This window comes from Rhodobacter sp. 24-YEA-8 (assembly GCF_900105075.1).
Classification (GTDB): domain Bacteria; phylum Pseudomonadota; class Alphaproteobacteria; order Rhodobacterales; family Rhodobacteraceae; genus Pseudogemmobacter.
Genome location: NZ_FNSK01000001.1, coordinates 1505411 through 1562175 on the forward strand (window position 1 = coordinate 1505411; position 56765 = coordinate 1562175).

Below are 56765 nucleotides of genomic sequence, written 5' to 3' on the forward strand. Positions count from 1 at the left end.
CCAAAGTCCTTTTTCTCGCCCGAGCGGTAGATCTCGAATTCATAGGCCCGCAGCGCGAGGCCGAAGGCGATTTCTGCCGCGCGCGGATGGGTCTCGGCCAGAACCGTCAGCGCCTTGTCGCGATGCGCGGCCCCAATGCTGGCGCCGGCTTTGCGCGCGGCTTCCGCATCGGTGCGCTTTGGCAGGCGCAGGATTTGCACCGCATCCGCTGCGAGCCCGGCGGGAAAGGCCAGTTCCAGCGCTTCGCCAGGTTTGAGCTTGCCGAAAGCCTCTGACCCGACCGCGCGGGTCAGCGCGCCTTTTGCCGCGCGGTCCAGCTTGCGCGCCATGGGCGACAAGGCGCCTGCGGCATCGGCGAAAAGGGCGATCCGTCCGGTAAGATCCGTCAGATCCCCCTTATCGGAATCTTCAAAACGGATCTGAACAGGATGCGACATGATGTTGATTTCCCTGCGAAAGAAGATGATTTCAGCACGAAAATCAAGGGCCGGCGACCGGTATTTCCGCACTTTCGCCCAAAGCTAGCCCCCCGGACGGCGCTTGACCAGATATGAGTTTTCCCTGACCGAGATATCAGCTAGGGTCGGCGCCGAAACAGCCACTCCCCCTGCCGGCCCGCGTGCCCGCAGATTGCGACTTCCGGTATCCCACTTGTCGAAATTCGACCGCTATCTGCTTTCCCAGCTTCTGGCCCTGTTCGGCTTCTTCAGCCTTGTGCTGGTGGCGGTCTATTGGGTCAATCGCGCAGTGGGGCTTTTTGACCAGCTGATCGGTGACGGTCAGACCGCGCTGGTCTTTGTCGAATTCTCGCTTCTGACCCTGCCGAATGTGATCCGCCTGGTGCTGCCGGTCTCGGCCTTTGCCGCCTGTCTTTATGCGGTGAACCGGCTGATGCAGGATTCAGAGCTGGTGGTGATGCAGGCGACCGGCTTTTCGGCCTTTCGCCTTGCGCGGCCGGTACTGTTCTTCGGGATCTGTGTTTTCGCGATGCAGATGGCCCTGACGAATTTTCTCGTCCCCAGAAGCCAGGCCCGGCTGACCGCCCGCTCGGCCGAGATCTCGGAAAACGTCACCGCGCGTTTCCTCAATGAGGGGCGTTTCATGCATCCCGCCGCCGGGGTCACACTTTACATTCGCGAAATCAGCCAGTTGGGCGAGCTGAATGACATTTTCCTTGCCGATGACCGCAACCCGAGGGAGCGCGTCACCTATACTGCCCGCCAGGCACTGATCGTGCGCGGCGAAGAAGGGCCACGCCTCGTGATGCTGGACGGGATGGCGCAAAACCTGGCCCAGGACGGAAGCGCGCGGCTTTCGGTGACGCGATTCTCCGATTTCACCCTTGATATGGCCGGGATCGTCGGCGCCAAGGCGACCCGCCTGCGCAGCCTGCGTGAAGTATCGACGCCCGATCTTCTGATGGCCGGCCCAGACCTGCAGGCCGAGACCGGCGAGAGCCGGGCAAAGCTGCTGGAGGAAGGCCATGGCCGGATCGCGACTTCGCTGCTTGGGGTCGCGGCGCCGCTGCTCGGCTTTGCTGCGCTGATGCTCGGGGGCTATTCGCGCTTTGGGCTGTGGCGCCAGATCGGGCTGGCGGTACTGCTGATCATCCTGCTGCAACTGGTCAATACCGCCGGTTCGGGCGCGGCATTGCGGTCGGAAATCCGCTGGCCACTGGTCTATGCGGCGCCGATCCTGGGCATCGTTCTGGCCACGGTGATGCTGTGGTATGCCGGGCGCCCGCGCTGCATCCGCGCGGCACAGGCCGAAGCCGGCCCCCAGACCGGAAGCGTTGCATGACGCTTTCCCTCTATATCGCGCGCCGTTTTGCGATGACCGTGGGCCAGGTGTTTCTGGTATTTTTCGGCATCCTGATGCTGATCGACATGATCGAGCAGCTGCGCAAATTCTCGGGCAAGGGCGCAGGTCTTGGCGATGCGTTCCACCTCTCGATCCTGAATGTGCCCGAAACCCTGTACCGCATCCTGCCTTTGATCTTCGTGATGGGGTCAATCGCGATGTTCCTGTCGCTGGCGCGCTCTTCCGAGCTGGTGGTGGTGCGGGCGGCCGGGCGTTCGGGGCTGCGCTTTCTTGCGACGCCGGTGGTGGTGGCGACGCTGATCGGGCTGATGGCGGTCGCGGTGCTGAACCCGATGGTGGCGGCGACCTCGCGCGCCTATGATGACCTTTCGGCCCGCTATGCGGCGGATGGCAGTTCGGTCCTGTCGGTGTCAGATGCCGGGCTCTGGCTGCGCCAGGGTGGCAGCTATGGCCAGACGGTGATCCAGGCCGGACGCGCCAATTTCGACGGAACCGAACTGACCCGCGTGACCTTCCTGACCTTTGGCGAACAGGGATTGCCAGTCACCCGGATCGAGACCACCAGTGCGAAACTGGTCAAGGGCGCCTGGATCCTCTCCGGCGCCAGGGTCTGGAACCTGAACGCCGACAATCCCGAACTGTCGGTCAAATCCTGGCCCGATGGCACCCGCCTGCCCACGGACCTGACGCCCGAACGGATCCGCGACAGTTTCGGCACGCCTTCGGCCGTGCCGGTCTGGCAATTGCCGAATTACATCAAAGACCTGGAGCAAGCCGGTTTTTCCGCCCGCGCCTACCGTCTGTGGTTCCAGATGGAGCTGGCCCAGCCGCTTTTGCTGACCGCGATGGTACTGGTTGCCGCAGGCTTCACCATGCGCCACACCCGCGCCGGCAAAACCGGCATCCGTGTGCTTTACGCCATCCTTGCCGGATTCGCGCTCTTCTTCCTCAGGAATTTCGCGCAGGCCCTTGGCGACAGTGGCCAGATTCCGGTATCACTGGCCGCGTGGAGCCCGCCGCTTGCAGCGGTGATGCTGGCGCTTGGTCTTTTGTTGCATCTGGAGGACGGCTGATATGCGGATACGCCGCCTCGTCGCATCGCTGGCCGTCTCGCTTTTATGCTCCACCGCACCGCTTCTGGCGCAGGCACCCGATGACCGCGCCACTCTGATCTCTGACCGGCTGGAAATCGAGGGTAACAACCGACTCGTCGCTTCGGGCAAGGTCGAGGTGCTGCAAGGCGGCTACCGGCTTTCGGCCACGCGGGTCATCTATGACAAATCGACCGACAGGCTTTTGATCGAAGGGCCGCTGAGCCTGACCGATGCCGATGGCAGCGTACTGATCCTCGCCTCGCAGGCCGAACTTTCCGCCGATATGAATGAGGGGATCCTGCAGAGCGCCCGTGTCGTTCTGGACCGGCAGCTGCAACTGGCGGCGGGCAATATCGCGCGGATCGGCGGGCGCTATTCGGCAATGTCGAATGTGGTCGCCTCAAGCTGCAAGGTCTGCGCCAGCCATCCGACGCCTTTGTGGGAGATCCGGGCGAAACGCGTGATCCATGACGCAGAAGAGCGGATGATCTTCTTTGAAAACGCGCAATTCCGCGTCGCCGGAATGCCGGTGGCCTATATCCCGCGTCTGCGCCTGCCCGATTCCACCCGCGAACGGGCGACCGGCTTTCTGGCGCCCCGGCTGCGCACGACATCGAGCCTCGGCTCGGGGCTGAAACTGCCCTATTTCATCGCGCTTGGGGAAAGCCGCGATGTCACGCTCACACCCTATGTCACCACCCGCGACAGTCAGACTCTGGAACTGCGCTATCGTCAGGCCTTCCGGACCGGCGCGATCCAGCTTGAAGGCTCCGTGACGAAGGACAAGCTGACCGAAGACGCGACGCGCGGCTGGGTCCGTGCCCGGGGCGGCTTTCAGCTGCCCGAAGATTTCCGGCTGACCTTCGATATCCAGGCCACATCGGACAATGCCTATCTGCTGGATTACGGCTATTCCGATACCGACCGGCTCGACAGCCGGGCCGAGATCAGCCGGGTACGCCGGAATGGGTTTTTCTCGGCAAGGATGGTCAGCTTCCAGTCGCTTCGGGATGACGAGGACAATGACACCCTCCCCGCGCTTGCGACCGATCTGACCTTCCACCGGCGGTTCTCGCTGGGTCCGATCGGGGGCCTCGGGGGGTTCCGGCTGCAATGGCATTCGCATTACCGCACCTCGTCGAACCCGTTTGACAGCAGTGATCCGGCGAAAGCCGACGGGATCGCCGATGGCCGTGACGTGAGCCGGCTTTCTGCGCGGTTCGACTGGCGCCGCAGCTTTGTCTCGGATCAGGGCCTCGTGGCGACGATTCTCGGCGAAAGCCAGATTGACGCCTATCGCCTGCGCCAGGATGCGGTTTTTGCCGGCCGCTATACCCGTGCCCATGCGGCGGCCGGGCTGGAGCTGCGCTGGCCGCTGGTCAAGGCGACCGCCTCAGGCGCGACCCATGTGATCGAGCCGGTGATCCAGCTGATCGGCGCGACCCGTGACCGCTCTGGCCTGCCCAATGAGGATTCGGTGCTGGTCGAGTTTGACGAGGGCAATATCTATGCGCTTGACCGCTTTCCCGGGGCGGATGCGATTGAACAATCCAGCCGCGCCAATGTCGGGCTGACCTGGACGCGCTATGATCCGGCGGGCTGGAATGCAGGTTTCACGCTGGGCAAGGTGTTCCGGCGCAATGACAGCGACAGCTTCAGCCCCGGATCGGGCCTGGGCGGGCTGAATTCCGACTGGCTGCTGGCGGCGACCGTCGGTCTCCCCAATGGTCTCTCTGCCACCGGGCGCACGGTTTTTGACAATGATCTTGAACTCAGCAAGGCCGAGCTGAGGCTGAGCGCCGCGAATGAGACAGTGACCCTGTCATCTTCCGCACTCTGGGCGGTCGCGGATATCGAGGAAAACCGCCCCGACCCGACGCGCGAGCTGACCTTTGATGCGGTCTGGCGGGTGAACCCTGCCCTCGCGGCCAAGGCCGAAGGGCGCTATGATTTCAACCAGAGCCGCGGCACCATTGCGGGCCTGGGGCTGGAGTTCCGCAATGAATGCGTTGTGGTGGATGTTTCCCTCTCGCGGCGTTTCACCTCGTCAGATAGTGTAACCCCCACCACGTCCTTCGGCCTTTCTGTCGATCTGATCGGCTTTGGCAGCGGCCAGAAGGCTGGCCCGTCGCGACGCTGCTACTGATCGCCGCGCAAGGCGCCGCCCGACCAGGGCGGGTCAGGCAGGCAGGGCTTGCGCCCCGGCTTCGGGAGTGGCAGGCAGGGATAAGAGGAAAGCTGCGGCGGCGGGCCCCGATTGGCCCTGTCAGTCACAGGTTTGCCAGAGATTAAGAGCTGACAAGAGACTACGGGCAGGCGGTCGGACAGATGGTAAAAGCTGAGAACACCCCGCGCAACAGGCTGCGCAATGCGACTTCGGGACTGGTCCTGATGAAAGCCCCGGACATGTGCACATTCAGGGGCGCGATCATGAGCGCAGTCATGAGCTCGGCATTCGCCGCACCGCTGGTCGCGCCGGTGGTTTTTGCACAGCCCGCGCTGGCGCAGAACCTGTTTGCGCCGCGGGTCTACGTGAATGAGCAGGTCATCACCGAATATGAGGTGACGCAGCGCGCGCGTTTCCTCCAGATCCTGAATGCGCCGGGCGATCCTGAAACCGAAGCGGTGAAATCGCTGATCGACGACCGGCTGCGGATGAGCGAGGCGAAACGGCTTGGCGTTAAGCTGAAGCCGGAAGAACTGACTGCGGGGATGGAAGAATTCGCCACCCGCGCCAATCTGACCGCCGAACAGCTGATTGCGGAACTGGCCAAGGCCGGTGTCTCGGCCGAAACCTATCGCGATTTCGTCCAGGCCGGTGCCTTGTGGCGCCAGGTGGTGCGGGATCGTTTTGCCGGGCGAGTGCCGGCCTCCGACGCCGATGTCGACAAGTTCCTGGAAGCCGCGACCCGGCCAAAGGCGATGAAGGTTCAGGTCTCAGAGCTGGTGATCCCGGCCGAACCCGGCCGTGAGGCCGAGGCGATGGCACTGGCAGAGCGGCTCTCGCGCGAGGTCAAATCCGAAAGCGCCTTCGCGGCGGCGGCGCGCAACTATTCGGCGGCGCCCACCGCGCCTACCGGCGGTCGCGTGCCCGACTGGCTGCAGCTTTCCAACCTGCCGCCTGCGATTTCCTCGCAGCTGCTGGCGCTGTCGCCGGGAAAGACCTCGGCGCCCATCTCGGTGCCGGGGGCGGTGGTTCTGTTCCAGCTGCGCGCGATTGCCACGGATGAAAAGGCCGCGCCAATCAGCGTCACGGTGGAATGGGCCGATTTCCTGATCCCGGATTCGATGGAAGAACTGGTGCGGGTCAGCGCGGGCTCAGATGTCTGCAACGACCTTTACGCCCTGGCAAAGGGCTTGCCGGCCGACAATCTGACGATCCGGACACAGGCATTGTCGGAAATCTCGCCCGAGATTGCGCTTGATCTTGCAAAGCTGGATCAGGGGGAGTTTGTGACAAAGCCGCGCGGTGATGGCTGGCGGCGGCTGATCATGCTGTGCAAACGGCAGCCGGTCATGGATCCGCCCCCGAACCGCGAGCGGGTGAAAGAGGTTCTGATGAACCAGAAGCTCGATGGTCTGGCCGAGAATTATCTCGAGGAACTGCGCCATGCGGCGCTGATCCGCCGGCCCTGATATCAGGCTGACGGGCAAGCCCGGGGGGCATATAATCGGGGTCGGCCCCCGCCCCCCCGGAATATCTGGATCAAGAGAAAGACAGGAGCGGAGCTTTGGCGACGATAGACGGGCTGCCGCCACTGCGCGAAGTGATCCGCGCCCATGACCTGGTCGCGAAAAAGCAACTGGGGCAGAATTTCCTGCTCGACCTTAATCTCACCTCGAAGATTGCCCGTTCGGCGGGGGATCTGAGCGGCTCCGATGTCCTTGAGATCGGGCCAGGGCCCGGCGGGCTCACGCGTGGGCTGCTGGCCGAAGGCGCCCGCCATGTGGTTGCGGTTGAAAAAGACGCGCGCGCGCTGCCGGCGCTGGCCGAGATCGCTGCGGCCTATCCCGGGCGGCTGACGGTGCTGCATGGCGATGCGCTGGAGCTGGATGTGGCGGCGCATCTGACCGCACCGGTAAAGATTGCGGCCAACCTGCCCTATAATATCGGCACCGAGCTTCTGATCCGCTGGCTGTCGCCGCCAGTCTGGCCCCCTTTCTGGCAGAGCCTGACGCTGATGTTTCAGAAAGAGGTGGCCGAACGGATCGTGGCAAAGCCCGGCAGCGACCATTACGGTCGGCTGGCGCTGTTGGCGGGCTGGCGGACCGATGCGAAGATTGTCATGACCCTGCCGCCGGAAGCCTTCACCCCGGCGCCGAAGGTGCATTCGTCGGTGGTGCATCTGACCCGGCTCGAGGAGCCGCGCTTTCCGGCGGATGGCAAAGTGCTGAACCGGATTACCGCCATGGCCTTCAATCAGCGCCGCAAGATGCTGCGTTCCTCGCTGAAGGGGCTCGCGCCTGATGTCGAGGCGCGGCTGGAATCGGTTGGAATCGCGCCGACTGCGCGGGCCGAAGAAATCGGGCTGGAAGCCTTTTGCGCGCTGGCCCGCAATATTTCGGCCGGAACCTGAAGACTGACGGGTCGGTGGCTGCCGAGGCTGGCAGCAACATCGCCTCCGACGAGATACTTTGAGTTTCGCCCTGATCTCTGGACAGTTGTTCGGCTGATTTGCGCTGTTGGTCCCGCCCGTGGATCAGTTTCGATGCTGTTTCAGGACGCCCCATCGCGGGAGCCGTCCCCGGGCCTGTGAGCCAATCTGACCGCCGTGCAGACGACGCATGTGTCTTTCAGCAAGGCGAACAGGCGCTCAGGGAAGACGTGGTCTGACAGGCCGCTGATTTAGCACCGGGCTGAGAATGTTGTTCTTTGCCCTTTCAGGGCTTTGGTTTGTGCATCTGACCTATTTGGCGGGTTTGGCTGATCGCGCGCTTTGCTGCGGCGAAGCGGTGGGGGGCTGCGTTCAGCGCAGCAAAGCAGAAGCGCCGTTCCGGCGTGTCAGACACCCACGAGGCCAGAACCTTGCGGGAGGTCACCATCCCATGTCGGCGAGCTGACAGAAGCCCCCCGTTGCGAGGCCAGACCGCACGTGCCGCGAACCAGGTCTGACCGGCGCGCTACCGGCGCAACCCTTCAACACTGCAGGGGGAGATCGCGCAGCGCTCTGCCGGATTGTCAGCTTTGGGTTTCCAGTTCAGATCGGCGGCCGGCACACGCATAAGCCGGACAGGCCCCTGCTTTGCATCATAGACCTTGTTCGAAACAGGCAAGGTCATTTGCCAGGCACGGTAAAAAGGCCTGTCCGGGCCAGGCCGTTCAATCCGTAACATCAGGTTGGGTGCATTTCCGGCGCCCCATTGCTTCTCTATAAAAGGACGCGTGCGGTCCCGACCAGAGGCGACACTGAGCACCCGCCGACAGTGCCACGCCAGTCGGCGGGAAAACAAAAAGGCCGCCCCGGGGCGGCCTTTCTTTCCTTCACTCGGCGGCTTCGGGGGTATCCGGGCCACTGGCGGTCTTGCGCGGGCGGCTGACGCGACGCGGCTTTTCGATCTCGGCGACCTCTGCAGGCCCGGCAGCTTCGTCAGCCTCACGACGGGCATTGGCGCGCGGCGCGCGGCTGCCGGCGGGACGCTCGGCTTTCGCAGGTTTTTCGGCAGGTTTCTCACCGCGCGGCGTGCGCGGACCACGCGCGGCGCGACCCGTGGCTGAAGATTCGGTTGCGGCAGATTCGCTCGTGGCAGGTGCGGCTGCAGGCTCTTCGCCGGCCTCGGCCGATTTGCTGGCAGTGGCGAAAAGCGGCGTATCTGCAGCGGCCTCCGGAGTGGCAGCGGGTGCGCTCTCCCCGCCGGACAGTACCGGTTCCGAAGGCGCGGGCGCCGGGGCGCCACGTTCGGGAAGATCAACGAGGCCGCTATTATCCGAACCAAAATCGATCACATCTGAAATCAGATCCGGCTGGCGGGTGTCTTCGCGCTGATGGCGCGGCTCCCGTCCCTCGCTACGACCTTCGCCGCGCGGTTCATTGCGCGAGTCGTTCCGGTTCTCGTTGCGCCCTTCAGCGCGGGTCTCATTCCGGCCCTCGTTACGACCTTCACCCCGGTTGTCCCCGCGGTGGTCATTGCGACCATCATTGCGGGTTTCACCGCGGCTGTCATTTCGGCCATCGTTGCGCTCAAAGCGGTCGCCGCGATCATTGCGGTTGTCACGCTCTCCACGCTCGCGATTGTCGCGGTTGCCGCCATTCTGGTTGCCATATTGGCCGCCATTCTGGTTGCCGGAATTCTGGTTGCCAGAGCTCTGGCCGGCGCCGCTTTGCTGATATTGCTGTTGGCGGGCTTCCTGCTCGACAGCAAGCTCGCGCTGCGCCTCGGCCAGCATCCTTGTATAATGCTCGGCATGCTGGAGGAAATTCTCTGCCGCCACGCGGTCATTCGACAGCTGCGCATCCCGCGCCAGCGTCTGGTATTTTTCGATAATCTGCTGCGGCGTTCCCCGCACCTTGCCTTCAGGACCCGACGAATCGAACACACGGTTGACGATATTGCCGAGCGAGCGCGGGCGGTTCTGATTTGAACGCGAGCGTTTCTTGGAAGAGCGCATCTTTGCCTAATGTCCAGGGATCACCGTGGCCCCCATAATGCCGCTTTGTGCGACGGGAAATGCAGGGGCGGGATCGGTTTTGCGGGAAGGGCGCGGTCAGCGCCAGATCCACCGCATGAATTTGCTAAACCATGTGAGCCGCAGTCTGGCAAGCTGATTCTGCCGGGAAATGCACTCATCCACAGGGTTTTTTCGGTGAAATACGATATAGTTGCCCATTTGCCGGGTTCAAGACGCGCAATATCAGCAAATGCTCTGCTGATTAAGGTGGGCAAAGACGCAGGTCAGGCCGCAGCGATGGCGCTGACAACCCTGTCTTTGCCGTCAAAATCCTGAATTATGTCTACATTTTTAAAGCCACCGGCGGCAAAGATCTCTGCTACCGCCCTGCCCTGATCCCAGCCGACTTCGACGATCAGCCGGCCGCCAGGCCGCAGGGCTGCGGGGGCCTGGGTCGCAATGGCACGGTAAGCGCTCAGCCCGTCGCCGAAATCGGTCAGCGCGAGATGGGGCTCATGATCGCGGACTTCGGGCTCAAGGCCGGCCATGGCGTCGAGCGTGATATAGGGCGGGTTCGAGACGATCAGATCGGCCTTTTCCGTGACGCCGTCGAGCCAGCTTGTCCGGACGAAATCTGCCCGCCCGCTCAGGTCAAGTGCTTCGGCATTGCGCCGCGCCACGTCGAGCGCCGCAGCCGAGATATCGGTCGCAATCCCCGTCGCCGCAGGGTTTTCTGCAAGCAGGGTCAGAAGGATCGCCCCTGTCCCGGTGCCAAGATCGATCACCTGCGAGAATGGCAGCCGCAGCGCTTCGCTGATCAGGATCTCGGTCTCGGGGCGCGGGTCGAGCGTGTCGGCTGTGACGATGAAACTGCGACCGTAAAACAGCCGCTGGCCGACGATCTGCGATACGGGCATGCGGGCGGCGCGGGCAAGAACCGCGGCATCGAACCGGGACGCAGAGCCATGATCCAGCGGATCCGCCAGATGCAGCAAAAGCCGTTCAGGCCCGATCCCGATGGCATGTGCCAGCAAAAGCCGCGCATCACGGGCGGGATCTTCAACTCCTGCCGCGCGCAGCTGCGCCACGGCCTCCGCCAGCACCAGTTTCGCCAGACGGCCCGGGCCGGTGCTCATGTCTCTTCCTCGGCCAGCCTGCTGGCCTGGTCATGGGCACTCAGCGCCTGGATCACCTCGTCCAGATCGCCCTGCATGATCTGGTTCAGCGCATAGAGCGTAAGGTTGATCCGGTGATCGGTCATCCGGCCCTGCGGGAAATTATAGGTGCGGATGCGTTCCGAGCGGTCTCCGCTGCCGACCTGCGATTTGCGGTCGGCGGCGCGTTCACGGGCCAGCCGGTCGCGCTCGATCTCAAACAGGCGGGCGCGCAGCACCGCCATGGCATTGGCGCGGTTCTGATGCTGAGATTTTTCCGACGAGGTCACGATGATGCCGGTGGGCAAATGGGTGATCCTGACTGCCGAGTCGGTGGTGTTCACATGCTGGCCCCCGGCGCCCGAGGCCCGCATCGTGTCGATCCGGATGTCAGAGGCCGGGATGTCGATATCGACCTCTTCCGCCTCGGGCAAAACGGCGACGGTCGCGGCCGAGGTATGGATTCGGCCCCCGGCTTCGGTCTCGGGCACGCGCTGCACGCGGTGGACGCCGGATTCGTATTTCAGCTTCGCATAGACCCCGGTGCCCTGGATATAGGCGGTGAATTCCCTGATGCCGCCCAGATCCGTGGTCTGGCTTTCAAGCACTTCGAACCGCCAGCCCTGGGCTTCTGAATAGCGCTGATACATGCGGGCAAGGTCGCCTGCGAAAAGGCTCGCCTCCTCGCCGCCGGTTCCGGGGCGAATCTCGAGGATCGCCGGACGCTGATCGGCGGCATCTTTCGGCAATAGCGCGAGGCGCAGCTGATGTTCCATTTCGGGCAATGCCTCGCGCAGACGCGGGAGTTCTTCTTCCGCCAGCGCGCGCATTTCGGGATCACCGAGCATGGCCTCGGCCTCGGCCAGATCGGCGCGGGCGCGCATCCAGGACGCGATCCCCGTGACGACCGGCTTCAGGTCGGAATACTCGCGGCTCAGCGCGGCAATCTCGCTTGCCGCGGCGCCGGCATTCAGCCGGGCCTCGACATATTCAAATCGTTGGGTGATGCGGGCGAGTTTGTCCTGGGGCAGCATGGATAACCCCTGCCGTGCGCGACGGCGCGGGTCAAGGGGGCGCAGCGGTCCCTGAGCCCGGGGTCAGGAAGACGAGCCCCCTTTGCCGCCTGCTGCGCGGATGGCCTGCAACAGCCTTTGGCGCACCGGCCCAAGCCAGGCGTCCGACCAGATCATGCGCCGCCCCTTGCGGTCCACCACTTCGCTGCCTTCCGGCAGATCAGCCAGCGTCCCGGCCTTGACCTCGGCCCCGGGCAGCGTGATGGCGGCAAGACGCGCGCGCCGCCGCCGCACCCATGGCAGTGCACCGTATAGCCGCCCCAGCCAGAGCCAGGGCAACATGAATTCGGCAGGGAGCTTCACGACCATATCGCGCGGCACCGCCGAGATCACCGGCTGCGCCACCCAGGAGATGAAGCGCTCATCCGCCCGCATCGGGGTACCGGTGAAATCCTCCCTGCCCTTTGCCATGGCGAGGAATTGCCCGGCGATGTAATCGCACCGCCCTGGTTGCCAGACCACGACCGAGCTGTTGCCACGTGCATAGCGCCGGCCGGCGGTCAGCCGGTGCAGCACCCGTGATGCCGCGCCAAAAGGCAGAACCGTGCTTTGCAGGATCGAGATCGCATCCGGGTCGCGCCGCCGCCGGATCAGCGGCGACAGATCGCCCAGCACAACCGTATCAAGATCCAGATAAATCGCCGGCAGATCTCCGGGCACAAGCTCCGGGCAGAACATGGCGAGCTTGGCCTGGCAGCCGCCGCGCATCCATGCGGGCTGAAGGAATTCGGGCGGGAAGGCCAGTGTGCCGATCCCGTCTGCCAGCCCTTCCCGGGGCCGGTCGGTGATCAGCAGCACGCGCTGCAGCCCCGCCGAAGTTTCGCGCACGGCCGCGACAAGGCCATTCACATCCTGAGCGCCATATTTCTCGCCCCAGATCACCAGCACCAGCTGCCAGCCGGCGATATCGCTCTGTCTCATCGTGATCGGCCCTGCGCCCGGAATTCCAGGATCCGATCCTGCCCTGATCGCGCGGGAAGCGCCAGCCGCCTGATTTTGGCGCGCTGGAACAAAAAAGCCATAACACCCTGGTTCAGAACATTTTCTGACCGGCCTTCGCGAGATGGAAGCCATGGCCTTCGCCATTCCGGCAGGTCAGGCCGGTCTTTTCCGACTGGCAAATGATCTCACCGATCACCAACTCTGACCCATAGCCCAGAACCGCCGAACGAGGATCGCGGACCGTATCGCCGTGACAGGTCAGCTCGGCCGGCCCGGTCTCGCCGAGCAGGAAGGACATGCCCCAGTCAAGATCGCAATCCTCGGGCGGCACGGTATAGGTCTGTTTGCCCTCTGCCATGTCACAGCGCAGCCAGAGATCGCCCTCAGATGCATCATAATAGCAATGGATATTGTCTGATGGGCTGCGAAAGCTGCCGCTCTGATCCTGAGCCGCCGCCGCCCTGGCATCGAAGATGGTGGCTGGCCCGAAGGCCAGCACCGAAAGGAGAAGAAACCGCCACATCTGTTATGCTCCTGTTCTGGCCGGGGACCGATCAGGGCCAGACACCGGCAAAAACCGGCCTTACCCCGGGATCGGTTGCGACTTTTCGACAAGGCGGGCGAGGAAGCTTGCGCCGATCGGCGCGGCCTCATCGTTGAAATCATAGGCCGGGTGATGCAGCCCCGCCCCCGGCCCGATGCCGAGGAAGAGATAAGATCCGGGACGCGCCTCCAGCATATAAGAGAAATCCTCGGATCCCATCTCGCGATTTGACTGATCATTCACCGCCGCATCGCCCGAAATCTCGCGCGCGACCGAGGCCGCGAATTCGGTCTCTTTCTCGTCATTGATGGTGGCAGGATAGCCCCATTCGTAATTCACCTCGGCATCGACGCCGAAAGCGGTCGCGGTGCCCGAGACGATCTCGAGAAAGCGCTTTTTCAGAAGATCGCGCACATCGGGCCGGAAGGCGCGGATCGTGGCGGCGAAAGTGCCGCTTTCGGGAATGATGTTCGAGGCGGAACCCGCATTGATCATCGTGACCGAGATCACCGCCTCGTCCAGCGCATAGACGTTTCTCGGGATGATGGTCTGCACCGCCTGGACCATGGCCACGATTGCCACCACCGGATCGACGCATTCATGCGGCGTCGCTGCATGGCCGCCACGGCCCGTCACCGTGACCCAGGCCGTATCGACCGATGCCATGATCGGCCCCGGCGTGGTCTGGAAATTTCCAAGCGCCAGATTCGGCGCATTATGGATCCCGAAGACGCGGGCAATGTTGAAGCGATCCATCACGCCCTCTTTCACCATCACCTCGCCGCCGCCGCCATCTTCCTCGGCGGGCTGGAACAAAAGCGCGACATCACCGACGAAGTTGCGGGTCTCGGCAAGGTATTTCGCCGCGCCCAGCAGCATCGCCACATGCCCGTCATGGCCACAGGCATGCATGCGGCCCGGCACGGTCGAGGCATGGTCCGCCCCGGTGAGCTCGGTGATCGGCAGCGCATCCATATCGGCCCTGAGCCCGATCACCGGCCCCGCTCCGCGCCCCTTGATGATCGCCACAACGCCGGATTTCGCGATCCCCTCATGGATCTCATCGACGCCAAATTCCCGCAGCCGTTCGACGATGAAGGCCGCGGTCTCGTGACAGTTGAATTCCAGCTCGGGCCGGGCATGGATATGCTGACGCCAGCCCTTCATTTCCCCGGCATAAGAAGCGATACGGTTCAGTACGGGCATTGCGGCGGCTTTCCTGGTTGTCTCACGGCCCGGAGGGACCGATTCATCACCCGTATAATGTGACCCAAACCGGAGCTTCGCAATGTCCGTATCCCGCCTTGACCGCGCCGAAAGCGACCAATTGGTTAACGATGACGCGACCCGGGCCGGCGATATCGCGCGGCTGGCGGAAATCATGCTGCGGCTGCGCGATCCGGAAACCGGCTGCCCCTGGGATGTGGAACAGACCCCGGCCTCGATTTCACGCTATTGTCTGGAAGAGGCGCATGAGGTGGTCGATGCCATCGAGCGTGAGGCCTGGGATGAGCTGAAGGGGGAGCTGGGGGATCTTTTGCTCCAGGTCGTGTTTCATGCGCGCATGCAGGAAGAGGCCGGGCGCTTTGATCTGTCAGATGTGATCCGCGCGATTTCCGACAAGATGATCGCCCGCCATCCGCATGTTTTCGGTGACGAAAGCCGCGATAAAAGCCCCGATCAACAGCGCATCGACTGGGAGGAGCTGAAAGCACGCGAGCGCGGACCTGCGCGAGTGCTCGACGGCGTGGCGATGGCGCTTCCGGCGCTGTCGCGGGCGGTCAAGCTGCAGAACAGGGCGGCGCGGGTCGGGTTTGACTGGCCCGGTGCGGGCGATGTGCTGGCCAAGATCACCGAGGAGGCCGCCGAGGTCGTCGAGGCGCGCGACACCCTGAGCGAGGTCGAACTGACTGAGGAAATGGGCGATCTGCTCTTCGTCATGGCCAATCTCGCGCGGCACCTGAAGGTCGATCCCGAGGCTGCGCTGCGGGCAGCAAACCAGAAATTCACCCGCCGCTTCAACCGGATCGAGGACTGGCTGGCCGAGGATGGCCGCAGCCCGGCGGCGTCGGACCTTGCCGAGATGGATGCGCTGTGGGACCGGGCCAAGGCAGAAGAGAAGGCCACAAAGTGAGCGCCAGGGGGTAACTTTCCAGGCCGGCATTCCGCAGGTTATACGTCGATTTGCCCGGAGATTTCGGGAGATGAGACCGCGAAACCGACGGCACGCGCGCGGGGGTTAATCGCTCTGCAGGCAAATTTCCGGATACCCGGCAGATGCCCCGCTCTGCGCCCTCTCCCGTCTGCCGGTGCCAGCTGATTCTCACCTTCTCCGTTGTCTCCAACCGCAATCCCGGCCTTGGCGATACAAGCCGGCACAGGGGCAGTTTTACGCTTAACGGCGCGCCGAGAAACATGTCTGTCAAGGATGACGAAGACGTCTTTACCAATGAGACCGGCGTTGAAAATGACGGCGCCCTGGCCCTTGCGACCAACGGTGAAAGCCGGGGCAGCGCTCGCAAGGCGTCGAAAGCGTGATATCGAGCGGATGGCGACTATATTGCGAGATCAAAAACAGCGATCTTTACGATGGTAGCCCGGTCAGCTTGCAGGCCCCCCGGATCGCGCCCTCTCGCAACGCGGCACGGGATTGGCTAAGCTCGCGTCAGATCCCGGGTACAGCGCAGGTAAAGCTCATGGCAGAACAGCAAAAGATCATCATCGACACCGATCCGGGCCAGGATGATGCGGTCGCGCTTCTGCTTGCGCTGGCCAGCCCCGAGGCGCTGCAGGTGCTTGGCGTGACCGTGGTCGCCGGCAATGTGCCGCTGTCGCTGACGGTGCGCAACGCGCTGAATATCGTCGGCCTCACGGGGCGGCGCGATGTTCCGGTCTTTGCCGGCTGCGACCGGCCCATGAACCGCGAGGGTGTCACCGCAGAAGAGGTCCATGGCGCAAGCGGGCTGGACGGGATCGACCTGGGCGAGCCAGAGCTGACCGTCAGCTCGCAACACGGCGTTGATTTCATTGTCGAAACGCTGCGTCGTGAAGAGGCTGGAACGGTAACACTCTGCACCCTCGGCCCGCTGACGAATATCGCCACCGCTTTCAGCCGCGCCCCGGATATCATCGCGCGGGTCCGCCGGATCGTGCTGATGGGCGGCGCCCTGTTCGAAGGCGGCAATATCACCCCGGCGGCCGAGTTTAATATCTATGTCGACCCCGAGGCTGCGGATATAGTCTTCCGCTCCGGCGTCGATCTGGTGGTGCTGCCGCTTGATGTCACCCATAAGGCGCTGACCTCGCGCGCCTGGGTGAATGGTCTGCGCGCGCTTGGCACCCGCGCCGGAGACGCGGTCGCCGCCTGGACCGATTTCTTTGAGCGCTACGACACCGCGAAATATGGCACTGACGGTGCCCCGCTGCATGACCCTTGCGTGATCGCCTTCATGCTGCGCCCCGGGCTCTTTTCCGGTCGCTTCATCAATGTCGCAATCGAGACGAAATCCGAACTTACGCTTGGCATGACGGTGGCCGACTGGTGGGGCGTCACGAAACGGGCGCCCAACGCGCTTTTCATCGGATCGGTTGACCGCGACGGCTTTTACGCCTTGCTGACCGAACGCATCGCGCGGCTGTAAATCAGTTTGGGGGCCGTCAGGTTTCGGGCAGCATCACTGAAAACACCGAGCCCCTGCCCTTTTCGCTCTCGATCTTCAGCCAGCCGCGATGGCGGTTGATGATATGTTTGACGATGGCGAGCCCCAGTCCGGTGCCGCCTTCAGCCCTCGAACGATGGGCATCGACCCGGTAAAACCGCTCGGTCAGGCGCGGCAGGTGGATCGGGTCGATCCCGTCGCCCTGATCGGCCACATCCACCCGGATCGCCGGCCCGCGCGAGGTGGTCTCGCGCGTGATGGTCACCGTCACCGGCTTGTCGCGCGCCCCGTATTTCACCGCGTTTTCCATGAGGTTCAGGAAAACCTGGGTCAGCTGGTCGGCATCTCCCGGCACCATGACCCGCCCGTCGATCCCCTCAAACCGGATCGTGCAGCCATGCGCCTCGGCCACCTGGCGCACCGAGGCCGCAGCCGAGCGCAGAATTCCGGGCAGATCAATGGTTTCGCGCGGCCGCACCCGTTCTTCAGCCTCGACCCGGCTCAGATGCAGAAGATCGCGCACCAGCCGGTTCATCCGCCCGGCCTCGCGCGACATGATACCAAGAAAGCGGTCGCGCGCCACCGGGTCATCCTTCGCCGCCGATTGCAGCGTTTCGATAAAGCCCATCATCGCCGTCAGCGGTGTGCGCAGCTCATGGCTGACATTGGCGACAAATTCACGGCGGATCGCCTCGTTCTGCGCCTCCGAGGTCACATCCTGCATCACGCAGATCACCTGCGGCGGATCGGCGGCGGGCAGGCCCGAGACCTTGACCCGGTATTGCGCATCATCGGGCAGGCGCAAAAGGATGCGCCGTTGCGCCCCATCCCGCCGCGTGCCTGAAACCGCATCCAGCAGCTCCGGACCGCGCAGTGAAAGCGCCAGGTTACGGCCCCGCGCCTTTTCGCCCAAAATCGCCAGCGCCGGCACATTGGCCGCCCGGACCGTGTCGCGGTCGTCCAGCGTGAAGGCCGGCAGTGGCAGCCCATCCAGCAATTGCTCGACCAGCCCAGGCTGTGCCTCGCCGTCCTCGTCCGACATCACGCGTGCCCCACCGGTTTCAGTCCGGCGCGGAAGCGGCGCGCATTGGCCTGATAGCCCTCGGCCGAGAGGATCAGGCGGGCTTGCGCGGCCTCATCCAGCACGCGCACCACCTTGCCGGGGCTGCCCATGACAAGGCTGTAATCGGGGATGACCTTGCCTTCGGTGATCAGGGCACAGGCGCCGATCAGACAGCCTTTACCGATCCTTGCCCCGTTCAGCACCGTCGCCCCCATTCCGATCAGTGAGCCCTCACCGATCTCGCAGCCATGCAGCATCGCCTTATGGCCAATGGTGCAATTCGCGCCGATCACCAGCGGATAGCCCATATCGGTATGGAGCACCGCATGTTCCTGGATATTCGAGCCCGCGCCCACATCAATCAGCTCATTATCGCCGCGCAACACAGCGCCGAACCAGACATTCGCCCCCGGCCCCAGCCGCACCTTGCCGATCAGTTCGGCCGAGGGCGCAACCCAGGCTTCCGCATCAATTTCAGGCGCGAGCCCATCGAGTTCCCAGATCATCTTGCGGCAAACTCCTCATTGAGACCGCGCACAAAGCCGGCCAGATCGGGCTGTCTTTCCCGTTTCAGCCGCTCCGCGGTGATGATGGCGCGCAGCCGCTCGAAACATTCATCCTGGTCGTCATTGACCAGCACGTAATCATATTCGGCCCAATGGCTGATCTCGTCGCGGCTTTTCGCCATACGGCCTGCGATCACGTCTTCGCTGTCCTGACCCCGCCCACGCAGCCGGCGGTCGAGTTCCGCAATCGAGGGCGGCAGGATGAAAACCGATACTGCGTCGCGCCCTAGGGCCGAATTGCGGATCTGCTGGCCGCCCTGCCAGTCGACATCGAACAGGGTATCGCGGCCCTCGGCCATCGCGGCCTCGACCGGCGCGCGCGGGCTGCCGTAGAAATTGCCGAAGACCTCGGCATGTTCCAGCATCCCCCCCTGATCCACAATGGCGCGAAAGCCGTTATGGTCATGGAACCAGTAATGGATGCCATGTTCCTCGCCGGGCCGCGCTTTGCGCGTGGTGGCCGAGACCGAGAATTTCAGTGTCGGATCCCAATCCATCAGCCGCCGCGCCATGGTGGATTTGCCTGCGCCCGAGGGGGAGGAAAGGATCAGAAGAAGCCCGCGCCGCGCCAAATTACCACTCCCCGTTATTCGACATTCTGCACCTGTTCGCGCATCTGGTCGATCACCGTCTTCAGGTCAAGCCCGATCCGGGTCAGGTCGATATCCTGAGACTTTGACAAAAGCGTATTGGCCTCACGCAGGAATTCCTGCATCAGGAAGTCGAATTTACGACCGACCGGCGCCTGATCGGCCAGCAAGGCCCGGGCCGCCGCGACATGGGCGGTAAGACGGTCGATCTCTTCGGTGATATCGGCTTTCACCGCCATCAGCGCGAGTTCCTGCGCGAGGCGGGTTTCATCAAGGCCATCGACATTCCTGCCGACCCTCGCCAGCGCCTCGCCAAGCGCCTCGCGGGCTTTCGGGCGGCGGGCCTCTGCGGCGGACTTCGCCGCCGCGACAAGGTCGGAAATCCCGCCCAGCTGCGCCGCGATCACGGCGTTCAGGGCCTGGCCCTCCGCCGCGCGCGAGACATTGAAAGCCTCGATCAGCGCCGGCAGATCGGCGAGAATCGCTGCCGCAAGCGGCGCGGTATCCTCATCGGTGCCCGACGTCTCGATCACTCCGCGCATCGCCATCAGATCGCCGGCCGTCAGCGGCGTCAGCAGCAGATCGGCCGCAGTCGCCCGCGCCGTCACCTCGCCCGCAAGCCGCAACAGCACATCCAGCACCTCCGTATTCAGGCGCGGGCCCGCCTGGGCGCCTTCGTCCCGGCTCAGCCGTAAGGACAGGCTGACATTGCCACGCCCGAGCGCCTTTTGCAGCGCGGCGCGCAGCCCCGCCTCGAGCCCGTCAATCCAGTCCGGCACCCGGAGCCGCAGATCAAGCCCTTTGCCATTGACCGAGCGCAGATCCCAGGCCCATGAAAATCCCACGGCCTGACCACGTCCGGCCGCAAATCCCGTCATTGAAATTGTCAAAATAAACTCCCATCAGCCCGGTTGGCCCGGACCGTTCAGGTTCCCATAACAGCTCTTTACCATTTTAAGAGATTTCCATGCAAACCCGGTAGATTTTGTTCTAAAATATACCTGACGATACAACATCACTGCGACGGCCGGCTCCACCGGTCTCGCGTATCGGGGTACAGGGGCGCGGGGGCGTTACAGGTTACGTTACAGGCACACAGGCGACCGGGTCCGCCCGGCCTTTGGTGCAGGAGGCGGGTTTGACACAGGATTTCTTCACCCTCGGACCGGCACGGCGCGACCCGGCTGAAGAGGCACGTTTTATTAGCCTGCAAAGGGTGCGCGGCTATTGGGAAGGGCTGATCGGGCCGGGCGGCGCGCTTCCGGAGCCGGCGGCGCTGGATCCGCGCGGGCTTTTGCCGGCGCTGGAGGATGTGTTCCTGGCCGAGCGGATCGGCGAGGGGCTTTTGCGACTGAGAATCGCCGGGCGGCGGGTCTCTGCTCCGGCCGGGGTCGATATGCAGGGCCTGCCGCTTTCGGCGATATTCCTGCCCGAGGCACGGCCGGCACTGGCCCATACAGTGGAACGGGTCTGCAATCATAATTCCCTCGTGACGATGGAATTGCAGGCGGAAGGCGGCCCTGGTCGCCCGGCGCTGACGGCACGGCTTTTGCTCCTGCCGCTGGCAGTACCGTTGCGGGGCCAGCCGACAGTACTCGGATGCCTCTCGACCCTGGGTGAGATCGGCCGTGCGCCGCGTCGGTTCATGGTTGCAGGCGCGGTGGAAGAGCGGCTGGGCCAGCGGATCAAATCGGCCTCCGCCAGGCCGGGGCATTCAGTCACCCTGCCGGATTTTGGCCAGGCCGCTTTGCCGCAGGCCCCGAACAGCCAGCCGGAAGAGCGGGTCCCGGATTACATCTTCGCGGAAAGACCTGCCGATTTTACGGTGCCCGACCTCGGGGATGCTGCGGGTGGCGACGGGCAGGCGACAGAACCTCCGGCACGGCCAAAGCTGCGCCTGGTGCATTCGTCAGACTGAAAATGCGGGCAATAACGGGGCAGCGCCTGGCACCCTGCCCGGCCGTCAGCCCGCCGCAGGGGTTTCGCGCTGATCCAGTTGCAGGCTCATGAAGTGCAGATCGAGCCAGCGGCCGAATTTCTGCCCGACCTGGGGCATCACCACGCCTTCGCTGAAGCCGAGCTTGCGATGCAGCGCCAGCGAGGCGGTGTTTTCCGCCTCGATCCCGGCGATCATCACATGCAGGCCCTGCGCACGGGCGCGGGTGATCAGCGCCTCCATCAGCGCATGAGCGAGGCCAAGACCGCGATAGGCGACGCCCACATAGACCGAATGTTCCACCGTAAGCCGATAGCCATCAAAGGCCCGCCAGGCGCCGTATGAGGCATAGCCGGTGACCCCGCCATCTTCGGCCTGCGCCACCAGCACCGGGTAGCCCCCCGCGCGCCGGGCCGCCATCCAGTCGATGCGATTGGCGGCATCCACCGTCGCTTCGTTCCAGATCGCGGTCGTATGGAGCACGGCGTGATTATAGATCTCCGCGATGCCCGCGGCGTCATGGTCAAGGGCATCGCGGATCTGCATCATTTCACCATTTTGCGGATATAGGTCCAGGTGGGCACAATCGCATTGCGCGCCACCGAAAATGCCTCGGCATCGCCCAGATATTCAAACCCCGCATTGGTCAGCACGCGGGCCGATCCGGGATTGTCCTGGAACACTTCGGCGAAATAGGTGCTGTCTTCCAGAGGGTTGGCCGCAACCAGCGCCCGCACCGCCTCGGAAGCGATGCCGGTATTCCAGAATACCGGCGCGACCCAATAGGCGACCTCGGACTGGCCGGAGCGGCCTGCCTTCACCTCCATCGGTTTAAGGCTGATCACCCCGAGAAGTTCGGACAGACCATGTGCGGCCCCGTCCATCACCCAGACCGAACCCGGCCGGTCATGGTTCATCGACCGGTTGACATAGGCCTCGGCGGCGCCGGGCGGGAATGGGTGCGGGATGTTCTGCGTCGCATCGGCCACGCGTTTATCGCCGGCGTAATGCGCAATCAGACCGGCGTCAGAGGCCCGGACCGGGCGCAGGATAAAGCGCCCCGCCGCGATCTGCAGGTCACTGACCCCTTCCACTGAAGCAGCTGCCGCAGCGATTCCCTTACCGGCGCCGTAAGGCCCCGGGCTGCGGATCGTCTCGAATTCCATGGCTTCCCTCCTGCTCGAAGCTCATGTGGGTATCGGATCCTCGTTCTCCCATAGCCGCCCGGGCTTTTCCACGGCGGAAATGAGAAAAGGGACCGGCTTTTAGAGCCGATCCCTCCGATACATCTGATATGTAAAGGTTCGGCTTACTCGGCCGCCTCCGCAACGGGAAGCACCGAAATAAAAGTGCGGCCCTTGAGGCCCTTGCGGAATTTGACTGCGCCTTCGGCAACCGCATAGATCGTGTGGTCACGGCCCATGCCAACGCCTTCACCCGGGAAGAAGGTGGTGCCGCGCTGACGCACGATGATGTTGCCCGGAATGACAGCCTGGCCGCCATAGAGTTTCACACCAAGGCGACGACCAGCCGAGTCGCGACCGTTGCGGGACGAACCGCCTGCTTTTTTCTGTGCCATGGGGGATTACTCCTCTGCAGCAGCGGCCTTGCGGGCGCGCTTCGGTTTCTCGGCAGCTTCCGGAGCAGCCTTGGCAGCACCCGGGGCTTCATGAGCGGTGCGGCGCGCATCAGCGGTACCGGTCGCAGCTTTGACGCCCGACTTGTCAGCGCCAGCGGCGAGAACTTCGGTCACGCGAACCAGCGTCAGGTGCTGACGGTGGCCTTTGGTGCGCTGCGACGAATGCTTCCGGCGGCGCTTGACGAAGTGGATGGTTTTCGGGCCTTTGATCTGATCGATCACTTCGGCCTGCACAGCGGCGCCGGCCACGAAGGGCACGCCGACGGTGCTGTCCACCATCAGGATTTCGTTGAACTGGATTTTTTCACCAGCGACGGCATCAAGCTTTTCCACGCGCAGAACGTCACCCGCCTGCACTTTGTATTGCTTGCCGCCTGTTTTCAGGACCGCAAAGGTCATAATCTGTCTTCCTTCATTGCCCGCGTCCTGTGGCCCCTCTGACCCTTTACCGGGTCTTTGGTGTTCATGGGTTCCCCCGCCTTCGGACAGCGCATCCGTCACCGGATGATGTTCAAAAAGAATCCGCCCCTGGATTCGCACCCTGGGGAAGATGTGCGCTTATGATCTGCATCAGGCATCGCGTCAAGTCATTCAGCCGGCGCGGCCCGGGCCCGACAGGTTTGCTTCCGTCCCCTGCCCGTCCCGGATCGGTAGGTTCAGATCCGCGCGCCGCGCAGCACCTGCCCCGCCTCGTGGCCCAGCTCCTGCATCACCACCCGGAAGGTTTCACCATAAGCGGTGAACAGCGCCTGGTTCAGCGCCCTGCCGCTCTCGCTTTTGCTGAAGGCGAGGAACTGCTCCAGCTCGGCGTCACTGAGCGGTGCATAAGCCTCGGTCATGAAGGTCAGAAGCCAGGAGGTGGTGCTGGCCCGGATCTCGGCCTCCTGCGCCCAGACCTGGGCCATCCGGTCGGCTTCCGGCAAGCGTTGCTCCGGCGGCAGCGTGGCCGCGAGTGCCTCGTTGAACGCCGCCGATCCGGTGAGACCCGAGGCGACATTCCCCTCGATCAGATCCGAAGCATCAATCAGATTGCGGATCAGTCTGAGCCTTGGCGCACGCGCATCGCGCAGCTTGCCTGCAGCGACCTCGGCGGCCTCCTTGCTGTCCGGTTCCAGCAGCGTCTCGCGTGCCGCGATCTCGCGCGCCACAATGGCCTTGCCGGTCGGAGACGAAAAGAACGCAACCGCATCGGCCAGAACCTCAGGCCTGCCCGCCAGCGCCTCGCTCATCGCCTGCGAGAATCGCGCCCGCAGGACGTCGGGCTGATAGATCCGCGCCACACTGGCCTGCCAGCGAAGACCACCCCTGCCCCCGAGCAGGCCCTGATCGAGCCCCTCGCCATATAAGTGCCCCTCGCGCGCGATCACCCCGAACAGCGCGCCGAGACCGAGGCTCTCCTCAAGAGCCGCCAGAGTCGCGTCCTGAGCGGCCGCGTCCTCACCGCCAGTCTGGTCTGTCAGCGCCTGTCCGGTGGGGGCCTGATCGATGGGCGCCTGTTCGGTGCCCGCCCCGTCACGCCCCTCGGCAAGCGCCGCAAAATCGGCGCCCGGCATGGGCAAGACCGCAATCAGCGCAGCGAAAGCTGCCGCATGCGGCCAGCTTCGGGACGGATAAGCCGCGCCCTGGTCCAGATGCCTGACCGCCAGACCTCGCCTTCCCTCATTGCGCTGCATCCCGCTTCTCCCGTTTGCCGGTTTCAGATGCAGCCTAAGCATGGCCAGGTCAGAGGCCAAGTGGGGGATCGCTCAAACCTGCGTGCGCGGCCCGCGCCGGGTCAGCAAACCCTGCGCGACGCAAAGACCGCCTGATCTTTCACAGGGCGCGCGCCATCCAACCCGGCCGCTGCCAATTTTCCGCCCTGAACACTCATCCCGAGAAAAATCCTGTCGAAACGGGCTTGCGCTTCCCGAAACACGAAGCTAAACCCCGCCTCCATAGACGACCCCCAGAAAGCGCGGAGAGGTGCCGGAGTGGTCGATCGGGGCGGTCTCGAAAACCGTTGTAGGTTTGCGCCTACCGTGGGTTCGAATCCCACCCTCTCCGCCATTTCACATTTGCTGTGGGTAAACGCGCCTAACGCCTTGAAGGGTAAGGACGTTTTTGGGGTTCGAAACCCTGTTTCCGGTGCATATTCCAGACGATCACAAAACGCCAGTTTCAGCACTAATTTTTGGCACTCGATTCTGCCAAGATTCCATATTTTTGAAGGGTTTGCGAGGAAACCGAAGGCGAGTTCGAACAATTCCTCAAAGGTACCATGTCGCTGAGTGCAGTTCAGGCGCTTTTCCTCAAACGCGATCTTGCTGCGTTCAAGTGTGCTGATCCGCTTCTCATAGGCCTTCGTCACCGTACCCGATGTGGCTTCAACGATCCTATCAAGCAACGCTTCAATCTGGGTATCAACCTTGGCGATCTCGCGCTCATAAGCTTTCGTCATCGCCTTGGCCTGCACAGTGAGCTACTCCCCGATGCTTGGACAGTTTTCGAGGATGTTTAAGCTACTGCCTGTGCCTGCCGGTCGGTTTCGATGCTGTTGAAGTAGACCACGGCGGGGGGCAACCCGCCATGGGCAGTGTGTGGCCGCCGATGGTTATAGAAGCTGACCCAGGATCCGATTGCGGCCTTTGCCTGAGACCCGGTCTCCCAGGCATGCAGATAGACGCATTCGTATTTCAGGGACCGCCACAGGCGCTCGATGAAGACATTGTCGATGCACCGCCCCTTGCCGTCCATCGAGATGCGGGTTCCGACGCGTTTCAGCCGATCTGTCCAAGCGAAGGACGTGAACTGGCTGCCTTGGTCAGTGTTCATGATTGTGGGCGCGCCGAACCGGTGGATGGCCTCGTTCAACGCCTCGACGCAGAAGTCCGCTTCCAGGGTGTTCGATATGCGCCAGGCCAGAACTTTGCGCGTGAACCAGTCCATGATGGCGACCAGATACAGAAACCCCCGCCGCATCGGGAGATAGGTAATGTCGGCGCACCAGACCTGACCGGGGCGATCGACCCGCAGCCCGCCCAGCAGGTAGGGATAGGTCTTGTGGCCCTTTCTCGGCTTGCTGGTGTTGGGCTTCTGGTAAATCGGCATCAAACGCATGAGCCGCATCAGCCGCCGGATGCGCTTCTGGTTCACGCCGTGCCCCTCGTTTTGCAGATGCCAGGTCATCTGCCGGACGCCGTAGAAGGGCGTATCCATGAACTGCCGGTCGATCAGCTGCATCAGGCCGAGGTTCTGATCAGTCTCTCCAGCCGGCTCGTGGCAGAACGACGAGCGCGAGATCGACAGCAGGCGGCACTGCGCCCCGATCGACAGTGCAGGGTGGTCCCGTTCGATCATCCCACGCCTCACTTTCCGCTCCACGGCTTGAGCTTTCGTGACAAAAAATCGTTGGCGACAGCCAGCTCCCCGATCTTGGCGTGCAATGACCGGACCGTCTCTTCATCCACCTCCGTCGCGGGCTTCTTGCCGCCGCGCTCGAAGATGTCCGCAGCCCCGTCGAGCAGCGATTTCTTCCATTGATGGATCATCGTCGGATGCACGCCGTATTCGGCCGCCAACTCCGACACAGTGCGCTCGCCCTTGATGGCCTCAAGTGCCACGCGCGCCTTGAAGCCCGCGTCATGGTTCCTGCGTTTTCGCATGCCTGATCTCCTCGTCCGTGGAGACCAGCAAACGTCAGATCGTAGCTTCCGTCACTGTCCGATTTCCGGGGAGTAGCTCAAGCGCTTGCGCTGACAGGTGACAACATCAACGCAAGTGACGGCACCATAGCTGTGCGCAGCCTGAAAAAACGCGGTGCCTTCATCGTGCGCGAAATCCCCGTGCCCGATCATATCATCAATCAACTGAAAAGTTTGAGCGGGGCAGAAGATGCCCTGCTCTGGACGCTCTCGCGCAGCCGTGCATGGTGGCTGATAAAGGCCGTCATGCAAGACGCCAAAATAGGCGCAGGCCCTCACGCCACACCGAAGGGCTTGCGCCATGCCTACGGGGTACACGCGATCCGTTCAGGCATCCCCATTACACTTGTGCAGCGCTGGCTTGGTCATGCCAGCCTGTCTACAACCGCTATCTATACCCATGTGCTGGGGCATGAAGAACGCGAAATCGCCAGCCGCATGTGGTGAGCTAGAATCCGATTGCAATGGCATAGGCCGCAACCGCACCGCCCACCGCCAAGATCTTGAGCGCCATGAATGTTGCAGAGCGCAACGCCAGCCTCACCAAACCCGTTCTGGCAGGGCGCACTGGCAGCACAATCTCGCGCGGAGGTAGGGTATTCTGCGCCGAAGGTGCTACGGCTCTATTCTGGGCAGGCGGCGGGGGCGTTGCCAGTACGTGCTTGAAGAACACCGCCATATCCCGCTGTGCAATCTGCGCACGGGTGAGCGGCGGTGCATGATCGCGGTGCGGATCGAATTTTTCCGCAAGCACAGGATTAGTAAAATACAGGGTGCGCTTTAGTGCGACAGGTTGCAGGCCAGAGATCAGCGCCAACATGGCGGGGTTCTGGCGGCTACCGAACAACCGCCCTACTTCATCCGGCGTCAGCGACGGGCGCTTGTGGAAGGTTTCACTAGCACCCTTGGTGTTCCCCTCACTGGTGCCATGTGTCGTGCTGCGACTCTCACCGCGTGACCAGCCTTCGCTGGCACTTCGGGAATCCCCTAACGTGAAGCTGCCGTTTTGCCCGAATGATGCAGAGCTGGACGAGCCAATCGTGCGATTGCCGGAATACCCCCGTTGGGTGCCGTGGCTTTCACTCTGGCTGCGCCCCTCGCTATGACTATAGCTTTGTGCCCAACGGCGCAGTTCCATATCGCCAATCATCTTGGAAACATATTCGCGTGTGAAATTGTCATCATTCCCGAAGAACAGTTTCACGCCCGCATTCGCCACCATGGTTTCCCAGTTGTCTTTATACACGTCCTTCAACTGCGCCATGTTTTGCGACACAAACATCATCTTCACGCCATAGCCCGCAATTTGCGCGGCTGCGTTCTCAATCACCTTCATGCGCCCAAGCGCCGGAAACTCATCCAGCACCATCAGCATAGGGTGTTTGGGCGGAACGCGCACACGGGCGCGTTCCATTTCACCCAAGATCAACGTAGTCATCATGCGCAGCCAGCGGTAATGACTGCCCATGAAACGCTGCGGCAGACACAGGTACGGACTGGTGGGTGCGGTCTTTAGATCAGATAGCTGGAAGCTCGATCTATCAAGGCAGGAACGCAGCGCAGGGCTGTCCAGAAAATCTGTGTTCGTCCGCGCCACTTGCAACGCTGACATCAACGTTCGCGGCGAAGCCTCCAGCAATTCTTGCAACATCGCCCCGTGCTTTGCGACCACCCCGCCAAACGCGCCGTTGTGTCGCATCCGCGCAAACAGCAGACTGATACCGCTGGGCAGTTCTTCCACACCGTTACGCTCAAGAAGGCGGCGCATTTCATCATCGCCTGCCAGAAGTGCATGGCGCAGGGTCAGGAGGTTTCGTTGATGATCGGCATAGCTCCGATCACTGGCGACGTGCAGGATCAGCGCTTTGATGATGCCTTTGGCCGTATCATCAAAGAAGGAATCCCCACCCCCTTCGCTGACGATCAAGGCATCCGCCATACGCGCCGCATCGTCCACCGCCTCGCGCTTGCGCGTCAGGATCACATCCAGCGGATTGAACGCTGCCCGCATATCCGCAAAATCATCGCCCCCCCCCCGCACCACTTCGCCAAAGGGATCAAGTATCAACACACGCTGTCCCAAGCCCGCGCTATAGGCAGATCCCGCCCCGCGTCTGCGGGCAGTGACCATAGCGTTTTCTCCCTTGGGGTCGATCACCACTACCGACCCCGGCCACAGGCACAAATTCGGCACGATTACAGACGCGCCTTTTCCCATGCGGGTGCCGCTCACCAGCAGCACATGGCGGTCATCACGGTATCCGGCAGGTTCGCCTGCAAGATCACGCGACAACCACAGATCACCCGTGCGAAACCGGAAAGCACCCGCAGCGTCTAAATTGTGCCACGCCGCCGTGCCGAGCGGGATATGAGATGCATCGGTGTTTGTGACCGCACCGGACATGGAATGTGCCACGCCGTGCAGGGTAGGCAGATTGACAATGCTATTGGTCATGGTGTTTTCCCGTCTCAAAGGTCGAGATCAAAGCCACGTTGTTTGGGGGTTCTGGGGCGGGAAGCATCGGGAGCTTTCTTCGCATCCAACCCCATTGCCCGCGTCAGGCGCAGCATCTGGCCTATCTTCGCAGCAAGTTTCATACGCTCTTGGCGTTGCTGGGTTTTAAGATCAGCACGGCGCTGATGCAGCGCCGTCATGTCTGCGGCCTGCACCTGATACAGCCCTTCCCGCTGGCTGCGGTCACGCTGGTATGCCGCGACCGCTTCACGGCCATTCTGCGCCCGCGTCTGTGCCGCCCGTCCTGTGATAAAATCCAGCACGCCTTTCAGGCCAGAGCGTAAGCGTTCGGCCCGCTCTTTGGATTCCGCCTGCCAGCGCTGTGCATGGCCGCGCTCCAAGCGCAACCGTTCCGCACGATGCTCGCGCACCAACTTGGCGCGTTCATCCTCAAGCGGTTTCAGGGCGCGGCGTTGTTCTTCACGCGAGGATTTCAGATGCTCTTTCAAACCCGCTGACAGCTTGGCTTGGGTCTGCGCTTTCGTATCTTCAACGCTAGGCAAAGCATCAGGACTACCAAGACGGGCGGTTACGTCCTTGGTTTTCACCCCCGTCATGCGGGCGACTGAATACACCTCACCATGAATATCAACCGCGACAAAGCCACGCCGATCACCTCGCGCCAGAAAATATCCGCTATCCTCAAGGGCTGCCTTAAAGCTTTGTTGGTTGTCCGATCCGATCCAAGCTTGCTGAAATACCTGTTTGATTTCACGCGGATCAAGGTCGATCCGCTGCGCTTGCTGCCATTCAGCAAGTGTGAAGTTGAGAGGATTTTTCCAGCCCTTTTCGCGGTAACCTTCCGACAGCTTCCAGCCATGTTCAAGATACAGGTCTTTGGACAAGGCGTTGAGTGCGGTTTTGAAATACGGCAGATTCACCGCCTTCAAGCTCTCGGCATCAATACGCGACCACACCACATGGGCGTGCCTGCGCCCTTTCTTTTCATGGATCACCACGGCGCGAGGCTGGCCGACCAGGCCGAGCTTGCGCTCAGCTTGGTCAGCCGCCGCCATGAGATCATCAAGGCTTGCGTTCCCGTCCTTGGGTGGGTTCAGGCTAAGTGAAAACAGGAACTGCTTGCACCGCGTACCCTATCCACCGCAGCAAAGCCTCATTATCGGGAATCTCTGAAAGCTGACGACAAAGGCGTGCTGTCCGAGATAGCACAACGACCGACTTCATGACTTACTCCCGGGCGATCTATGCGAACAAGCTCCGGCTTCTGGTGGCGATCGCATAGAGAAAGATGGGGCCGAGGCTCTTGTCGGTTATGCGGCCGACGATCTAAAGGCGCGCGGTCTGGTGCCTGACGTGCGAGAGCCGAGCTGCTGCGTTCGCTGGCCGAAGTGCAGCTCGAAGCATTGAACGCCCTCCAGGAGCGCGACGAAGGCAAGGTCAAGGTCAGCGCACCGAGCTTGCCCCTCCTGACCGAACCCGATCCCGAGCCGGTCGTCATGTCACCCGGTACCCGAGGCACCGGGACAACCTTCTCTGATGTTCTGTCAGCGCTCCACAAAGAGCGCACCGCTGGAGCGTTATTTGTCGCACAGGCAGCTTGCTCTTCCTGCCTCGTCATTCCACCACCCCAGCCGGGCGGTGTTTCCTGAGAAGGTTTTACTTTTTCCTCGCTTGTCGACGTGTTCATAGAGGGTAACCCTGCATCCGGGGCCCATCTTGACCGAACCTATGTCATCGTTCCAGCGCCTGGAAAACACTTCGGTATATTGAAAACTATGTCCATTCGTGGTGCTTCTGTATCCGGGGTCATCGGCTGCAATAAGCATCATTCCTGAAGTCAAAACATATGACCGCCCTTTAAAATCCTTATGCTCGAATACCTGGCAGCCATTTTTCAGACCTGGCGTTGTTTCTGCATGCACAGGCAGAGACAGAAAAGATATTGTGGCTGCCACAATCCAGGGAAGTGATTTTATTTTTCCGATCACATCAGATCTCCGTTGTTTTAAAGTGACAATGTCGACATCGCTCCGGACGGCATCAGTACTTTGCGATTGACAGAGGGGATCTCAAAACCCAGCCACGCTGACCGGAAGCCGTCTCGACATAGCAATAGCCGTTCCGGCACAAGTTCGATTTCAGCATATGCAGAGGCTGTCCGACTGGAATAACCGTAATCACTTCGTCGTGTTTGCTTGGGCCTGACCGCAGGTTGAGCTTGTTCTGGGAAACGCCATAGCCGACAGAATCAATACGGTCTGGCAAGGGAACTGTAATGTCAGTAGTCCCATCTTTCAGGATCCAGCCTCGGATGCCTCCCGGTCCCTGAACCAGGCAGTATCCGTTCATGCAACTGGATATGTTCAGGAACACGAACTCACTTCCTTTGGGGAACTCACCAAGTTTCGTGTAGGACTTACCCGGCCCATTGCGAACAGCCAGAAGTTGCGTTGCTTCACCCCGAATGCCGGGCATGCTTCCGCCACGCCCCATAAGTTGACTCATTGACGCGGAAGGGAGACCTGCCACGACCGCGAGGATAAATATGGCCGCACATATTCCGCCAAATCGCATAAATTTTCCTTTCACATTTCTGACAGGGTGGTGTTTGGTCACCAGAATTCACCGCAATCTTCAAAAAACAAATGATGACGAAAGGGTTTTTTGCGCACCCGCAATGATTGCAATATAGGGAAATATTCAAAAATTACGGCATACATTTAATATTTTCTATCCGAAACGTGAATGGGGTCGACCCAGGGCGTGCAGCGATCATATGCGTTACAATGACGTCAACATGACATTGATCGCTGCTGATCCGATACCCCTGATTTATTTCCTCTATTGAGCTGATTTTTCGATCATTCAGGGCAGTTGAAATGTATCTGTCATCGAGGATTATTTTAATGACCTTTGCGCTGTCGCTGTATCCGGTGATGGCTGCCTTTGGCGGGGTGTGCATGGCAAAGGTCAGGGCGATGACAACTATGGTTCTGACGAGGCTGCGTTGCGCGCCTTTCAAGCCCGGATTGGCATCTGCCACGCGGCCGCTACCAAAGAAAGTCCGCCCATCCGGCAACCATATTGCGTTATTTTGTGCAGGATCCGACATCCCGGACAGCCCTGTCGAAAGATGGGCGCCGATACTGCAAGGCGTTGGCAGAGGGCAGGTGAAATAATTCAAGATCATATGCCTCTCAGCGACGGGATGTCCTTTCCGGATCATTGCGGCCCCAGCCGGGAAAGCATCCACCAAATGGTGGATGTGACTGAAAATATTTCCTCTAAAATCTGCGGCCGGTTGGATAATTACGCTTTAGGAGTTCCCATGAAGACCCGGTCCATCTTATCTGTTGCGCGCGCCCTGACATCCTGCCTGTTTGCCAGCCACCTTATGACGACAACGGCCGGTGCGCAGGAGCTGCCACAGTTGCTGGACTTCTTTTCCATCGCGACTCCGACCGAAAAGACACCCCGGATCGACAATTATGACGAGACCTGGATGATCACCGGCCCGGTCTCTGATTCGCTCACGAAAGCGACCGAGGGCGAGAACTGGAAGCTTCTCGAGGGGCGGATCATCTATGCCTATTACCGCTTCGCGCCGGGCGACAGCGCACTGCAGATCACCCGCAGCTTTGAGGCGGCGGCGAAGGATGCCGATTATGACGTGGTCTTCTCTTGCAACTCCGAACGTGGCGACTGCTTTACCAGCGGCGACAAGGTGCCGGGGCTCTATGTCGGTCTGTTGCTTGATAAGCCGAACAATATGCCCGCGCTGGATGCGCTTGATATGCAGATCGTTCGCAACCTTTTCCAGACCGGCGGCGCGCGGCTGCTCTATCTGACGAAAGGCACCGGCGAGAATGTCATCCATATGCAGGTGGCGCTTGCCGATACCCCGGAAAAGGGGGTCATGGCGATCACCAAGACCGTAATCACCGGGGATGAGCCGGGGCTGACCGGCGCCACTTCGATGCGCGACAAGCTGGTCGCCGGGGAAAACGTTACGCTCGACAATCTGCTGTTCGATACGGACAGCGCCATCCTGTTGCCGCCATCGCGCGAACAGGTTTTCGAGATTGCCATGATGCTGCGTGATGATCCTGCACTGAAGCTGGAGATCATCGGCCATACCGACAGCGATGGCGGGCGGCCACATAACCAGGGACTGTCAGAAAGACGTGCAGCGGCTGTGGTCGATGCGCTGGTCAATGGCTTTGACATCGAAGCCGAGCGACTGACCTCCTCCGGGCGGGGCATGGATGAGCCGGTGGCAAGCAATGCGACCTCCGCCGGAAAAGCCAAAAATCGCCGTGTAGAACTGAGGTTGCGCTGATGAGCCGGACCATGGCCCTGCTTCGGAACCGTGCGCGAGCCTGGACAAAGGCCGCGGCACTTGCCGTCGCCGCTTTTTCTGTCACGCCTGATCGTGCCGAGGCGGTCATGATCTATTTCTATTCCGAGAACCATTGCCGGGGAAAGGTGCGTCTGACCACCCAGTTCCGGGCGGTGAACGGGATCCGCGGCCATGGCCTTGGCAACCTGAATGATGAATTCCGCTCGGTGAAATTCGTGACGGATTACCCGGAAAAGGCAGATATCGCCGGCGGTTATCTTGCCGTTTACGATGACCCGGAAGGCCGCCCTTCCGTCGATGACGAGGCCCATATCTGGATCAAGGATATCCGGCTTTTCCCGCCCGGCGGATTTTGCGTTGGGACATTCGAGAACAACCTCAATGGCGCAGTCAAAGTTGAATACAGGCGCAAGAATGGGCTCGACGGCAAGGTTTCCTACTTTGTGATGGAATGCAGGGACAGCTGCCGGGAAAGCGTCGATCCTCCGACCGAAAACAGCGGCGCGCCGCCCCGAAAAGAGCTGAAGCTGAGAGACTGGCCGCGGTTTGAGGATCGCGTTTTCAAAGGTGGCAATTTCCCGAAACCCTGAACTGCCCCCGTTTTGCCTGACCACCGGCAGCGTTCGATTTTTCTTGCCAGAAAGCAGAGCCCAGGGATCAATATGGCGGGTCTGACCAGGATTTTGCCATATGGACTTACATATTTCCCCGGAACGCCTTTCTGCTCTGATTGCCAGAATCTATGACTGTGCCCTTGATCCATCCCTCTGGCCGGATGCGATGGGCGCGATTTGTGACGAGCTTGATCTTCGCACCGGTGTTGTCAGTCTGATTGATCTGGGAACGGGCCAGCCCCTGCTGGCCTCTGCCACCGGGTTTGATCCCGCCTGGCTCGGGCGGCTGCACGAATTCTCGGACGGGCTGGTTTCGCTTTGGGGCGGTGAAGCCGTTGTGCGGAACATGCCGCTTGAGGAACCGGCGGTGCTCTCAGCGGTCAATCCGGTTGCGATTTCCGAGGAGAGCGCTGATCCCTTTCATCTCGGTTTCAATCAGCCTCAGGGTTTTGTCGATGCCATTGCCGTGGGGCTGACACGCGATGAGACCATGCTCGGAACCATCGGCTTCAACCGTCATGAAAGCCACGGCCTGGTCGGCCCGCGCGAGATCGCGATCATGCGGCTCCTTGTGCCGCATCTGCAACGCGCGATAGCCGTGAGCCGCGTGCTGGAAATGCAGCAAATCCGTCAGACCAATCTGGAAACCGCACTGCACGCGATCCGTGCTCCTCTCTTTATGATCGACAGTGATCTACATCTGCATTTCCACAATAGTGCGGCGGAAAAGGTTGTCGCAGATAGCGGCATCCTCAGGGTGGTCAATGGCACGCTTATATTGACGGACCCGGAGGCGCAGCGCCGGGTCAGAAAAGCGCTGCTTTCGGTCGGCGCATGCGATGATCCCGCAAAGGCCAGCCCCTTTGGCACGGCCTTCACAGATGCTGAAAATGCGCCATGGGTCGCGCATGTCCTGCCGATCACGGGCAGGGCGGGATCGGCAGGCGCGCAATACATGCTCTTCCTCGCGGGTCCGTCACTGCGAGAAGGGTCAGCTGCGCTGGAAGCGCTCGCGTCTCTTTACGCACTGACAGGCGCAGAGACGCAGGTCTTGCAACGGCTTTGCACCGGTCAGTCTGCGAAGCAGATCGCTGAAGATCTTGGCATCGCGCTCAGCACCCTGAAAACCCACACATTGCGGATCTATGAGAAGACAGGGCTGCATCGCCAGGCGGAGCTGGTCGCGCTGGCCCGTGGTGCGCTGGCCCCGGTCTGAACAGCACAATTCGGCCCGTCGGAAGGTGATCGGGTCGTGCCCCCGACCGGGCGACGTCGGCCAATGCCCCCGCGCAGCCTCGCCGACTGCCCGCGGTCAGGCGAGTGACGCAGTCCTAAAGCGCGGGCCAGAGAAGGCGCCTTGTTCAGTGCCATGTAACAGACACAGAAGCCTGACCTGCTCAGCGCAAATGCTTCGCCCCGACGCCACAGGTGATACCAGGTGGCCTATGCGCACCGCCACGACGCGCCATTCCAGTTTCTGATCGGCTTCCTTTGCGAAATACTGTTCAAGGAAAGAGCAGCAAAGGAGCGCAAAAGTGAGTGGAAGGACTGGCCCCCCGCTCCAGCGTACGAGCAGGGCAAGGTGCAGCGTTTTATGTAGTAAAATGCCCAGCAGCACGAAACCAGAGGTGCCTTGGCAACAGGAATACAGCCAATATATCACTTAAAATCAGCTACATAACAATCTATGTTTCTGAAGTTTTGGCGGATGAGGTGGGATTCGAACCCACGGAGGGTTGCCCCTCGCTGGTTTTCAAGACCAGTGCCTTAAACCACTCGGCCACTCATCCGCATGCGCGTTTCAGGCGGGGTCACCCCGAGGCGACGGTTGCCCGCCCGATCACGCAGGTCTTGCTTACTGACTGCTGAAACAATTTCCAAGCTGATAATGTGAACTCGGCCTCCGACCTTTTGCCAGACGGCGCCTCCCCCTGGCGCATCGCATGGGCGGGCAGCTGTGGACTGAAGGTGCGGCCATCACTCGAGGATAAGCAGATCCGGCAGGACGGCGTCAGGGCATCTGCACCTTTTATACTACTTAAGCATATGTATTTCATTATAAAATACACAGAACCCCAACCCCCTGCCAATCTCCGCCAATCGTGAAAGGCAGGGCCGCCTCGGCTCTTTCCATAATGGGGGGCTCTGGGTATACTGACGCGCAAAAGAGCAGACAGGCAACGCAGACAGACATTCCCGCAAGCGGGACGGCCGGCGACAGGACCGACCCGTTCCGGGTGCGGGATGAGGGATCCCCGCAAGGTGATGCCCGTTTTTCTGTGATCGCCTGAAAAACAATTTAAAAGCGCGGCATTCGAGACCGCGTATGGCGCGTATGAGGGCGGACATGAGCAGATGTGAACAGCCAGCCGATCCGGAGTTGAAGGCTCCCGTCGGTTTCCCGGCACTGCGTGGCGCTGGCCGGCCGGCCGGTGCGCCGGTAAAGGGCGGTCTGGCTGCAATGGGGCGGATTCGCACGGCCCTGCTTGCCACGGGCGCATTGCTGGCGCTTGCCGCCTGCGAGCCCGGGACCGGACCGTTCACATCTTCGCCCGGCGGCAGCGCGGCGACAGCATCCGCCGCGAATGCCGCGAAACCGAAACGGTCAACCACGATCGTCGAGCGCGATGTCGAAGCGCCTCAGGTCTTCCAGGTCACCGAGGAGGCGCTCTGGGACGGGCGGCCGTCCTTGGGCGGCGTCTGGGTCGCCTCGCCGAATGTGACCGACCCCGAGCGGGTGATCATGCGCAATCAGGCCAATGGGAAATTCGTCATCGGCGCGCTTTTCAGGCGTGAGGCCGACAATCCCGGGCCGAAACTGCAGATCTCGTCAGATGCGGCTGATGCGCTCGGGCTCCTTGCCGGGCAACCGGCAAAGCTTTCAGTGACGGCCCTGCGCCGCGAAGAGACGCAGCAGACCGCGCCCGGTCAGCCGGTGCTCGACAGCAATGAAAGCCTCGCTGTCGCGAAGGCTCCGGTAACGACGGGTCCGCTGGATGGTGGTGGCGTCACCTCGGCCGCCCTGCCCGCCGCCGGCGCAACCGCTGCGGTAGCCCCGGTACAGGCCGGTACCAAAAAGACCAAAAGCCAGCTGAAACGCGAGGCGGAAGAGGCCGCAAAACAGGCAGATGCGAGGCTTGCAGCCGCAGAAGCCACCGCTGCCGCAGGCGCCGGCACGACAGCGGGTGCGGTCGCGGCACAGCCTGCAGCCCAGGCTGCTCCCCCTGCCCCCGCGCCGGCCGCCACCAAAGGCCGGTCGATCCAGATCGGCTTCTTCTCGCAAGAGGCCAATGCCACCCGCGCCCAGGGCCAGCTTGCAAAGGCCGGTGTCACCGCCCAGATCCGCAAGGAAAGCTCGCAGGGCAAGGATTACTGGTCGGTCTTTACCAAAGGCGATTCTGCCACGCTGAAGAAAATCAAATCCGCCGGCTTTGCCGATGCCTATATGCTGAAATAGGATACAGATATGTCCCTGAGACGGCTTTTCTCTTCGCTCAAATACGCCATCGCGGCACTTGCAACCGCCCTGGTGCCGGCTCAGGCCTTTGAGACCCAGGCGCGTGCCGCCTGGGTGTATGATGTGACCACCCATACGGTCTTGCTGGACAAGAACGCGACCGAGCCGCTGCCGCCGGCCTCGATGTCAAAGCTGATGACCATCAATATGGTGTTCGAGGCGCTGAAATCGGGCCGGATGCAGATGACCGACACATTCTCGGTCTCGGAAAAGGCCTGGAAGATGGGCGGGTCGAAAATGTTCGTCAAACCCGATGACCGGCCCAGTATCGAAGACCTCCTGCACGGGATCATCATCAATTCCGGCAATGATGCCTGTGTGGTCGTGGCCGAAGGCATGGCGGGGTCCGAGGAGAATTTCTCGCGCCTGATGACCGAGCGCGCGCGCGAGCTGGGCATGGCGCAGTCACATTTCGCCAACTCTTCGGGATGGCCGGACCCGGGCCAGCGGATGAGCCTGCAGGATCTGGGCATCCTCGCGGTGCGGCTGATCGAAGAATTTCCCGAGTATTATCATATGTTTGGCATGACGGGTTTTGTCTATAAAGACCGCGTGCCCTCGAACAGCGAGAACCGCAATCCGCTGCTGAGGATCAAGGGCGGCGACTGGAAGGCCGATGGGCTTAAGACCGGTCACACCCAGGAGGCGGGCTTTGGCCTTGTCGGATCGGCAGTCCATGATGACGGGCGTCGCGTGGTCTTTGTGATCACCGGGCTTGAGACCGATGCGGCGCGCGCCCAGGAATCAGAGGCCATCGTCAACTGGGCCTTCCGCCAGTTCGCCGCGAAAACCGTGGTGAAACAGGGCAGCCGGGTTGCCGAGGCAGAAATCTTCATGGGCGAGGCCGCGACCGTCGGGCTGACCCCGGCAAAGGATCTGACGCTGCTGGTGCCGACCATGGGCCAGACCAATATCAACGCCTCCGTGGTCTATAACGGGCCGATCCCCGCCCCGGTCGAAGCCGGCACCGAGCTTGCCGAGCTGATCATCCAGATCCCCGGCCTGCCCGATCACCATGTGCCGCTGGTGGCCGAGGCACCGGTCGCGAAAGCCGGTTTTGTGCGGCGCCTGACGGTAACCTCGGGAATCTTGTGGAACACCTATGTCGGGCCAGCGCCAGTGGTTGCGCCCGCTCCGGCCAGCTGAGGCCGAATTGACGGGATTGTTCCTCTCCTTCGAAGGGATCGACGGATCCGGCAAAAGCACTCAGGCCCGGCGCCTTGCCGAGAGCCTGCGTGCCGAGGGCCGCAAGGTCACCCTGACCCGCGAACCCGGAGGCTCTCCGGGGGCCGAAGAAATCCGCCGCCTCGTGCTTGAGGGCGCCACCGACCGCTGGTCGGCCGAGACCGAGATCCTCCTCTTCACCGCAGCCCGCCGTGACCATGTCGAAAAGACCATCCGCCCGGCGCTTGCCCGCGGCGAGGTGGTGATCTGCGACCGGTTCGCCGACAGCACCCGCATTTTCCAGGGCCTGACCCGGGGCGATCTGACGGCAACTGTCGACCAGCTCCACGACCTGATGATCGGGATCGAACCCGACCTCACCCTGCTGATCGACCTCGCCCCCGAAACCGGCCTTGCCCGCGCCACCGCCCGCCAGGGCCATGAGATGCGGTTCGAGGATATGGGCCTCGCCTTCCAGACCGCTGCCCGTGACGGCTTTCTCACCCTCGCCCATGCCCATCCGGGCCGGTTCCGGGTGATCAGCGGTGATGCCTCCCCCGACCAGATCGCTGCGCGCATCCGCGAGACCGTGGCGCCGGAACTGCCCCCTTCCTCCTGACTGAGATGTTCCGGGGGGCTTTGCGCGGACCTGACCGAGCAAAGCCTGGGCAATGCCCCCGCGCGCGACATCCTGCCTGCAGCCCCTTTCCCCAGGCCCCCTGACATGCAATGAAAGCCCATGGCTGACGATCCTGATCTTCCGGAACCCGACCGCACCGAAGGCGCGCCCCATCCGCGCGAGACCGCCGCGGTGCTTGGCCAGCAGGCTGCCGAGGCCGGTTTCCTCGACGCCTGGAACCATGGCCGGCTGCATCACGCCTGGATGCTCACCGGCCCCAAAGGCGTCGGCAAGGCCACTCTGGCCTGGAAGATCGCCCGTTTCCTTCTGACCACCCCGGATCCCGGCACGGATGGTGGCCTTTTCGGCGCGCCTGAACCGCCCGGCTCGCTCGATACCGATCCCGAAAGCCCGGTCGCGCGGCGGATGCGCGCCCTGGCCGAGCCGCGGCTTTTCCTCTTGCGCCGCGCCCCGAATGACAAACGCAACGCCATCTCACAGGTGATCACTGTCGATGAGGTCCGGCGGATGAAGAGCTTCTTCGCGCTCTCCGCAGCCGATGGGGGCCGCCGCGTCGCCATTGTCGACAGCGTGGACGAGATGAACCCCAATGCCGCCAATGCGCTTCTGAAACTGCTGGAAGAGCCGCCTCCCGGCACCACTTTCCTCATGGTCTCGCATCAGCCGGCGCGGTTGTTGCCGACGATCCGCTCGCGCTGCCGCGAGCTGCGCCTGACACCGCTGGCCCCCGATGCACTTTCCGATGCGCTGACCCAGGCCGGCGGCCTGGCACAGCCGCATGAGATCGCGGCGCTGAGCGAGCTCGCGGGCGGCTCGGCGGGCGAGGCCTTTCGCCTGACCAATCTCGAAGGGCTGGAAACCTATGCCGCGCTGGTGACATTGTTCTCCACCCTGCCGCGCCTTGACCGCCCGCGCGCGCTTGCGCTGAGCGAGGCCGCCGGTGCCCGGGGCCAGGGTGACCGGTTCGACCTCGTCCTGACCCAGATCGAGCTTTTCCTCTCGCGCCTCGCCCGGGCTGCCGCCAAACGCGAAACCCCGCCCGAGGCCGCGCCGGGCGAAGCCGCGCTCTTTGCCCGGCTCGCGCCCGGAACCGCTGCCGCCCGCCCCTGGGCCGAACTTGCGCAAAGCCTGACGCTCCGCGCCAGGCGCGGCAAGTCGGTCAACCTTGACCCTGCCGCCCTTCTCATGGATATCCTGCTGAGGATCGACGCCATGGCGGGAAGCCTCGCCTCCGGCTGACATGCCGGCCAGAACCGAGACCGGAACACGATGCCCCCCGAATTGCTGCCCGATACGCCCGCCGATATGCCCTCCCTGCCGCTGCTTGTTGACAGCCATTGCCATCTCGATTTCCCGGATTTCGAAGGGCAGACCGATGACCTGATCGCCCGTGCGGCCGCAGCCGGTGTCACGCGGATGGTGACGATCTGCACCAGGATCGCACGGCTGCCCCTCTGCCAGGGCCTGGCCGAGGCCCATCCCGGCGTATTCTACACCTATGGCATCCACCCGCTGCATGTGACCGAGGAACCGGCAATCACCGCGCCGGAGCTGATCGCGCTGAGCCAGCATCCCAAATTCGTGGCACTGGGCGAAACCGGCCTCGATTTCCACTATACGCCCGAGACCCGCGACGCGCAGCTCGCCTCGCTCCGGGTCCATATCGAGGCGGCGCAGCTTTCTGGCCTGCCGCTGGTGATCCATTCCCGCGATGCCGATGAGGATATGGAGCGCCTGCTGACAGATGGTATGAAAGCCGCGCCCTTCAGCTGCGTGATGCATTGCTACACCTCCGGCGCAAGGCTGGCGGAAGTGGCGCTGGATCTGGGGTTTTACCTCTCGATGTCGGGGATCGCCGCTTTCCCCAAAAGCCAGGAGATCCGCGATATCTTCGCCCGCGCGCCGCTTGAACGCGTACTGGTCGAGACCGACAGCCCCTATCTCGCGCCGCCGCCCTATCGGGGCAAACGCAACGAGCCGGCCTATGTCGCCCATACCGCCCGTGTGGGCGCGGGTCTTTTCGGGCTGAGCGAGGCCGAATTTGCCCGCGCCACCAGCGCGAATTTCGACCGGCTGTTTTCCCGGGCCGCTGCGTTCGGGGCTTTGCAGGGTGAAAGCCGCGCACCTGACCCGGTCCTGTCGTCAGCCAGTGCCGTGTCGGTGACCGGAGGCCAGCCATGAGCGTCCTGCGCTTCACCATTCTCGGCTGCGGCTCTTCCGGTGGCGTGCCGCGGATCGGCAATAACTGGGGCGATTGTGCCCCGTCCAATCCCAAAAACCGGCGTCGCCGGTGTTCCATGCTGGTCGAACGGATCAGTGCCGGGGGCACCACCCGTGTGCTGATCGATACCGGCCCGGATATGCGCGATCAGCTGCTGGATGCCGGCATCGGCACGCTGGATGCGGTGATCTATACCCATTCCCATGCCGATCACGTCCATGGGCTGGATGACCTGCGCCAGATCGTTCTGAACATGCAGCGTCGGTTGCCGGTCTGGGCCGATGGCCCGACCCAGGAGGCGCTGTTTTCGCGCTTTGCCTATGCTTTCATCCAGGCCGCCGGCAGCAGCTATCCGCCGATCCTCGAGATGAACACGATCGACGGCGCCGTCGTGATCGAAGGCGCGGGCGGCGCGATTGAATTCATCCCCTTCCTCGCCGAACATGGCACCATCGATGCGCTCGGTTTCCGGATCGGTCCGCTGGCCTATCTGCCCGATGCCGTCGCCCTGCCCGATGCAGCATGGGAGCATTTGCAGGGGCTTGACTGCTGGGTGGTCGATGCACTGCGCCGCAAACCGCATCCGACCCATGCCCATCTGGCGATGACGCTGGACTGGATTTCCCGTGCGGCGCCGAAGCGGGCAGTTCTGACCAATATGCATCTCGACCTGGATTATGACACGCTATGTGGCGAATTGCCCCGGCATATCCGCCCCGCCTTTGACGGCATGGTCATAGAATACGACATCCCGGGCTGAGGCCCAGCAAGAGTAGCTGCCATGTCCGCGCTGTTAGACGTTATCCTGCCGGTGTTCCTCGTCATCGGGTTCGGCTGGCTGGCGGCAAGAACGGGCAAGTTCAGCGAAAGCCATGTCGACGGGCTGATGAAATTCGCCCAGAGCTATGCACTGCCCTGTGTGCTGTTTCGTGGCGTGGCCGGGCTGGATCTGTCGCTCGCCTATGATCCGGGAATGATGCTCTCTTTTTATATCGGGGCGTTTTCGGGCTTTGCGATCTGCTTTGCCGGGGCGCTGTGGCTGTTCCACCGGCCGCTGACCGATTCCATCGCCATCGGCTTTGCGGGGATGTTCTCGAACTCGCTGCTTCTTGGCCTGCCGATCACCGAACGCGCCTTTGGGACCGAAGCGCTGGCGGGAAATTTCGCGATCATCTCGGTGCATTCGCCGCTGTTTTACGGGCTGGGGATCTCGCTGATGGAATGGGCGCGCTCGCGCGGACAGGGCCTCTCGGCTTTTCGACTGTCACGCCAGATCGCGGGCGCGATCCTGCATCAGCCGCTGGTGCTGGCGATCATTTCAGGCTTTGCGGTCAATCTGAGCGGGGTCGCCCTGCCCGGTCCGGTCTGGTCGGCAGTGGATATGCTGGCGCTGGCAGCGCTGCCGGCGGCGTTGTTCGGGCTGGGCGGCGTCCTGTTTCGCTACCGGCCCGAAGGGGATCGCTGGACGATTGTGTGGATTTGCGTCACGTCGCTGGTGATCCATCCGGCCATCGCCTGGGGGATCGGGCGCGGGATCTTCGGGATCAGCGATGCGGCTTTGCGCTCGATGATCCTGACAGCAGCCATGGCGCCTGGCGCCAATGCCTATCTTTTCGCGCATATGTATGGCGTGGCCAAACGGGTGAATGCTTCGGCGGTGCTGTTTGGCACTGCATTCTCAATCCTCTCGGTCTGGATCTGGCTGCAGATCCTGCCCTGACGCGGTGCGCCGGAGTTTTAAGTAAAACTCCGGCCCGATTTCTTTCTGAAGAAATCGGCGGCGCGTTCAGCGCCCCGTGACGCCGCGCATGGCGTCGGAACGGCGGCGCAGCACCTCGATCGTGGTCAGGAGCGCGATGGAAATCACCACGAGGATCGTTGCCACGGCAAGGATCGCGGGCGAGATCGCTTCGCGGATGCCGTTCCACATCTGGCGCGGGATGGTCTGCTGTTCCGGGCCCGCGATCAGCAGGACAGCCACCACCTCGTCGAACGAGGTGACGAAGGCGAACAGCGCGCCCGAGATCACACCGGGCAGGATCAGCGGCATGATCACCTTGAAAAACGTGGTTCGCGGGTTTGCGCCAAGGCTTGCGGCTGCACGGATCAGCGACTGGTCAAAGCCCGACAGCGTTGCGGTCACAGTGATGATCACGAAGGGAATGCCAAGGGCTGCATGGGCGAGGATCACCCCGGTATAGGTCGAGGTCAGCCGCCAGGGCTGCTCTTCGGTGCCGCAGGTCACGCCGATGACCGAACAGGGGTTCGAATAGAAAAAGAACATCCCAGTTGCGACGATGATGATCGGGACAATCATCGGCGAGATCAGCACCGCCATGATCAGCCGGCGATAGGGCATTTCGGGGCGCGACAGGCCAAGGGCTGCGAGCGTGCCCAGCACGGTCGAGAGAATTGTCGCCCAGAAGCCGATAATCACCGAGTTTTTCGCCGCTTTTACCCAGACCGAATTCTGCCACATATCCGACCACCAGGCCGCGCCGGTGGCGCCGGTGCTCTGCATGCCCTTGACCACCAGCTCGTCATACCAGCGCAGGGAATAGCCCTCCGGATCGAAGCTCAGCATCTTTGAGGTAAAGGTGAAATAGGGCTCTGCATTGAAAGAGAGCGGCATGATGACAAGGATCGGCGCGATCAGGAAGATGAAGATCAGCGTGCAGATCACGATATAGGCGTAATACCAGGCGCGCTCGAGCGGGTCGGCATAGGTCGGAAGGGCCATGGCTGTCTCCTGACAGGTGGTGTCTTTTCTGGCTGCCGCGGGGAGAAAGACGCCGGGGGCGCTTCGCCCCCCGGCCCCCCAGAGGATATTTATGGACAGATGAAAGGGGCGGGCTTTTGCCCCTTTCATCGGATTGACGTCAGCCGAGCTTGAGTTTGTCGATGCCGATCAGGCGGTCATAGAGCCAGTAGAGAAGCAGCACGCCGGCGAGCAGCATGGCGGCGAGGGCTGCGGCCTGGCTCCAGTTCGATTTGGTCATATGGAACTGGATCTGGTTCGAGAAGAGCTGACCATCGGCGCCGCCGACCAGGGCGGGCGTGATGTAATAGCCGACCGCCAGAATGAAGACGAGAAGCACGCCGGCGCCGATCCCCGGCAGGGTCTGCGGCAGATAGATCCGGCGGAAGGTGGTCCAGGAGGTGGCGCCGAGCGAGCGCGCCGCGCGGGCATAGCTGGGCGGGATCACCCGCATCACCGAATAAAGCGGCAGTACCATGAAGGGCAGCAGGATATGCACCATCACAATGATCGTGCCGGTCTGGTTATAGATCAGCGCGAGCCGCCCGCTGTCATCGATCACCCCCATCGTGACCAGCAGGGAATTGATCACCCCCTGGCCCTGCAACAGCACGATCCAGGATGTCGTCCGCACCAGAAGCGAGGTCCAGAATGGCAGCAGAACGAGGATCATCAGCAGATTGGCCTTTGCCATCGGCAGCGTCGCCAGCATATGGGCGATCGGGAAGGCCAGCAGCAGGCAGATGCCGGTGATCACCGCTGAGAGCAGGAAGGTCCGGACATAGAGCCAGATATAGACACGGTTCACCTCGGCCACGCGTTCGATACCGCCATCCGAAGAGCGCTGCATATCGATGCCGGACAGGTAAAAATCGGTGGTCCAGGGCGATGCCGCCTCCCGCATCGCGACCCACAACAGCGGCTCGCCCCATTTCCTGTCCTGTTCCAGCAGAGCCTCGCGGTAAGGCGGCTGCAGATCATCGGCCCCGCGCGCGGCAGAGGTGATCAGCGAGCGTGTCCCGGGCACGGAATAGTTGATCCGGGTGCCCGCCTCACCGGCGAGCCGGTTTTCTTTCATAAAAAGCAGGTCGGAGGCGAGTGCGGCATAGGCGGCCTCATCGGGTTCGGTGCCGGCTGGATTGGCGGCGAACCAGGCCCCGAGCGCGGGCGAGGCCTTGGAGAACCCGTCATGATAGAAGGAGCGTTGTAGCATCTGCCCGATCGGCAGCGCGAAGGTGATCACGATGAACAGAAGGAGCGGCAGAACCAGCAGGAAGGCCCGCCGTTTCGCCCGCGACTGTGCCGCGGCCAGCGCCGCCTTCAGCGGGCGGCCATCGGCTGTCTTCAGCCCGGCGGCGGTGGGATCCATGGTGGTTTCTGCCATAATTCTGTCCTGAAACTTCTGCCCCGCATCTGCAGGGGCGCTTATTCTTCTGATCTGTCCGGCCTGGATCGCGTCTCAGGCCCGGCGGGCATGGTCCGGTCCACGAAATGGCCCGTCGCGGAGTAAGGTCAGCCTCTTGCGAGGCCGGTCAGTTGCCGGCGCTTAGTTTCAGACCTGAGGGCGCGGCGGGAAGTGCTGCGAATTCAACATCATAAGAGGCGCGTTCTTCCTCGCTCATCTGGCTGATCATCACGCGGGTCGTATAGCCGCCTTCGATCACCCCATCGGGCCGAAACCGCATCCAGTCGGAAATCTCGCTTGCGGGGAAAGACACCGGATCGCCGGCCTTGCCGTGAAAGCCCTGAGGCTGAGCGGCGAGTGTCCCCTTGACGAGACTTCCGTGAACGCCCGTCAGCACGACCCAGCTATGTTCGGTGCCGGCATCGCCCAGATCGACGGGATGCGCCCATTTCACCATATAGCTGTGATCTGAGAGATCGGATTTCGCAGCCGCCGCCAGAACCGGTGGCAGGCTTTCGCGCGCGGCATCCATCGCGGCATTCATCGCGATATCAGCGGTAAGAAAGGCCATCGCACCCGATTTCGACGACGTCACCGCCCCGGTATCTCTGGCCTGCAGCTCCGGCGGTATGGCGAGCGAAAGCCCGATACCAAAAAACAGGGCAGCGGCGATCCGGCTCGGTTGGGCAAAGGTCATCACAGCACTCTGGCGACAGGGAGGGAATGGCGGGAGTGCGGGAGGATATGCCCCCCGCACCCCCGTTTCAGCTCAGTTCGATACGAGCCAGGCGTTATAGCGCTCGCCCAGTTCGGTATCGCGATCGACCCAGAAATCCTGCGACGAGGCCAGCGCATTGCCGAGGTTCTGCGGCGCTGTCGGCAGGTTCGGCAGCATCGGCTTGTCGGAGCCGTCGATATTGCCGACGAAAGCTGCGGCCGATTTGCGGGGCGGGCCGTAAGAGATGTAAGACGCCGCTTTCGCCGAAACCTCGCTTGAGGTCGCATATTTGATCAGCTCAAGTGCCGCTGCTTCATTGGGGGCACCTTTCGGGATCGAGAAACCTTCCCATTCATAGACCTGGCCGTCCCAGACGATATCGAAGGGCTTGTTCTCGCCATGGGCCGCGTTGAAGATCCGGCCGTTATAGGCCATGGTCATCACCACTTCGCCATCCGCCAGAAGCTGCGGCGGCTGTGCGCCGGCATCCCAGAACACGGCATCTTTCTTGATCGTATCAAGCTTGGCAAAGGCGCGGTCGACGCCTTCCGGGGTCTCGAGCAGGGCATAGACCTCAGCCGCCGGAACACCATCCGCCATCAGCGCCATTTCAAGCGTGACTTTCGGGTTCTTGCGAACGCCACGTTTGCCGGGGAATTTCTCGGTATCGAAGAAATCGGCGATCGTCTTCGGCCCGGCGCCTTCGGCGAATTTCGTGGTGTCATAGCCGATGATGGTCGCAAAAATATCAGCGGCAACCATGCATTCGGTCACGGTGCCGGGAAGGAAATCGTCCATCGCCTTGGTGCCATCGGCACCGTCAGGCAGATCGGCGCCATCGATCTGAACCAGCTGGCCTTCGTCGCAGAGACGCACGGCATCGGCGATTTCAAGCACGGCGACATCAACGGTCACATTGCCCGCATCGACCTGCGCTTTGACCGGGATCGCCGGATTGTCGGAATCGATTGAATTGACTTTGATGCCGGTCTTTTCGGTAAAGGGTTTGAAATAGGCTTCGATCTGGCTGTTGGCATAGGCGCCGCCCCAGCCCATGACCGTGACCTCCTGCGCCAGTGCTGGCAGCGCGAACCCGCCAAGTGCGGTGGAGAGGACGAGCAGTTTTTTCATTATCAGTCTCCCGTGTTGAAAATGGTCCCCTTGCGGGGAAAACAGTGACCCCGGAGCCGCACGGGTCTTATGCCCGTTTTCGCAGCCTCTGAGGCAAGGCCCCGGTAAACCGGGGGGCGCTTACACGCGGCGGTTCTCAGACCGCGTCAAGCGCGCGGGCATCCTGCGGATGCCAGCCGACCTTGATCTTTTCGCCCGGATTGAGCCGGGTCTGATCGAGGGTATTGCGGCATTTCACCACAAAATCATCGGTCCCGGCGACGCGCATCCTGGTGCGCAGGATGTCGCCCATATAGATGACCTCCAGCACTTCGGCATCCAGCGTCAGCGCGCCCGGCGGCATCAGCGAGGGCTTGAACTCGATCCGTTCCGGCCGGATCGAGACCAGCGTCTTCTGACCGCTCGCGGTGACATTCACCGGCGTCGCGTCGATCAGCTCCCCGGTCGAAAGCCGCACCCGTGCCTTGCCGCCACCGATCTCTTCAATCGTGCCCGGCAGCTTGTTATTCTCGCCGATGAACTGCGCGACAAAGCTGTTTTCGGGGCGTTCATACAGATCGGCGGGCGGGGCAAGCTGCTGGATGCGGCCGTCATTGAACACCGCGACCCGGTCGGACATGGTCAGCGCCTCGCCCTGGTCATGGGTCACATAGACGACCGTGATGCCAAGAGATTCGTGCAGGTGTTTGATTTCAAACTGCATATGCTCGCGCAGCTGTTTGTCGAGCGCACCCAGCGGCTCATCCATCAGCACCAGTTTCGGGTCGAACACCAATGCCCGCGCGAGTGCGATACGCTGCTGCTGCCCGCCGGACAATTGCGCCGGGCGCCGCGCGATAAATGCGCCCATCTGCACCATATCCAGCGCGCGTTTCACCCGCGTCTCGCGCTCATCCTTACCCATCCCGCGCACTTCCAGCGGGAAGGACAGGTTCTCCCCCACCGTCATATGCGGGAAAAGCGCGTAATTCTGGAAAACCATCCCGATGCCGCGCTTATGCGGCGGCACCTGATTGATCGGGCGGCCATCCAGAAGGATCTCGCCATGGGTCGCCGTCTCGAACCCCGCCAGCATCATCAGGCAGGTCGTTTTACCCGATCCCGATGGCCCGAGCATGGTCAGAAACTCGCCCTTGGCGATATGGAGGTTCAGATCCTTAACGACCAGCGAGACACCGTCATAGCTTTTTTGAACATGCTCGAAAGCGACGAAAGCGTCGTTCTTCGGATCAACCGTCACTCAGTTCTCCCTGACTTCATTGCTGGCCTGGCCAGCCGAATTCTGCGGCGGATTAACCGCTCTCTTGCCACAGACGTAAGCAAATGCGGCAGCGCAATGCAACGGGCAATAAAAGATCCCGGCCGCCAAAGCGGTGCGACCGGAGCATGCAGGAAATCTGCCCGAAAAAGCGCCCCGAAAAAGGAACTCCGCCGCGATGAGCGCCCGTCTTCGGGCCGGTTCCAGACCGATCAGGAGCCTGGCGCCACGTTTTTACGGAGAGGAAAGGTTGATTCTCGATGCGGCGGAGGCCGGGTAGACCGGTTTCGCCTGAAAAGAAGGCAGGAAACGCCCCCGCGATCATATGGGTCGCAGGGGCAGTGTCACGGACCGTACAGTGAGGACCAGCGACGTGAGAGCCAGGCCCGGCTGAATGGGCTCTGGCGGCTTACTCTGCCGCCACCCGCCGCGGCTTCAGCATCGGGCCGAGATAGCGCCCGGTATGGCTGGCCGCGACCCTCGCAACCTCTTCCGGAGTGCCGCTCGCGACAATCTGCCCACCGCCATCGCCGCCCTCGGGGCCGATATCAATGACCCAGTCGGCGGTCTTGATGACGTCGAGATTATGCTCGATCACCACGACCGTATTGCCCTGATCGACCAGGGAATGCAGCACCTCGAGAAGCTTCCTCACATCCTCGAAATGCAGGCCCGTGGTCGGCTCATCGAGGATATAGAGGGTGCGGCCCGTGGCGCGACGGCTGAGCTCTTTTGAGAGTTTCACCCGCTGCGCTTCGCCCCCGGAAAGCGTCGTCGCCTGCTGGCCGACCTTGATATAGCCAAGGCCCACCTCGCATAGCGCATCCATCTTTTCCCGGATCGAGGGCACCGCCTGGAAGAAATCACGCGCATCTTCGCAGGTCATATCAAGAACGTCAGCGATGCTCCTGGTCTTGAACTTGATTTCCAGCGTCTCGCGATTGTAGCGCTGCCCCTTGCAGGTCTCGCAGGTGACATAGACATCGGGGAGGAAATGCATCTCGATCTTGATGACGCCATCGCCCTGACAGGCCTCACATCGCCCGCCTTTGACGTTGAACGAGAACCGCCCCGGCCCATAGCCGCGCGCTTTCGCCTCGGGCAGGCCCGAAAACCAGTCACGAATATGAGTGAAGGCGCCGGTATAAGTCGCTGGATTAGACCGCGGCGTTCGCCCGATGGGGCGCTGGTCGATATCAATGACTTTGTCGAGATGCTCGAACCCTTTGATCGTCTCGCAGGGCGCCGGCGTCTCATGCGCGCCATTCAGCCGGATCGCAGCTGTCTTGTAGAGCGTCTCGATGGTCAGGGTCGATTTGCCGCCCCCGGATACCCCCGCGACACAGACAAATTCGCCCAGCGGGAATTCGGCGGTCACGTTTTTGAGGTTATTCCCGGAAGCCTTTACAACCGTAAGCTTTTTCCCGTTCCCCTTGCGACGTTCTTTGGGCACTGCAATCTCGCGCTGCCCCGAAAGATACTGGCCGGTCAGGCTGTCGGGATTGGCCGCGATCTCGGCCGGCGTGCCGCGCGCGATGATCTGCCCGCCATGGACACCAGCCCCGGGGCCGATGTCGAAAACATAATCCGCCTCGCGGATCGCATCCTCGTCATGTTCGACCACAAGCACGGAATTGCCCTGATCGCGCAACCCTTTCAGGGTCGTAAGCAACCGGTCATTGTCGCGCTGATGCAACCCGATCGAAGGTTCATCCAGCACGTAAAGCACGCCCGTCAGCCCCGATCCGATCTGGCTCGCCAGCCGGATCCGCTGACTTTCACCGCCGGAAAGCGTGCCGGCATTACGCGCCATCGTCAGATAGTTCAGCCCGACATTCACAAGGAATCCAAGGCGTTCGCGTATTTCCTTGAGAATTGCCTTTGCGATTTCATTCTGCTGACCGGTGAGCGTCTCATGCGCCGTCGAGATCCAGTCAAACGCTTCCTGGATCGATTTTTGCACCACCTGACCGATATGCAGCCCGGCGATTTTCACCGCCAGCGCCTCGGGTTTCAGACGGTAGCCGTTGCAGGAAGAACAGGGCCGATTGTTCTGATACCGCTCCATTTCCTCGCGCGACCAGGTGCTGTCGGTCTCGCGGTAACGGCGTTCCATATTGGGGATGATCCCCTCGAAAAGACGGCGCACCTTATAGACGCGCCCATTCTCATCATAGGTGAAGTCAATCTCCTCACCCTTTGATCCATAAAGGAAAAGCTGGCGGATCTGTTCTGGCAGGTCGCGCCATTTGGTCTTTTTGTCAAAGCCATAATGCTTGGCCAGACAATCGACCGTCTGGGTGAAATAGGCCGATTTCGATTTCGCCCAGGGGGCAATCGCGCCTTGCAGGATCGAGAGGCCCTGATCGGGCACCACGAGACGCTCGTCGAAGAACAGCTCCACCCCCAGCCCGTCACAGGACGGGCATGCCCCGAAAGGTGCGTTGAAGGAAAACAGCCGCGGCTCGATTTCGGCGATGGTAAAGCCGGAAACCGGGCAGGCGAATTTTTCGGAATAGGTTTTCCGTTCGGCGTCCTCATCGGCCATTTCGATCACGGCGATGCCATCGGCAAGGTTCAGCGCGGTGCGGAAGCTGTCGGCAAGCCGCACCTCAAGCCCCTCGCGCACCACGATGCGGTCGACCACCACGTCGATATTATGGCGGAATTTCTTGTCGAGTGTCGGAGGCTCTTCCAGCTCGTAGAATTCGCCATTCACCTTGACGCGCTGGAAGCCCTGTTTACGAAGTTCCAGGAATTCCTTCTTATATTCGCCCTTACGGTCGCGCACGATGGGGGCCAGAAGGTAGGCGCGGGTGCCTTCCGGCATCGCCATCACCGCATCGACCATATCCTGCACCTGCATCGCGGTGATCGGCAGCCCGGTCGCCGGCGAATAAGGCACGCCGACACGCGCGAACAACAGACGGAGGTAATCGTAGATTTCAGTGACCGTCCCCACTGTCGAACGCGGGTTCTTCGAGGTGGTCTTCTGCTCAATCGAAATCGCCGGGCTCAGGCCCGAGATATGGTCGACATCGGGCTTTCCGGCCATGTCGAGGAACTGGCGCGCATAGGCCGAAAGGCTCTCGACATAGCGGCGCTGCCCTTCGGCATAGATCGTGTCAAAGGCCAGCGAAGATTTTCCCGAGCCCGACAGCCCGGTGATCACCACGAACTGATCGCGCGGAATATCAAGATCGACGTTCTTCAGATTATGTTCGCGCGCGCCGCGCACTTCGATAAACTTATGCTCGGCCATCATCACACCGCCATCTCGACACTCAGGGGATAAACGCGAAAGAGAGATAGGATAAAATCTGCGCCGCGCCAACTGCAATTCGTGAACGAAATATGAACATTATTCAACTTAGCGGGGCCTGCGCATTTTGGCGCCAGCGCCCGTGCAGACGATGCCCCTCCGGACAGCACAGGCCGGCGCGGCCCTGAAACCTGCGCAACAGGCGGACCGAGACCGAAGTGTCGCGGAGACTCTGCATCGGCTCGCTCCGGTGGGACATGATCGGGTGCAGTCCGGCGGTGATGCGGCAGGGCCCGGATCTGCCTGGTCGCATCACCCGCCTGCCGGCCCGCATCGCGCTGAATATCGCTATGGAGCTGGCGCGGTTTGGCTTCGGCCCCGAGAATCTGACGCTGATCAGCCGCGACGCCGAAGGTGATGACCTGATCCGTGCCTGGTGTCGGCACCGGATTTGCCTCGCGATCTGAGGATCTGCCGACCGACCGCAATCTGGCGGTCGAAGCTCCGAACAGGCTGATCGCCGCCGTCTCCGAAGCCCATTCGCTGGCACCGGCCGGCGCGTCTTCTTGCCACTCTCGAAGACGGTCGGCCTGGCTCCGCGATCGCGCCCCGGACCGGCATGATCGCGCCTGACGGCAATCTGACTGAAGCGCTGCTCGCGGAAATCGCCGCCTCACCCCTGTTTCGCGAGGCCGAACTGAAGATTGCCCCGGCAAGGGCGGAAGGCTGCGCCCGCTGCTCACCCATCCCGGCGCGACGCTCTATCTCCATCCCGAAGAGGCCGGGCTGCTGGCAGGAGCTCCTTGTGACAGCGCGGCCGCGGCGGCCGAAGCCTGCCGTTTAAGACCCACCGTTTCCGTCTGCCCGCCGCATGTCCTCGTGACCCGGGTGACAGGCGCCGGCGACACTTTCATGGCCGCCCATATCTCGGCCGAACTGCGCGGGCGCGGACCCGCGAGGCGACCATGCGTGTCACCCTCCTGACCGCCGCCAGGGCCGAGGCTGAAATCCGCATCGCCGGCGGCGGCGGCGTCCCCGCGACCATGGCTGTGCTCGGGGGGCGTATCCATATCGGGCTGACCGAGGCCGAACTGAACACCCCTTGCCAGTTCACCGATGTGGCGCAGCTTTCGCGCGCCGATCTCGTGGCATGCGTGGTCCGGGCCGGCACTGGCGCGACGACGCTGGCGGCGACGATGATCTGCGCGCGTCTCACCGGGATCACCACTTTCGCAATGGGCGGCATCGGCGGTGTGCATCGTGGTGCCGAGACCAGTTTCGATCTCTCTGCCGATCCCCAGGAAATCGCCCGATCCCCTGTGACAGTGGTAGCTGCAGGCTCAAATCGAATCTCCACCTGCCGAAGACCCTGGAATATCCTGAAAGCGCCGGTGTGCCGCTGATCGCTTTTGGCCGGGACGATCTGCCGGCCTTCTGGGCGCGCGACCCGGGCCAGAAGGTGCCCCTGCGCATGGATGATCCGGCGCAGATCGCGGTGGCGCCGGCCAGCCGGTGGTCTACCAGATCTCCCGGAACATAAGACCCCGCTGCCCGAAGTCGCGGCGTATCACATCACGGCAAAACAGGTGACGCCCATCCTTCCCAACCGGATCTGTGAGCGGACCGGCACTCGCGCGCTGGCCGCGAATGTCGGACTGGTGCTGAACACTGCCCGGCGCACCTCCCGGAACGCGGCAGCTTCGGTAAAACACGCCTGATCTGTATGGATTTTCCCGGATCGCCCATTGCGCGGGGGGGGCAGCCCCCCCTAGATTAGCGCTATCAGGGAGTTAGCATGTCCGATCCGATCCTGCCCATTCCGCCCCAAAAGCGCGGATTTTTCGCAAGCCTCAGGGCCAGTTTCCTCACCGGCCTTGTCGTCGTCTTGCCGGTCGGGCTGACGCTCTACCTCGTCTGGGCGGTGATTGGCTGGATCGACGGCTGGATTCTGCCGCTGATCCCGGCTTATTGGCAGCCCGATGCGGTGCTTTTGCGCTATCTCGGGCCAGAATATGAATTCCCGGTGCGCGGCGTGGGCGTGCTCGTTTTCCTGATCTTCACCATTCTGGTCGGCTGGATCGCCAAGGGGCTGATCGGGCGTTCGATCATCCGCAAGGCCGAGACCATGGTCGACCGGATGCCGGTGGTCCGGTCGGTTTACGGCGCGATCAAACAGGTGGCCGAAACCTTCTTCAACAAGAAGGAAACCAGTTTCGACAAGGCCTGTCTGGTCGAGTTTCCCCGCCCCGGCTCCTGGGCGCTTGGTTTCATCTCGACGCGCCCGAAAGGCGAGATCGCGGAACGCCTCGGGACGCTGGGCGGCGAGATGTCGGCGGTGTTTGTCGGGCTGACGCCCTTCACCAGCGGCATGCTCATCTTTGTGCCGACGCGGGAACTGGTGATCCTTGATGAGACCGGCGTGGATGATGCAGCCAAGCTGATCGTCTCGGGCGGGCTGGTCTATCCGACCCCGAAAGAGCTGGTCTGATCACGGCAAAGCATCCTCAGCCGAACAGGGCGGCCAGATCCACGGAAGATTCGCGTCCGATTTTATCCGAACAATTGTTCAAAAACTCCTCGCCCGAGGTGCGGCCTGCTTCGAACAACCGTTGAATCAGCGCGCCGGAGGGCTGCAGTTTTGAACTGGCCGAAAGGTCGTTCATCAGCCGATCGTCAAGAACCATATGGAGGCGCAGATCCTTCATCTGGCCTGGCAGGACTCGGCCCTCGGCAATCAGCCGTCTGACAAAGGCAATCGAGCGCAACTCTGACAGAAGCGTCGCGTTGAAGCTAATCTCATTGATCCGGTTCTGGATCTCGAGCGGCGTCTCGGGCAGAGACTCGCGCCGCAGCGGGTTGACATGCACGATCAGAATATCGTCTGGCAGCGCCCGGTCATAAAGCGGCCAGAGCGAGGGATTGCCGGCGAAACCGCCATCCCAATAGGCCTCGCCACCGATCTCGACCGCCTGGAAGACCGAGGGCAGACAGGCCGAGGCCATCAGCGCCTCGGGCGTGATCTCATCGCCCCGGAAGATGCGGGCCTTGCCGGTGCGGACATTAGTGGCGCCAATGAAAAGCGCGGGGCCGGCAGCGGTGCAGACATGGCTGAAATCGAGGTCACGGATGACCGGCTCCAACGGATTGCGCCAGGCTGAACCCCAAGAATAGGGGCTGTAGATCTGCGCCGCCATACCCTGCGGGCTGACGGGCATCAGCGCCTCGGTCACATCCTGCACCATGCGCATCATTGGCAGGAAAGGCTGAAACCAGGGCAGCAAAACACGAAAGTCACCGATATCCGCGATATCGTCCCAGAGCCGGCGCAGCCGCTTGCGCGCGGCCTCGCGCCCGCCTGCAACCAGTCCGGCCTTCAGCGCCGCGCCATTCAGCGCCCCCGCAGAGGTGCCGCTGATCGCAGCGAACTCCAGGTCCGTCTCCTCGAGAAGCCGGTCAAGAACGCCCCAGGTATAGGCGCCATGCGCGCCTCCCCCCTGCAATGCAAGGCTGATGGCCGTCATAGATCCTCCTCTTTCAGCTGCCCTGACATCCCGCCGCCGCGTCAGCGCCGTTTCTTGTAGAGGAAACGGTCCGGATCCTGTACAGGATCCGGGGCGCGCCCCGCATGGTGCTGTCGTAACGCCCTAAAGCGCGGTCCAGCCTCCATCGACCGAGATCGTCGTCCCGGTCACCTGGGACGCATAATCCGAACACAGCCAGACCACGGTGCCGCCGATCTGTTCCGTGGTCACGAACTGGCGCGAGGGCTGGCGTTCCAGCATCACCTCACGGATCACGGTGTCGCGATCCATATCATGAACTTTCATCTGGTCGGGGATCTGCGCCTCGATCAGCGGCGTCAGGACATAGCCCGGGCAGACCGCGTTACAGGTGATTCCCTGCCCCGCGGTCTCCAGCCCGACGGTCTTTGTCATGCCCACCACCCCATGTTTCGCGGTGACATAGGCCGATTTGAACGGGCTTGCCGTCAGCCCATGCGCCGAAGCGATATTGACCACCCTGCCCCAGCCCTTTGCCCTCATCCCCGGCAGCGCCACCGCCGTTGTGTGGAAGGCCGAGTTCATATTGATCGCGATGATCCGGTCCCAGGTCTCGACCGGAAACTCATCGATCGGGGCCACATGCTGGATGCCCGCATTGTTGACAAGGATATCGCAGCCGCCTGCCTGTTCCACCAGCGCCCGCGCCTGCGCGCCCGAGGAAAGATCGGCCTGGATATAGCGCGCCTTCACCCCGAATCTTTCGGTGAAACTCTTCGCGAGATCGTGATCTTCCGCGCGATCGGTGAAGCTGTTGAGGATAATTTCGGCTCCCGCCTTCGCAAGTTCCTCAGCGATTCCGAGACCGATTCCCGAATTCGAACCGGTGATCACCGCGCGTTTTTCCCTCAGATCCATGACCCGATACTCCATGCTGCACCTGCAAGGAACTCTAGCGTCTGAACCCGGGAATTCCAGCAAGGATTGGTAAATCTATGGTGTTCTCAGGCTGCCCGCTCTTGCATCACATATGGCCTTTGGGCCAAAAAAAACGCCGGCGCTAGGCCGGCGTTAAGTCGTTGAGGCAGGTTTCATACAGGCAAGAAACCTATCGAGCAGTGAGTCTTATATAGTCCTCTCTGCGCCGATGGCCAAGCTAAAAGTTTGAAAACCCTGGCCCCTCGGCTTAGGGTCGCGCCAATACACCATGACGGCCCAGGGATTGTTTCCACTATGTCGACCGAATCTCCCCTGCGACCGATGCGCGGCAGCCCGGCTCTTATGGGGGCTCTTGCCGGCCTGCTTATGGCGGCTTTGATGCCGCACCCTGCAGTTGCAGAACCAAAGCATGGCATAGCTATGTACGGAGAGCC

51 protein-coding genes, 2 tRNA genes and 5 pseudogenes (2 of these 58 running past the window's edge) are annotated in these 56765 nt (G+C 62.1%); 26 read left to right on the plus strand and 32 right to left on the minus strand.

Going from position 1 to position 56765, the window contains the following annotated elements; all coding sequences use genetic code 11:
* A protein-coding gene (locus BLW25_RS07465) for a leucyl aminopeptidase (protein WP_092901700.1) crosses the window boundary here: on the minus strand, positions 1 to 437 show its start. The gene continues 1033 nt to the left of window position 1, outside the view; the window shows 437 of its 1470 coding nt (coding positions 1–437); it begins with the start codon at positions 435 to 437; its stop codon lies off the left edge, out of view.
* Between the two features lie 214 nt (positions 438 to 651).
* Here BLW25_RS07465 and lptF point away from each other — a divergent pair, with 214 nt between their 5' ends.
* From lptF to rsmA, 5 genes are all read left to right on the plus strand, one after another.
* A complete protein-coding gene (gene lptF, locus BLW25_RS07470) occupies positions 652 to 1800 on the plus strand; it encodes an LPS export ABC transporter permease LptF (protein WP_092897801.1) in 1149 nt (382 codons plus the stop codon).
* Entirely contained in the window at positions 1797 to 2894 is a 1098-nt protein-coding gene (gene lptG / locus BLW25_RS07475; protein WP_092897803.1) for an LPS export ABC transporter permease LptG, read from the plus strand. Before lptF ends, lptG begins: the two co-directional genes overlap by 4 nt.
* A gap of 1 nt (position 2895) precedes the next feature.
* Positions 2896 to 5061, plus strand: coding sequence for an LPS-assembly protein LptD (locus BLW25_RS07480; protein ID WP_092897805.1), 2166 nt, complete (start codon positions 2896 to 2898; stop codon positions 5059 to 5061).
* 296 nt (positions 5062 to 5357) lie between these two features.
* The gene (locus BLW25_RS07485) at positions 5358 to 6551 is read left to right on the plus strand and encodes a peptidylprolyl isomerase (RefSeq protein ID WP_171909502.1); all 1194 of its coding nucleotides are present in this window, start codon (positions 5358 to 5360) and stop codon (positions 6549 to 6551) included.
* 95 nt (positions 6552 to 6646) lie between these two features.
* On the plus strand, positions 6647 to 7492 hold the full coding sequence (gene rsmA, locus BLW25_RS07490; protein WP_092897809.1) for a 16S rRNA (adenine(1518)-N(6)/adenine(1519)-N(6))-dimethyltransferase RsmA: 846 nt from the start codon (positions 6647 to 6649) through the stop codon (positions 7490 to 7492).
* Between the two features lie 1607 nt (positions 7493 to 9099).
* Here rsmA and BLW25_RS25495 read toward each other — a convergent pair.
* The 6 genes and pseudogenes from BLW25_RS25495 to BLW25_RS07525 form a co-directional block, all read right to left on the minus strand.
* Positions 9100 to 9522: pseudogene (locus BLW25_RS25495) on the minus strand (DUF4167 domain-containing protein); the annotation flags it as partial.
* 284 nt (positions 9523 to 9806) lie between these two features.
* A complete protein-coding gene (gene prmC / locus BLW25_RS07505; protein ID WP_092897814.1) occupies positions 9807 to 10658 on the minus strand; it encodes a peptide chain release factor N(5)-glutamine methyltransferase in 852 nt (283 codons plus the stop codon).
* Positions 10655 to 11710: a peptide chain release factor 1 gene (gene prfA, locus BLW25_RS07510; RefSeq protein WP_092897816.1), complete on the minus strand. Its 1056-nt coding sequence runs from the start codon at positions 11708 to 11710 to the stop codon at positions 10655 to 10657. The genes prmC and prfA overlap by 4 nt, the downstream gene beginning before the upstream one ends.
* A gap of 63 nt (positions 11711 to 11773) precedes the next feature.
* A complete protein-coding gene (locus tag BLW25_RS07515) occupies positions 11774 to 12670 on the minus strand; it encodes a hypothetical protein (RefSeq protein ID WP_092897818.1) in 897 nt (298 codons plus the stop codon).
* A gap of 112 nt (positions 12671 to 12782) precedes the next feature.
* Positions 12783 to 13214, minus strand: a complete 432-nt coding sequence (locus BLW25_RS07520) for a DUF6636 domain-containing protein (RefSeq protein ID WP_092897820.1) — start codon at positions 13212 to 13214, stop codon at positions 12783 to 12785.
* A 60-nt stretch (positions 13215 to 13274) separates the two neighbouring features.
* Complete coding sequence (locus BLW25_RS07525; RefSeq protein ID WP_092897822.1) at positions 13275 to 14441, minus strand: M20 aminoacylase family protein; 1167 nt, start codon at positions 14439 to 14441, stop codon at positions 13275 to 13277.
* An 82-nt stretch (positions 14442 to 14523) separates the two neighbouring features.
* Here BLW25_RS07525 and mazG point away from each other — a divergent pair, with 82 nt between their 5' ends.
* From mazG to BLW25_RS07535, 3 genes are all read left to right on the plus strand, one after another.
* Positions 14524 to 15369 carry a nucleoside triphosphate pyrophosphohydrolase gene (gene mazG / locus BLW25_RS07530; RefSeq protein WP_092897824.1) on the plus strand — a complete coding sequence of 282 codons (846 nt, stop codon included), beginning with the start codon at positions 14524 to 14526 and terminating at the stop codon, positions 15367 to 15369.
* A gap of 281 nt (positions 15370 to 15650) precedes the next feature.
* On the plus strand, positions 15651 to 15773 hold the full coding sequence (locus BLW25_RS25225; RefSeq protein ID WP_290438668.1) for a hypothetical protein: 123 nt from the start codon (positions 15651 to 15653) through the stop codon (positions 15771 to 15773).
* A 158-nt stretch (positions 15774 to 15931) separates the two neighbouring features.
* Positions 15932 to 16876 carry a nucleoside hydrolase gene (locus BLW25_RS07535; RefSeq protein WP_092897826.1) on the plus strand — a complete coding sequence of 315 codons (945 nt, stop codon included), beginning with the start codon at positions 15932 to 15934 and terminating at the stop codon, positions 16874 to 16876.
* A 16-nt stretch (positions 16877 to 16892) separates the two neighbouring features.
* Here the strand turns inward: BLW25_RS07535 and BLW25_RS07540 are convergent, their stop codons facing one another.
* The 4 genes from BLW25_RS07540 to BLW25_RS07555 are packed head-to-tail and all read right to left on the minus strand — an operon-like array spanning position 16893 to position 20003.
* Entirely contained in the window at positions 16893 to 17936 is a 1044-nt protein-coding gene (locus tag BLW25_RS07540) for a sensor histidine kinase (RefSeq protein ID WP_092897828.1), read from the minus strand.
* Positions 17936 to 18463: a gamma carbonic anhydrase family protein gene (locus BLW25_RS07545; RefSeq protein WP_092897830.1), complete on the minus strand. Its 528-nt coding sequence runs from the start codon at positions 18461 to 18463 to the stop codon at positions 17936 to 17938. The genes BLW25_RS07540 and BLW25_RS07545 overlap by 1 nt, the downstream gene beginning before the upstream one ends.
* A complete protein-coding gene (gene gmk / locus BLW25_RS07550; protein ID WP_092897832.1) occupies positions 18460 to 19095 on the minus strand; it encodes a guanylate kinase in 636 nt (211 codons plus the stop codon). The genes BLW25_RS07545 and gmk overlap by 4 nt, the downstream gene beginning before the upstream one ends.
* A 14-nt stretch (positions 19096 to 19109) precedes the next feature.
* The gene (locus BLW25_RS07555; protein ID WP_092897834.1) at positions 19110 to 20003 is read right to left on the minus strand and encodes a YicC/YloC family endoribonuclease; all 894 of its coding nucleotides are present in this window, start codon (positions 20001 to 20003) and stop codon (positions 19110 to 19112) included.
* 248 nt (positions 20004 to 20251) lie between these two features.
* On the opposite strand from BLW25_RS07555, the gene BLW25_RS07560 reads away from it, so the two are divergent.
* Positions 20252 to 21031, plus strand: coding sequence for a PAS domain-containing protein (locus tag BLW25_RS07560; RefSeq protein ID WP_171909503.1), 780 nt, complete (start codon positions 20252 to 20254; stop codon positions 21029 to 21031).
* 45 nt (positions 21032 to 21076) lie between these two features.
* Here BLW25_RS07560 and BLW25_RS07565 read toward each other — a convergent pair whose 3' ends face one another.
* From BLW25_RS07565 to BLW25_RS07585, 5 genes and pseudogenes are all read right to left on the minus strand, one after another.
* On the minus strand, positions 21077 to 21595 hold the full coding sequence (locus BLW25_RS07565; protein ID WP_092901703.1) for a GNAT family N-acetyltransferase: 519 nt from the start codon (positions 21593 to 21595) through the stop codon (positions 21077 to 21079).
* Positions 21595 to 22215: a GNAT family N-acetyltransferase gene (locus tag BLW25_RS07570; RefSeq protein ID WP_092897838.1), complete on the minus strand. Its 621-nt coding sequence runs from the start codon at positions 22213 to 22215 to the stop codon at positions 21595 to 21597. The genes BLW25_RS07565 and BLW25_RS07570 overlap by 1 nt, the downstream gene beginning before the upstream one ends.
* A gap of 143 nt (positions 22216 to 22358) precedes the next feature.
* Complete coding sequence (rpmA, locus tag BLW25_RS07575) at positions 22359 to 22628, minus strand: 50S ribosomal protein L27 (protein ID WP_092897840.1); 270 nt, start codon at positions 22626 to 22628, stop codon at positions 22359 to 22361.
* A gap of 84 nt (positions 22629 to 22712) precedes the next feature.
* Positions 22713 to 23087 (minus strand): annotated as a pseudogene (rplU, locus tag BLW25_RS07580) (50S ribosomal protein L21); the annotation flags it as partial.
* A 257-nt stretch (positions 23088 to 23344) separates the two neighbouring features.
* Complete coding sequence (locus BLW25_RS07585; protein ID WP_171909504.1) at positions 23345 to 24361, minus strand: DUF2059 domain-containing protein; 1017 nt, start codon at positions 24359 to 24361, stop codon at positions 23345 to 23347.
* Between the two features lie 283 nt (positions 24362 to 24644).
* Here BLW25_RS07585 and BLW25_RS07590 point away from each other — a divergent pair.
* A tRNA-Ser gene (locus tag BLW25_RS07590) sits at positions 24645 to 24734 on the plus strand.
* A gap of 447 nt (positions 24735 to 25181) precedes the next feature.
* Here BLW25_RS07590 and BLW25_RS07595 read toward each other — a convergent pair.
* Positions 25182 to 26329 (minus strand): annotated as a pseudogene (locus BLW25_RS07595) (IS3 family transposase).
* Positions 26330 to 26419: 90 nt separating this feature from the next.
* Between BLW25_RS07595 and BLW25_RS07600 the strand changes: the two are divergent.
* A complete protein-coding gene (locus BLW25_RS07600) occupies positions 26420 to 26815 on the plus strand; it encodes a tyrosine-type recombinase/integrase (RefSeq protein WP_394328445.1) in 396 nt (131 codons plus the stop codon).
* Between the two features lies 1 nt (position 26816).
* On the opposite strand, the gene BLW25_RS07605 is transcribed toward BLW25_RS07600, so the two are convergent.
* Positions 26817 to 28823, minus strand: a complete 2007-nt coding sequence (locus BLW25_RS07605; RefSeq protein WP_092897848.1) for a type IV secretory system conjugative DNA transfer family protein — start codon at positions 28821 to 28823, stop codon at positions 26817 to 26819.
* A gap of 14 nt (positions 28824 to 28837) precedes the next feature.
* Positions 28838 to 29440 carry a hypothetical protein gene (locus BLW25_RS25500; protein WP_394328426.1) on the minus strand — a complete coding sequence of 201 codons (603 nt, stop codon included), beginning with the start codon at positions 29438 to 29440 and terminating at the stop codon, positions 28838 to 28840.
* 148 nt (positions 29441 to 29588) lie between these two features.
* On the opposite strand from BLW25_RS25500, the gene BLW25_RS25505 reads away from it, so the two are divergent.
* A complete protein-coding gene (locus BLW25_RS25505; protein ID WP_394328427.1) occupies positions 29589 to 29681 on the plus strand; it encodes a zinc finger domain-containing protein in 93 nt (30 codons plus the stop codon).
* A 26-nt stretch (positions 29682 to 29707) separates the two neighbouring features.
* On the opposite strand, the pseudogene BLW25_RS25510 reads toward BLW25_RS25505, so the two are convergent.
* The 4 genes and pseudogenes from BLW25_RS25510 to BLW25_RS07620 all read right to left on the minus strand — a co-directional run.
* A pseudogene (locus tag BLW25_RS25510) lies at positions 29708 to 29956 on the minus strand (relaxase/mobilization nuclease domain-containing protein); the annotation flags it as partial.
* A 465-nt stretch (positions 29957 to 30421) separates the two neighbouring features.
* Positions 30422 to 30832, minus strand: coding sequence for a hypothetical protein (locus tag BLW25_RS23925; RefSeq protein ID WP_143040466.1), 411 nt, complete (start codon positions 30830 to 30832; stop codon positions 30422 to 30424).
* Between the two features lie 52 nt (positions 30833 to 30884).
* Entirely contained in the window at positions 30885 to 31418 is a 534-nt protein-coding gene (locus BLW25_RS25310; RefSeq protein WP_092897852.1) for an SH3 domain-containing protein, read from the minus strand.
* A 133-nt stretch (positions 31419 to 31551) separates the two neighbouring features.
* Complete coding sequence (locus tag BLW25_RS07620) at positions 31552 to 32034, minus strand: hypothetical protein (protein WP_171909505.1); 483 nt, start codon at positions 32032 to 32034, stop codon at positions 31552 to 31554.
* Positions 32035 to 32172: 138 nt separating this feature from the next.
* Between BLW25_RS07620 and BLW25_RS07625 the strand changes: the two genes are divergently transcribed.
* The 3 genes from BLW25_RS07625 (at position 32173) to BLW25_RS07635 (ending at position 35034) form a co-directional block, all read left to right on the plus strand.
* Positions 32173 to 33183, plus strand: coding sequence for an OmpA family protein (locus BLW25_RS07625; protein WP_171909506.1), 1011 nt, complete (start codon positions 32173 to 32175; stop codon positions 33181 to 33183).
* Between the two features lie 11 nt (positions 33184 to 33194).
* A complete protein-coding gene (locus BLW25_RS07630; protein ID WP_143040469.1) occupies positions 33195 to 33794 on the plus strand; it encodes a hypothetical protein in 600 nt (199 codons plus the stop codon).
* A gap of 100 nt (positions 33795 to 33894) precedes the next feature.
* On the plus strand, positions 33895 to 35034 hold the full coding sequence (locus BLW25_RS07635; protein ID WP_092897860.1) for a helix-turn-helix transcriptional regulator: 1140 nt from the start codon (positions 33895 to 33897) through the stop codon (positions 35032 to 35034).
* Positions 35035 to 35520: 486 nt separating this feature from the next.
* On the opposite strand, the gene BLW25_RS07640 is transcribed toward BLW25_RS07635, so the two are convergent.
* A tRNA-Ser gene (locus tag BLW25_RS07640) sits at positions 35521 to 35608 on the minus strand.
* A 557-nt stretch (positions 35609 to 36165) separates the two neighbouring features.
* Here BLW25_RS07640 and BLW25_RS07645 point away from each other — a divergent pair.
* The 7 genes from BLW25_RS07645 to BLW25_RS07675 all read left to right on the plus strand — a co-directional run bounded on the left by BLW25_RS07645 (position 36166) and on the right by BLW25_RS07675 (position 43080).
* Positions 36166 to 37275 (plus strand): SPOR domain-containing protein, encoded by a 1110-nt coding sequence (locus BLW25_RS07645; RefSeq protein WP_253188279.1) that lies wholly within the window; start codon positions 36166 to 36168, stop codon positions 37273 to 37275.
* Between the two features lie 9 nt (positions 37276 to 37284).
* Positions 37285 to 38481, plus strand: coding sequence for a D-alanyl-D-alanine carboxypeptidase family protein (locus BLW25_RS07650; RefSeq protein ID WP_092897862.1), 1197 nt, complete (start codon positions 37285 to 37287; stop codon positions 38479 to 38481).
* Complete coding sequence (gene tmk / locus BLW25_RS07655; protein WP_092897864.1) at positions 38438 to 39118, plus strand: dTMP kinase; 681 nt, start codon at positions 38438 to 38440, stop codon at positions 39116 to 39118. Before BLW25_RS07650 ends, tmk begins: the two co-directional genes overlap by 44 nt.
* A 120-nt stretch (positions 39119 to 39238) precedes the next feature.
* Positions 39239 to 40378: a DNA polymerase III subunit delta' gene (locus BLW25_RS07660; protein ID WP_092897866.1), complete on the plus strand. Its 1140-nt coding sequence runs from the start codon at positions 39239 to 39241 to the stop codon at positions 40376 to 40378.
* Between the two features lie 30 nt (positions 40379 to 40408).
* A complete protein-coding gene (locus BLW25_RS07665) occupies positions 40409 to 41320 on the plus strand; it encodes a TatD family hydrolase (RefSeq protein WP_253188280.1) in 912 nt (303 codons plus the stop codon).
* On the plus strand, positions 41317 to 42120 hold the full coding sequence (locus tag BLW25_RS07670) for an MBL fold metallo-hydrolase (RefSeq protein WP_092897868.1): 804 nt from the start codon (positions 41317 to 41319) through the stop codon (positions 42118 to 42120). The genes BLW25_RS07665 and BLW25_RS07670 overlap by 4 nt, the downstream gene beginning before the upstream one ends.
* 21 nt (positions 42121 to 42141) lie before the next feature.
* Positions 42142 to 43080: an AEC family transporter gene (locus BLW25_RS07675; RefSeq protein WP_092897870.1), complete on the plus strand. Its 939-nt coding sequence runs from the start codon at positions 42142 to 42144 to the stop codon at positions 43078 to 43080.
* Positions 43081 to 43146: 66 nt separating this feature from the next.
* Here the strand turns inward: BLW25_RS07675 and BLW25_RS07680 are convergent, their stop codons facing one another.
* From BLW25_RS07680 to uvrA, 6 genes are all read right to left on the minus strand, one after another.
* The gene (locus tag BLW25_RS07680) at positions 43147 to 44100 is read right to left on the minus strand and encodes an ABC transporter permease (RefSeq protein WP_092897872.1); all 954 of its coding nucleotides are present in this window, start codon (positions 44098 to 44100) and stop codon (positions 43147 to 43149) included.
* Positions 44101 to 44239: 139 nt separating this feature from the next.
* Complete coding sequence (locus tag BLW25_RS07685) at positions 44240 to 45502, minus strand: ABC transporter permease (RefSeq protein ID WP_092897874.1); 1263 nt, start codon at positions 45500 to 45502, stop codon at positions 44240 to 44242.
* A 148-nt stretch (positions 45503 to 45650) separates the two neighbouring features.
* Positions 45651 to 46220 (minus strand): DUF2314 domain-containing protein, encoded by a 570-nt coding sequence (locus tag BLW25_RS07690; RefSeq protein ID WP_092897876.1) that lies wholly within the window; start codon positions 46218 to 46220, stop codon positions 45651 to 45653.
* Positions 46221 to 46292: 72 nt separating this feature from the next.
* Positions 46293 to 47372, minus strand: coding sequence for an ABC transporter substrate-binding protein (locus tag BLW25_RS07695; protein WP_092897878.1), 1080 nt, complete (start codon positions 47370 to 47372; stop codon positions 46293 to 46295).
* 136 nt (positions 47373 to 47508) lie between these two features.
* Positions 47509 to 48612, minus strand: coding sequence for an ABC transporter ATP-binding protein (locus BLW25_RS07700; RefSeq protein WP_092897880.1), 1104 nt, complete (start codon positions 48610 to 48612; stop codon positions 47509 to 47511).
* A gap of 427 nt (positions 48613 to 49039) precedes the next feature.
* Positions 49040 to 51892 (minus strand): excinuclease ABC subunit UvrA, encoded by a 2853-nt coding sequence (uvrA, locus tag BLW25_RS07705; protein WP_092901712.1) that lies wholly within the window; start codon positions 51890 to 51892, stop codon positions 49040 to 49042.
* 218 nt (positions 51893 to 52110) lie between these two features.
* Between uvrA and BLW25_RS24915 the strand changes: the two genes are divergently transcribed.
* The 3 genes and pseudogenes from BLW25_RS24915 to BLW25_RS07720 all read left to right on the plus strand — a co-directional run bounded on the left by BLW25_RS24915 (position 52111) and on the right by BLW25_RS07720 (position 54380).
* Entirely contained in the window at positions 52111 to 52359 is a 249-nt protein-coding gene (locus BLW25_RS24915) for a carbohydrate kinase family protein (RefSeq protein WP_253188289.1), read from the plus strand.
* A 498-nt stretch (positions 52360 to 52857) separates the two neighbouring features.
* A pseudogene (locus BLW25_RS07715) lies at positions 52858 to 53432 on the plus strand (pseudouridine-5'-phosphate glycosidase).
* A 255-nt stretch (positions 53433 to 53687) separates the two neighbouring features.
* A complete protein-coding gene (locus BLW25_RS07720; protein ID WP_092897882.1) occupies positions 53688 to 54380 on the plus strand; it encodes a DUF502 domain-containing protein in 693 nt (230 codons plus the stop codon).
* Between the two features lie 16 nt (positions 54381 to 54396).
* On the opposite strand, the gene BLW25_RS07725 is transcribed toward BLW25_RS07720, so the two are convergent.
* Together BLW25_RS07725 and BLW25_RS07730 are read right to left on the minus strand one after the other, a co-directional pair.
* Positions 54397 to 55413 carry a patatin-like phospholipase family protein gene (locus tag BLW25_RS07725; RefSeq protein ID WP_092897884.1) on the minus strand — a complete coding sequence of 339 codons (1017 nt, stop codon included), beginning with the start codon at positions 55411 to 55413 and terminating at the stop codon, positions 54397 to 54399.
* A 123-nt stretch (positions 55414 to 55536) separates the two neighbouring features.
* The gene (locus BLW25_RS07730; protein ID WP_092897886.1) at positions 55537 to 56310 is read right to left on the minus strand and encodes a 3-hydroxybutyrate dehydrogenase; all 774 of its coding nucleotides are present in this window, start codon (positions 56308 to 56310) and stop codon (positions 55537 to 55539) included.
* Between the two features lie 342 nt (positions 56311 to 56652).
* Here BLW25_RS07730 and BLW25_RS07735 point away from each other — a divergent pair, with 342 nt between their 5' ends.
* Positions 56653 to 56765, plus strand: partial view of an extracellular solute-binding protein gene (locus BLW25_RS07735; RefSeq protein WP_394328446.1) — the 5' end (the start) only. 1705 nt of this gene lie beyond the right edge of the window; 113 of the gene's 1818 nt are visible here — the first part of the coding sequence; the start codon lies at positions 56653 to 56655; its stop codon lies off the right edge, out of view.

What these genes read in the sequence shown, in the direction of transcription:
- BLW25_RS07620 (WP_171909505.1), bottom strand. Translation starts at nt 32,034, where the DNA reads ATGATCTTGAATTATTTCACCTGCCCTCTGCCAACGCCTTGCAGTATC.
- BLW25_RS07630 (WP_143040469.1), top strand. Translation starts at nt 33,195, where the DNA reads ATGGCCCTGCTTCGGAACCGTGCGCGAGCCTGGACAAAGGCCGCGGCA.
- BLW25_RS07605 (WP_092897848.1), bottom strand. Translation starts at nt 28,823, where the DNA reads ATGACCAATAGCATTGTCAATCTGCCTACCCTGCACGGCGTGGCACAT.
- BLW25_RS07725 (WP_092897884.1), bottom strand. Translation starts at nt 55,413, where the DNA reads ATGACGGCCATCAGCCTTGCATTGCAGGGGGGAGGCGCGCATGGCGCC.
- BLW25_RS07480 (WP_092897805.1), top strand. Translation starts at nt 2,896, where the DNA reads ATGCGGATACGCCGCCTCGTCGCATCGCTGGCCGTCTCGCTTTTATGC.
- rpmA (WP_092897840.1), bottom strand. Translation starts at nt 22,628, where the DNA reads ATGGCACAGAAAAAAGCAGGCGGTTCGTCCCGCAACGGTCGCGACTCG.
- BLW25_RS25310 (WP_092897852.1), bottom strand. Translation starts at nt 31,418, where the DNA reads ATGCGATTTGGCGGAATATGTGCGGCCATATTTATCCTCGCGGTCGTG.
- BLW25_RS07645 (WP_253188279.1), top strand. Translation starts at nt 36,166, where the DNA reads ATGAGCAGATGTGAACAGCCAGCCGATCCGGAGTTGAAGGCTCCCGTC.
- BLW25_RS07670 (WP_092897868.1), top strand. Translation starts at nt 41,317, where the DNA reads ATGAGCGTCCTGCGCTTCACCATTCTCGGCTGCGGCTCTTCCGGTGGC.
- BLW25_RS07570 (WP_092897838.1), bottom strand. Translation starts at nt 22,215, where the DNA reads ATGGAATTCGAGACGATCCGCAGCCCGGGGCCTTACGGCGCCGGTAAG.
- mazG (WP_092897824.1), top strand. Translation starts at nt 14,524, where the DNA reads ATGTCCGTATCCCGCCTTGACCGCGCCGAAAGCGACCAATTGGTTAAC.
- BLW25_RS07685 (WP_092897874.1), bottom strand. Translation starts at nt 45,502, where the DNA reads ATGGCAGAAACCACCATGGATCCCACCGCCGCCGGGCTGAAGACAGCC.
- BLW25_RS07625 (WP_171909506.1), top strand. Translation starts at nt 32,173, where the DNA reads ATGAAGACCCGGTCCATCTTATCTGTTGCGCGCGCCCTGACATCCTGC.
- BLW25_RS07545 (WP_092897830.1), bottom strand. Translation starts at nt 18,463, where the DNA reads ATGATCTGGGAACTCGATGGGCTCGCGCCTGAAATTGATGCGGAAGCC.
- BLW25_RS07515 (WP_092897818.1), bottom strand. Translation starts at nt 12,670, where the DNA reads ATGAGACAGAGCGATATCGCCGGCTGGCAGCTGGTGCTGGTGATCTGG.
- BLW25_RS07525 (WP_092897822.1), bottom strand. Translation starts at nt 14,441, where the DNA reads ATGCCCGTACTGAACCGTATCGCTTCTTATGCCGGGGAAATGAAGGGC.
- BLW25_RS07520 (WP_092897820.1), bottom strand. Translation starts at nt 13,214, where the DNA reads ATGTGGCGGTTTCTTCTCCTTTCGGTGCTGGCCTTCGGGCCAGCCACC.
- lptG (WP_092897803.1), top strand. Translation starts at nt 1,797, where the DNA reads ATGACGCTTTCCCTCTATATCGCGCGCCGTTTTGCGATGACCGTGGGC.
- BLW25_RS25225 (WP_290438668.1), top strand. Translation starts at nt 15,651, where the DNA reads ATGTCTGTCAAGGATGACGAAGACGTCTTTACCAATGAGACCGGCGTT.
- BLW25_RS07660 (WP_092897866.1), top strand. Translation starts at nt 39,239, where the DNA reads ATGGCTGACGATCCTGATCTTCCGGAACCCGACCGCACCGAAGGCGCG.
- BLW25_RS07540 (WP_092897828.1), bottom strand. Translation starts at nt 17,936, where the DNA reads ATGTCGGACGAGGACGGCGAGGCACAGCCTGGGCTGGTCGAGCAATTG.
- tmk (WP_092897864.1), top strand. Translation starts at nt 38,438, where the DNA reads ATGTCGGGCCAGCGCCAGTGGTTGCGCCCGCTCCGGCCAGCTGAGGCC.
- BLW25_RS07635 (WP_092897860.1), top strand. Translation starts at nt 33,895, where the DNA reads ATGGACTTACATATTTCCCCGGAACGCCTTTCTGCTCTGATTGCCAGA.
- BLW25_RS07730 (WP_092897886.1), bottom strand. Translation starts at nt 56,310, where the DNA reads ATGGATCTGAGGGAAAAACGCGCGGTGATCACCGGTTCGAATTCGGGA.
- prfA (WP_092897816.1), bottom strand. Translation starts at nt 11,710, where the DNA reads ATGCTGCCCCAGGACAAACTCGCCCGCATCACCCAACGATTTGAATAT.
- BLW25_RS07675 (WP_092897870.1), top strand. Translation starts at nt 42,142, where the DNA reads ATGTCCGCGCTGTTAGACGTTATCCTGCCGGTGTTCCTCGTCATCGGG.
- BLW25_RS07665 (WP_253188280.1), top strand. Translation starts at nt 40,409, where the DNA reads ATGCCCCCCGAATTGCTGCCCGATACGCCCGCCGATATGCCCTCCCTG.
- BLW25_RS07650 (WP_092897862.1), top strand. Translation starts at nt 37,285, where the DNA reads ATGTCCCTGAGACGGCTTTTCTCTTCGCTCAAATACGCCATCGCGGCA.
- BLW25_RS07680 (WP_092897872.1), bottom strand. Translation starts at nt 44,100, where the DNA reads ATGGCCCTTCCGACCTATGCCGACCCGCTCGAGCGCGCCTGGTATTAC.
- BLW25_RS07585 (WP_171909504.1), bottom strand. Translation starts at nt 24,361, where the DNA reads ATGCAGCGCAATGAGGGAAGGCGAGGTCTGGCGGTCAGGCATCTGGAC.
- BLW25_RS07695 (WP_092897878.1), bottom strand. Translation starts at nt 47,372, where the DNA reads ATGAAAAAACTGCTCGTCCTCTCCACCGCACTTGGCGGGTTCGCGCTG.
- BLW25_RS07565 (WP_092901703.1), bottom strand. Translation starts at nt 21,595, where the DNA reads ATGCAGATCCGCGATGCCCTTGACCATGACGCCGCGGGCATCGCGGAG.
- BLW25_RS07485 (WP_171909502.1), top strand. Translation starts at nt 5,358, where the DNA reads ATGAGCTCGGCATTCGCCGCACCGCTGGTCGCGCCGGTGGTTTTTGCA.
- BLW25_RS07720 (WP_092897882.1), top strand. Translation starts at nt 53,688, where the DNA reads ATGTCCGATCCGATCCTGCCCATTCCGCCCCAAAAGCGCGGATTTTTC.
- BLW25_RS07535 (WP_092897826.1), top strand. Translation starts at nt 15,932, where the DNA reads ATGGCAGAACAGCAAAAGATCATCATCGACACCGATCCGGGCCAGGAT.
- prmC (WP_092897814.1), bottom strand. Translation starts at nt 10,658, where the DNA reads ATGAGCACCGGCCCGGGCCGTCTGGCGAAACTGGTGCTGGCGGAGGCC.
- BLW25_RS25500 (WP_394328426.1), bottom strand. Translation starts at nt 29,440, where the DNA reads ATGACGGGGGTGAAAACCAAGGACGTAACCGCCCGTCTTGGTAGTCCT.
- uvrA (WP_092901712.1), bottom strand. Translation starts at nt 51,892, where the DNA reads ATGGCCGAGCATAAGTTTATCGAAGTGCGCGGCGCGCGCGAACATAAT.
- BLW25_RS07690 (WP_092897876.1), bottom strand. Translation starts at nt 46,220, where the DNA reads ATGACCTTTGCCCAACCGAGCCGGATCGCCGCTGCCCTGTTTTTTGGT.